This window comes from Aeromonas sp. FDAARGOS 1410, assembly GCF_019048745.1.
In the GTDB taxonomy this organism is placed as follows: domain Bacteria; phylum Pseudomonadota; class Gammaproteobacteria; order Enterobacterales; family Aeromonadaceae; genus Aeromonas; species Aeromonas jandaei.
Genome location: NZ_CP077401.1, coordinates 2,338,370 through 2,396,040, shown reverse-complemented (window position 1 = coordinate 2,396,040; position 57,671 = coordinate 2,338,370). Strand labels below are relative to the sequence as shown.

The following is a 57,671-nucleotide window of genomic DNA, read 5'->3' as shown; positions in this document are numbered from 1 at the left end:
TGCAGCATCATGAATTCGGCCACATCGGCAACCCCCTGTTGACCCGGCGCCGCGATGCGCTGGGAGAGGCTGCGAGCCCGCTCGGCCACCAGGCCAGCCGACTCGCCGAGGAAGCGCTTGAGAGTCGGGATGGCGGATACGCTGATGCTGCAGGGCATGAAGTTGGGATCCAGCACCAGACCGCCGTCCGGACGTTTATCCAGAATGCGGGCAATGGCCAGGGACGCATAGGCACTGCGATCCTCCCGCTCCAGCATCAGGCGCAGGCTGACCCGCCCCACTTCGAGGGAGACCACGTCCCCCCCTTCGCTGTGCAGGTCGCGCACATCGTGGCGATGGGCCTGCAGTCGGGTAGCGACCTGACCGCCCTGCCCCACCTCATTGACCCCGCTCACCGAGAGCGGCAGCGCCAGATAGACCTTCTGGTTGGCGACCGAAGCATCGGTGATCTCCAGCGGGGTCGGCAGCATATCGTCGTTCGGGATGTTGAACACGGTACCGTCCGGCAGGATGCCGGTGGCCCCCACCAGCGCGATGCGGCCAAAGCCGAGGTAATCCTCATTGATGGCGAGCGACTGCAAGCCATAGAAGTAGTCGCTGAGCGCGCTCAGGCGAGCGTGCAGCGCGTAATCCGAATGTCTCTGTTGTTGCTGGAAATGCTGGGGCTTGATAAAGAGCCCTTCACGCCAGATAACCCGATTTCGACTCGACATGGTTATTCTTCTTCTTTTTGTAGTTCCACTTCATCCAGGCGCAGGTGCACCAGGATTTGATAGGCCATTCCCTTGCTCTTGATCTTGATGACCTTGCGCCACTCGGCGCTGTCCGGGTCGGCGTAACGTGCAATCACACCGATGTAACGGGTCTTCTCGTCGAGCTTGACGGGGGGCAGGTATTTGAACTGACCGGGCAGCAGGGTGTACTCCTGATGATCGAGATAGTTCTTGCCAAGAGCCTTCTCCACATCCGCCGTCACCTGGTCGTAGTCGGTGGCGAGCAGCTTGGAATCTTCCGCCAGCAGCACCACCTGAAACTCGATAGGTGCTGCCTCCCCGCTCTCGTTGGGGTTGACGTCAGGCTCGGCGACCAGACTCAGCCCCAAAGTGGAGGGCTGATCATTGTTGCTCCCCACCTGGATATCCGGGTTCATGGCGACATCGGCCATCTTGCCCATGGCGGTACAACCGGCGAGGGTCAGCAGAGCCGCCCCCAGCATCAGCGCACGTATCATCAAATCAGTCCCTGTTGCTGACGCACGGCCTGGTCATACGCCTGGGCGTAAACCTGATGGAACAGCTTGTCGAACCCCTGCTGGCGGGCAGAGGTGAGCTCGCGGTAGTAGTGCTGGTACATGTTCCAGGCCCACCCTTCATCAGCCATGCCCGGCGCGCCGCTGCGGCGGTATTGCTCGAACCGGCCGAGCAGGGCTTCCGGCGAGAAGGCCTGCAGGATGCTGTCAAGCGCCGCACTGATGGCCTGCTGGTTTGCTACGTGGTGAATGCGCACGTTTTGCAGGCTCTCGGCCACTGCAGCCGGCGCGCTCAGGTGCACCGGGCTCTTCTGCTCGGCAAACAGCACCGCCAGGGTCTCGTCATAACCAAGGCCAAGGCGCAGCGGGTTATCTTCAATCGGGCGCAAGTGCTTATCGGCCAGCGCCGCCTGATCGTTTTGCAGCTGGAGCAGCCCCTCCACCATGGCCCGCATGGTCTTGCCCATCTCTTCAAGCATGTCGTGCGCCTGACGGGTATCTTCCAGCTGCAGGTTTTGACCCAGACCGCGCATCAGCGGCGTCAGGGCGACGTGATCGACTCCCTCCTGCGGCATGAAATCGGGATGGTTCTCGATGGTGGGCATATCCAGAAATTCTTGGTTCATGGTGTTCTCGACAGCAGAAAATGGGGCAAGGGAGAGGGTGTCCATCTCCGGTTGAGGGTGCAGCTCGGCCTGCATGCGGCTCTCGGCCAGAGGATTGATGGCGCGCTCCTGTTGCAGGGCCAGCAAGGGGTCGACAGCGAGATGGCGCGGATCCGCCACAGCGGCTGTTGGCTCCTCGCCCGCCAACCACTCGTCAAGCTGCTCGGCCGGATGGGTTCCCAGCACCTGATGCAGGCTCTGCTCCGGCGTAATGGCCCCCAGATAGGCGCGCAGGCGGAACGGGCCGACGATGAGCTCGTCCCCCTGCTCCAGATGCACCTTGCGGGCCCGTCCGATGGGCGAGGTGGCACCGTTGATATAGGTCTGGCCGCTCAGATCGCACAGGCAGAAACGACCGTCGTTGAGCTCGACCCGGGCGTGTGCGGGCAGCACGGCCCCCAGCCGATCCTTCAGTTGCCAGTCATCCTGCTCGGAAGCACCCAAGGTGCCGCCCATCTCGTCGAAGCGGTACTGCACCTGCTGGCGACCATCGAGCTGCTCGCTGTTGAGCACCACCAGGGAAAGTTGCTGATTAAACTCGTCCACATTCACTCCTGCACACATATGGTCACAAACGGCTCGCTCGGTGGCTGGCCGAGAAAGGTACTCCACCCCAGACGGGCGCTCTGCTCTTCACCGAGTCGCAGCCCCTTCGCCTGCTCCTGACCGAAGCCAAGACGCAGATCCCAGGCCAGCTGATCGCGCAAGATGAAGGAGACAAAGGTCACCAGCGACTGGAAGTGCTCCCCGTTCGGAAGAAATCCGAGAAACTGGCTGAAACTCAGGTTGTTGATCTTCAACAAGAACTTGCCGGCGCAATCATTCACCTTGTCGCCGATGACAAAATCCCCGCCCAGAGTCGCGCAAGCGCCCCCCAGACGGTTTTGCTGATCCGGATGGATCGGCACCTTGCGCCACTGCCAGGCACTCACCTCTACCTCGGCAAGATCGAAACAGTGGGCCACCAGACCGGCCACCACCTCGGGTGAGCGACTGGGGCTCGCCAGCATGCCCGCATAGGAAAGCATCTTGGCCCGGTTGACCGGCAGGCTCTGGCAGACTGCCTCGTTGCCAAGCCCCACCAGTGCAAACATCAGGCGGGAGAAGCCATCCTCACCGTTGTCCTGAAAACGGACGTGGTAGCGATACTTGCGCCAGATCCGGTGCAGCAGGGTCAGCAGACGATGATGAAAGAAGTCGAGAAAGAGGCCGAGCTTCTGCTCCCCCTGGGCGTACTCCCACGCCAGCGAGTCGAGGTAGTAGCCGGGCATCGGCGACTGGCTGCCGTGCAGGCCGAGAAAAGCGACCTCAAGCTCGTGGCGGCCCCGTTCATCGCGACCAAATTGCAGCACATCGCTGGTCGGGAAGCCGAGGGAGGCAGTCGCCTTGAAACGGATCTTCTCGTCACCCGGCAGGTGATCGAGACCACGCTCCTGATCCGCCCCCTCCAGCCGGTTGAGCAGCTCGACCAGCTGGAAGAAATTGAAGCGCGGGGCCTCCCCTGCGCAGGTCACATCAGGGAGTGCTGACCGATCTGGACTGGCCATTGATAGCGCTCCTTGTTATCGAGATTGACCACCTCAAGCAGGTGGAAGGCGTTGACGCTGGCATAGAGCGAGAAGAAGTGGGCCAGCACGGTACTGAAGAGATAAAGCTCCCCTTCGCTGCCAAAGGCGGACTGGCGAATGGAGAGCACCGACTTGAGCCCCCGCACCGGCATGCCGCGTACCAGCCGATCCACCGGCGTGGTTTCGATCTCCTCAATCCCCGCCAGCCGTTTGCGCGATGCTTGTTCCGCCTGCTTGTCATGCAGCGCCGGAAAGTCGTAGGTGCGCAGCACCTGCACCAGCGCATCGCGTCGCAGCAGAGAGACATAGTTGAGCGACAGGTTGGAAATCAGGGTCCAGTGCAGACTGCCATCGAGAGCAGGACGCAACGGCCGGGTCGGCCGGATCAGGTTGCGGAAGGTGGCAAACGAGGGGGAGCTGCCGGTCGGCACGCAGACGCTGCCGACCTTGAGGCGGGCAGCGCGGGAGCGGTTGGTACAGGTGAGCGTCACCGAGATGGATTCGTCCAGATCGTGGGCGATGGTCTCGTCCCCGCGCACAAACGACAGACTGTGCTCAAAGCCATCGCCGCTCACCGACTCCTTGACCCGCACCCGGTAGTAGAGCGCCAGCCGCTGTTTGGCCCGCTCAATCTGGTGCTGGAAACTTTCAAACGGCTGATAGATGCGCGGGGTGCCGCGCGAGCGCCCCAGATTGCCCTCGACCCACCCCTCGACCTTGTCGACCGAGAAGATTTCGAAGCTGTCGGCATGGCGATAGCTCGCCTTGAGGGGGTATTCCGCCTGACGGCCATTGAGATTGACCGGCTCGCTGTCGTGCTGGAACAGGTTGATGGCCGGCACGCAGTTGAGCATGAAAGAGTCGGGACGGATCTTGAGCTCCGCCGGCAACGGCCGGTCGAAGCAGAAATGGATCTTGAACTCGCTGACCGGCAACGGCTGCTTTGGCCACTCGCCGCCCGAGAGCTCGAAGAAGAGGAAACTTTCCGGAAAGCAGAAATACTCCTGCAGGATCCGGTAACCGGAATAGACATTGTTCGGATAGGGCAACAGCGCATCATCGCGCTCGAAACCGACCGGTTTCAGTGCCTTGGCCTCCTGACGGAACCGCTTGCCGTCGACCTCCAGCTCGATATGGGATAGCTGGTTGGAGAGCCAGAAATAGAGTTCATAGGCGGTGTAGCTATCGCCGCCAAGAAAGAGACGCAGCTTGTCGAGTTGCAGCTCGCTCAGGGGAAGCGGTGCATGCAGGGCGATATCCAGCGAGATGGTGGAGAGATCGTTGCCGCTTTGCGCCGAGATATGCTGGATGTCTGCCGGATAGACCCAGGCATCGTGACAGGTCTGGAAGTGGCAGGTCACCCCATCTTGCGGCAGGCTGTCGAGCTGGCATCCCTGACTCACCAGCGCCGGCTGGGCAATGGCCCCCGGAATGACCGAGAACTGCATGATGGTCATGCTGGGTACGGGACGCAGGTAGTTGGGCCAGAGCATATTGAGCAGACCGTGGGTCAGCTCGGGAAACTCATCCTCAATCTTGGCGCGCAGGTTGCCCGTGAGAAAGGCGAACCCTTCCAGCAGGCGCTCCACGTCCGGATCGCTATTTTGCTCCGACAGAAAGCGGGTGAGTTCGGGATAGGCAGTGGCAAATTCGCGCCCTTGCAGGCGCAAAAAAGCCAGTTCATCCCTGAAGTAATGTTCCAGCGACATTGATCAGACCATGCGGTAGTGACGGTGACTGTCCATATGGACGTTGAACGAGGTAACGTGATCGATATGTTCCAGCCTGACGTGGGCGGTCACCATAAACGACATCTCGAGCGGGCTCGACTGATAGTCGGGTGAACGTACATCCACATGCACGATCCGCGGTTCGTACCGACGGATGCATTGCCGGATCGCCTCCCGGATCCGTCCCTTGATATCGGCGCTCCCCTGGGTGGCATCGTTGAGATCGATGACCCCCAGATCGGGCGCGCTGCGGCAGTTGCCGGGACGGGTGTTGAGGATCTGATCGAGTTGCCGTTTTACGGAATCGACCAGCACCTCCACTTCCGAACGGGGGGAGGAGCCATGCCCCTCCCCCCGGATGCGATCAAACAGACTGGCCGTATTTCCTCTATCCCAGGAAGAGAGATACGGCATCGGTCATTATTCCTTGTCCAGTCGACCTACCAGAGAGAGCTCGAAGCTCGCCCCCATGTACTTGAAGTGCGGGCGCACGGCCATGGCGACCTGATACCAGCCCGGCTCGCCTTCCACATCCAGCACCTTGATCTGGGCTGCACGCAGGGGACGACGGCTGCGCACGTCTGCCGGCGGGTTCTCCTGATCGGCAACGTACTGCTTGATCCAGCCGTTCAGCTCGCGCTCCAGATCCTGGCGCTCCTTCCAGGAGCCGATCTGCTCGCGCTGCAGCACTTTGATGTAGTGCGCCAGACGGTTGATGATGAACATGTAGGGCAGCTGGGTACCCAGCTTGTAGTTGGTCTCCGCCTCTTTACCCTCTTTGGTGTTGGGGAACACCTTGGGCTTTTGTACCGAGTTGGCAGAGAAGAAGGCGGCGTTGTCGCTGTCCTTGCGCATGGTCAGGGTAATGAAACCCTCTTCGGAGAGCTCATACTCGCGACGGTCGGTGATGAGCACCTCGGTCGGGATCTTCGCCTGCAGCTGACCCATCGCCTCATAGACGTGCACCGGCAGATCGTGGATGGCACCACCGCTCTGCGGGCCGATGATGTTCGGACACCAGCGGTACTTGGCGAAGCTGTCGGTCAGGGAAGTACCCATCAGATAGGCAGTGTTGCCCCACAGGTAGTGGTCGTGATCCGAGCTGATATCTTCCTTGTAGTTGAAGCCCTTGATGGGGTTCTCGGTCGGATCGTAGGGCAGACGGGCCAGGAAACGCGGCGCAGTCAGCCCCAGATAGCGGGAATCTTCCGATTCGCGCAGGGAACGCCATTTGGTGTAAGCCGGTCCTTCGAACACCGATTTCAGATCCTTGATGGAGGGCAGATCGGTGAAGCTGTCAACGCCGAAGAAGGCGGGGGCGACAGAGGAGATGAAGGGGGCGTGGGCCATGGCACCGACGGCACTGACATACTGCATCAGCTTGATGTCGGGTGAGCTGTGGGTAAAGGCGTAGTCACCGATTACGGCACCGATCGGCTGACCGCCGAACTGACCGTAGCCGGTTGAATAGACATGCTTGTAGAGACCGGACTGGGTGATCTCGGGCGAGAACTCGAAATCTTCCAGCAGCTCTTCCTTGGTGGCGTGCAGCACCTGGATCTTGATGTTCTCGCGAAAATCGGTGCGATCCACCAAGAGCTTCAGGGAGCGCCAGGAAGACTCCATCTCCTGCAGCTCTTTGGCGTGCAGGATGACGTCCATCTGCTTGCTCAGCTTCTTGTCGAGCTCGACAATCATGCTGTCAACCAGCGCCTTGTTGACCGGCTCGGCGGTTGAACCGCTATCCAGAATATTGGCGATCAGGGCTGCAACCCCCTGCTTGGCGACGCTGTAACCCTCATCCACCGGCGTGATGCGAGCCTGCGCCATGATTTCGTCCAGCAGGGAGGACGAGGAGGCGACGGCTGCCCCCGCTTGAACCTGTTCTTCGACCAAAGACATGTTTTTTCCTTTCTCGTTCAGTCAATCCAACCCGGCGATCACTCGGCAGGCTTAATCAAATCCAGCTCCTTGAGCAGCTGCTCGCGGGCTTCATCACTGGACAGCAGATCCTGCAGGCGGTTGCGGAAGGCAGGGATATTCCCCAGCGGCCCTTTCAGGGCAACCAGTGCTTCGCGCAGTTCAAGCAGTTTGCGCAGCTCGGGAACCTGCTGGGCAACGCTATCCGGGGTGAAATCTTCCAAAGACTGGATCTTGATCGAAACCGGCATCTCGTCCTGGCTGTTCTCTTCCAGGCGATTGGGAACGGAAAACTTCAGTTCCAGCGCGGATTCTTTCATGACTGAAGAGAAATTATTCTTGTCGATGGAGACGGTCTGGCGCTCCTCGATAGGGGTTTCTTCGGTACGCCCTTTCATATTACCAACCACCATCATAGTCAGCGGAAGTTCTATTTCCGCCTGCTGACCACCGGTTGCCGGTACATATTTGATATTGATACGCTCTTTGGGCGCAACAGTGGCGCCGTCAATTCCTTTTCCCATGCTCTAAATACCAAGTTAAGGGCCAACAAGGCCACAAAGCTTATAGTCAACGCTTTATCCGGCAACTGTAAAAAATGACAGTTGACGGTGCCATCGCTATTTTCGGTGGCAATAGCATCGACCAAGGATGCGTTTTCGATATATCTCAAGCAATTGCTCTAATAATCAAAAACACAATATCCATCTTGTTATCTATACAACCCGATACGCCTCAACTCTTTGTTTGAGGTCATTTTGGCTTAAGAGCCATTTGCGCCGCATGGTATATGTCCATATATTGTCAAGTCAATGATTCATTTCTATCAACCAAGCAAAAAACAAATTAAAATCAAAACACAAATCAATGAAATCAATAACTTATAAGTAAGCGCCGGTATGTTTATTGCACGCATTTATTGCAATAAAAAATAACAACCTCCACTCAAAAAAGCCAACCGCAATAGCTGAATTTGCCGTCAGAAAACTCCCAAAAAAAATGACAAAAAAAGAGGTGGACGACAGTTTCTGTCGTCCACCTCTTCAAGAGAATCAGCGTATCTTGCTCACATCATCCCGCACAATCAATGAGCAAAAATCAGCTATCAGACAATCAATAAGAGCACACCAAGGCTGCTCACTGATAATTAAATTCATAAACACCATTATCAGGAAGAGTGGGATACGCCGACTCCCCCATCAACATATTGCTTATCAACTGTCCAGTTGTTTACCTTTGGCAAGACGATCAAACCAGTGCTGCGCCAATTTTTGACCAGCGCTTTTTTCCTTTTCGGTCATCTCTTTTTCCAGTTCATTTCTCGCCTGGGTTGCCTCCTTGTTACCGTCGGTGGCAGCCAGCAAATACCATGCATAAGCATGCAGTCTGTTGCGTGGGGCACCCAGTCCCTGATCCCGCATCATCCCCATGCGATATTGCGCCTCCCGATGTCCGGCATTAGCCGCAAGCCGGTACTGTTTCAGGGCGAGACCATAATCCTCCTTGCCCCCCTGACCGAGACGCAGCATCTCGCCATAGGCGTATTGAGCATCGAGCTCTCCCTGTTTGCTGGCCAGCGCGAACCCCTCACGAGCCAACTCCAGCTCCCCCCGCTCTTGCTGCAAAGTGGCCAGCTCGACCTGTGCCTTGCTGATCCCACCTTGTGCCGCCAGCGACAACCAGTGCTCCCGCGACGATGCATCGCTCTGCTGCAGGCTAAGCTGGTACTCCGCTTCATGAGCGCCGTTACCTGCCGCCAACTCCAGCCAGTAGCGTCCCAGAGCCGGATCGGCTGTGACCTGTTCCCCCGCCAGATAGGCCATGCCAAGCCAGAGCTGGGCTGGTGCAGAACCGGCATTGGCGGCGCGTTGATAGGCCTCGAATGCCGTTCTGGGGCTTGCCTCGGTGGCAAGGACATAGAGAGCATCCGGGTGCTGCTGGGCTGCCGCCTTCTCGAACCAGCGCATGGCAATATCGGGACGTTTGACCACCCCCTTTCCCTGTTGATAACGCAGCGCAAGCTGATACTGGGCATCGCGGTTACCTTGCTCGGCTGACTTTTCCAACCACTCGATGGCATCCTGATCGGCACCCGGCTGGCTGGCATACCATTCACCCAGGATCAACTGGGCACCAGCGTGATCCTGCCTGGCCGCCCGTTCAAACCAGTCGAGACAGTCACTTGCCAGCTTGCCCTGATGTTCGCTGCGACAGGCAAGACCCAACTGATAGCTGGCTTCACGATTGCCCAGTCTGGATGCCCGTTGCCACCACTGTTCCGCCAGTTGCGGGCTTTTCGGCTCGCCCAATCCCAGCTGATACCAGTGGCCAACCTGCAGAGCGGCAGCTCCGCGCACCTTGTTATCGGCAGCCAGAGGGCCACTCTGACCTGCCGCCTGCTGCATCCAGTGCATGGCTTGCGGATAGTCCGGCTGTGCCGCCAGCCGTTTGGCGAGTTCATACTGCGCCTTGCCATTGCCCTGTTTTGCCTCTTTAGCAAGCTCGGCATCACTCACAGACGAGTTTGTCGTGGCACAACCGGCGAGCAGAGCGACCGCCAGCACGCACCATAAATTTTTTTTATTCATTTTGCTTTTTTGCATAAGTAAAAATAACGAACGAAAGGTGCCGGGCAATGACGATATGAAATCATCACCACCCGAAACACCCGTAAATGAGAAGATGGATGCCGCGCAGCATCAGCACCTCTAGCGAGGTTCCGGCACGACGGCTTTGGGTAACAGAGGCGCCTGGGTCGAACACCCGGAGCCAGAGCCGGCAGCACCGCCCGAGTTCATCTTGATGGTAGGACCAACCAGGGTGACCCCGCCCCCATCGACCTTGATAAAGCAGCCTCCGACCTTGACGCTGATCTCTGACCCAGCCTCCAGCACCACCTTGGCACCGGCCTTGACGTGCATCTCCTGCCCCGCCTGAGCAAGCCAGCTTTGCCCCAGCTTCTGGTGCATGGAGGCATCGACCGTGAGCGAGTAGTCCGCCTTGATCTGGTCACGCTTTTCACCCTCCACCGTCAGGTGGTCATTGGCCTTGATGCGTGTGACCCGCTCGTTGTCGATGTCGCGATGCTCGTCGTGTTTGATGTGCCACGCAGCATCGTTTTCGATAAGCACGTTCAGGTCTTTCTGACCGTGGATGTAAATCTCTTCCTGTCCCGCCTGGTCTTCAAAGCGCAGCTCGTTAAAGCCCTCGCCCTTGTGAGTTTCGGTGCGCAGCACGGTGCGGGTCTTGTTGGCAGGCAGCTCATAAGGCGGCCGGTTGGTGGCGTGGAAGGTGCGACCGGTCACGATAGGCTGGTCGGGGTCTCCTTCCAGAAACGAGACGATGACCTCGTGGCCGATACGCGGGATGGCCATCATGCCATATTGACCACCGGCCCAGCCCTGGCTCACTCGCACCCAGCAGGAGCTCTGGTCCTTGGAGCTGCCATATCTGTCCCACGGGAATTGCAGCTTCACCCGGCCATGTTCGTCGCAGTAAATCTCCTCGCCCTCGGGGCCGACTACGATGGCGATTTGCGGGCCGTCAACCATCGGCTTGTGGGGTGCCTCAGGGCTGCCGATGCGGGCCCGCCAGGTGGTACTCGCCTTCACCACGCCAAATTCGTTGTGGTAGACGGTCGGGCCGCTGCCGCCCTCCTCCTCCAGCGCCTGCGGCTGTTCACCGGTGTGGCGGATATGGACAATTTGCCAGTCGGTGTTGAGGCTGCCGTTCGGATGTTCGGTGAGTGAGAAGTGCTGGCCAGGCAGCAGCGCCGCGCAGTTGGATTTGCCACTGCCGCTGACTGCGTCGCTGCGCAGCGCATCGAGCCGGTGCTGGGCAAACGCCTTGCCGCTCGGGTCCTGCTTGTAGCGGCCCGGGTAGTCGAAGTGCTGGTAGGTATCCCGTTGATGCTCAAGCTCTGCACCCTGCTTTTTATGGGAGAGGCCATAGGCCGGGGTCTTGAAGCTGTAGTCTTTGAGCTCCACATCCGAAGGGCGCACCGCCTCGCGGTAGTGGAATTGGCGCACATAAGGGCCTTGTTCCAGCGAACGGTTGCCGAGGTTGAAGAAGAGCTCGGGGCCTTGAGTCAATGCCGCGGCGTCGTCGGCAAACACAATGCGGTGCTTGCCTGCTTCGAATTCGTGGAAGTAGAACAAGCCCTCTTCGGCTGCGAGGCGATTCACGAAATCAAGGTCTGTTTCGCGGTACTGGGCGCAGTATTCCCGCTGGGCGTGCTCGTTCTTGAGCGCAAAGGCGTAGTCGGTGATGCCGTGCTCTTGCAGCAGGATACTGAGGATTTCGTCAGGCTTCTGCGCCTGGAAGATACGGGAGTTCTGGCGCAGGCCCAACCGCCACAGGGCCGGTTTGACTTGCAGGCTGTAGCGGGTACGGCGAAAGCCGCTGTCCCCTTGGGCAAACTCGCTCACTACCCCGCCCACCCGGCGTTGCAGCTCGCCGTTGTACCACACCATGAGCTCGCAGGGCTGGTCCAGCACGGCACCAAAGTCGACATCGGGCTGGCTGCTGGCCAGCTCAAGGCGCAGGTTGAACGGCCGGTTCAGCCCCTCGTCCAGCTGGAAACTCGCCACCACGAAGGTGCTCTCGGGCAGCGCCCCCACCTTGACGGTAAATTGCAATCCGGTTTGATTAGCCATGGCTCTCCCCTCTTGTCACGGCCACGCGATGTCTGCGCCCCTCTTCAAGACCCCAACCGCCAAACCACGCTACCGCCCTCTCCGGTGCCACAACGGGCAACCAAGATAGCGGCGAACACGGGTTACGGGCGGATTGGGTCTGCATCACAGGACACCCTTTAGTGCTTTGCCATCCCCCCGCATCAATCGAATGCGCAGCAGAGGGATGGCAAAACAGAAAAGCTCCGGCTACCTGAGCAGGCCGGAGAAATACGGGCTAAGAGGGCCGGTTTGGCAACCGGCCCATAAGACACATAACTACTTGCAAGGAATACCAAAGTTTCAAAACGAGGATTAGGCCTCGATGGGCGCACGCCAGTCGTCCGCACCGGAAGTACCGGCAACGGTGTGTTCCCAGTCAATCTTGCGGTAAGCCATGGAGACCTGGATAAGCTGGGTGAAGTCAGACTTCGCCGGGTCCTGGCAGTGCGGCATCTGGCAGTCGATGTCAACGATGGTGGCATCGGTCAGCACGGTGGAGAAGAAGTGCTCCTGCTTGCCTTCAACGGAGGTGCGGTACCACTTCAGGGTCACTTTCGGCAGCATTTCACCGGAAGCCAGCGCGTTGTACATCAGCGGTACGGCTTTGTTCAGGGCAACGGTGAACTTGAACGGCTTGTGGACACGCTGGCCAGCAGGCTGACCGGATTGCGGGTCAGTCGGGACAGTCACAACGTGCTGGAACTCTTGTACCAGCATCTCGTCTTCGTGACCTTGTACGAAGATGTTGCCGACGGAATCGGAGGTGAAGGCACCGGCGGTGATATTGCCCTGGGTTTTACCTTCGATGCTGATATAACATGGAGTTGGCATGTGTATGCTCCTAAATAGATTGGTTAAATGAGATAGCACTCGACCAGACTATTAGCAGCGACCATGCCATTTATTTTTTACATAAAAAACAATATGTTACAAACACCCACTCGTCATACGCCTCCCCACCAACGCAACTAGTTGCTCAGACAACAGATCACACCACACAAACTTGCATGGAAGAGATTTAAAACTGCACGCAAGGCAACATTTTGCCCACAGCAGAACTTATATCTACCAAGTCGCACCAGATACAGCGCATATCCGTCATCCTTTGATGTGATGTCCATCAACGTGAGCCGTATAGCTATTCAAGCTACGGCCTCAAGCGAACGACTCGCAGCGAGCCATTGTACTGCCCGCCCCTATCAGGGTTTAGATATATGAGATTTTGTCGGCGGGAAGAACAATAAACAGGGAAAAATGACGGGAGCGTCTCATGTCAGTCCATATGGTGTGAGCGGATAGAAATGACCAACACGGCACACCACTGAATAGGCATGAAAAAGAAGCAAAGCGGAACTGTAAAAACCAATCACAGGCGCAGTGAAAAGCAAAAAGCCCTGACGTTTCCGTCAGGGCTTTGCAATGTGGCGGTGAGGGAGGGATTCGAACCCTCGATACGTTGCCGTATACACACTTTCCAGGCGTGCTCCTTCAGCCACTCGGACACCTCACCAAATTTTGGTCTGTTGTTTAACGTGTTCAGCCAACACCGCGTTCGCTGCGCCGTTGCGCTGGAACGGGGCGTAATGTACGGGATACGAGGGCATGTGGTCAATGCAATTTTTTACTTTTTGCGTTCGTTTGCTCAACATCCGAACCAACTGACCAAAAACATGCCATTTCGTATCCCTTTTATTCAATTTACCGCCGCTTCGTGCAAATGTTCTCCTTTGAGCGCCTCTTCCAGCGAGCCGTAAAACTCCAGCTTGCCGGGTTGCGGGCGAACCTTGGCGCGCGCCAGCGTCTTGAGCGGCTGGAACTGCAGCTCGGCGACGCGCAGTTCGATACCGGCCGCGGCCATCTGCTTGCAAAACTGCAAGAAAGCGGAGAGACCACCGGCATCCAGAATCGAGACAGCCTCCATCTGCAACACCAGCATGCGGTGCCCTTTCACCTCGGCGGCCAGTTCGGCAAACACCCGCTCCGCAGCAGCAAAGAAGAGCGGCCCATTGATCTTGTAAACCAGCGCATCGGCCGGCACTTCGTGGGCATAGCGTTTGTGCTCGGCCAGATTGTGCAGCCTAGTCATCTTGGCTATCTCGCGCATAAAGAGCAGGGAGGCGAGGATAACCCCGAAGGTGATAGCGATAACCATGTCGAAGATGACGGTCAGCGACAGGCAGACCAGCAGCACCAGCACGTCGGCTTTGGGAGCACGACGGATCAGTTCTACGACCTTGTGCGCCTCACTCATGTTCCAGGCGACGATGAGCAGCAACGCTGCCATAGCCGACAGTGGCAGCCAGGAGAGCCAGGGTGCCAGCACCAGAATGGCAGCGAGTACCACCAGCGCATGGATCACGCCAGAGAGGGGTGAGGTCGCGCCGGCACGCACGTTGGCCGCCGAGCGGGCGATGGCTGCAGTCGCGGTGATGCCGCCAAAGAAGGGAGCAAAAATGTTGCCAAGCCCCTGCCCCAGCAGTTCGGCATTGGAGCTGTGCTTGCGGCCGGTCATGCCGTCCAGCACCACGGCGCAGAGCAGCGACTCGATGGCACCCAGCATCGCCATGGAGAAAGCGGCGGGCAGCAGACGTTCGATGGCTGCCAGATCCCAGGTCACCGGGGCACCATCCGGCCCGGGCAGTGCCCATGGCATCACCAGGGTCGGCGCAATCGGCGGGATCCCCATCCCTTGCGAGCCATCGGCCAGTGTGTAGCTGAATTTGCTGCCGATGGTGGCCACATCAACCCCAAACTGATGCAGGCCAAAGCCCAGACCGACCCCCACCAGCACGGCAGGCAGATGGCCCGGCACCGGCAACCGGAGCCGCGGCCACAGCAGCAGCACGGCCAACGTTGCAACCCCCACCAGGGTATCGCCCCACTGCCAGCTGGGCATGGCGCTGGCCAGTGCTTCGACCTTGCCCAGATAGGTTTCCGGCATATGAGGGACGCTCAGGCCGAAGAGATCCTTGATCTGCAACGTGGCGATCACAATGGCAATACCACCGGTAAAGCCCAGCGTTACTGAGGGGGGGATGTATTCAATAAGGCGACCTAGGCGGGCCAGACCCATCGCCACCAGAAAGAGGCCGGAGATAAGGGTCGCCATCAACAGGCCACCAACCCCGAACTGCTGGGCAACCGGATAGAGGATCACCACAAAGGCAGCGGTCGGACCCGAAATGGAGTAGCGGGAACCGCCGGTCACTGCAATCACGATACCGGCAATTATCGCGGTATAAAGACCGTGCTGCGGAGGAACACCACTGGCAATGGCGAGCGCCATGGCCAGTGGAATGGCGATGATGCCCACCGTCACACCGGCGATCAGGTCACGGCCAAAACGGGCCATGCTATAGGGCTCATCAATACAGGATTGGCGCAAGGCTATGGCGAGCTTCACGCTATTTAAAGAGGCTTGCTTGTGCATGTATACGTAATACCAAGAAGAGGGAGATAAAGGCCGGAGGGATCCGGCGCCCGATCATCATCAAGGGCCGGCAGAGCTGTCGACGCGGCGATGGTATCCTGCGTAACCTTACTCCAGCAGCGCCACTATTTCGATGGGCAGGATCAATGAATACCACAATCCGGCATCATTTGACTCATTTCCAGCCAAATCCCCGAACTTTATCGATTCGACCACCCTTTTTGGCGCCACGTTTGCCACCACAATGGCTTTTCGCCCCCTTGCACGTTGCCGACATGTTCGCCACACGATTGCCACATAGCCCAAGGCAGCATGTCGATAAATGGCATCAACGGTTATGGGCAAGGGACTGATTGTGCTGAAAATAAACCGCAAAGCGCAACTTTTGGGCAAACAGTCCGAAAATCCGATTTTCGGGGAGCTCGCGGGTTGACACCCGTCTTTCTGGTCATTAATATTCGCCCCGTCTCAACGAGACAGGCAATTCCTCCTTAGTTCAGTCGGTAGAACGGCGGACTGTTAATCCGTATGTCACTGGTTCAAGTCCAGTAGGAGGAGCCAATTCCCTCGTAGTTCAGTCGGTAGAACGGCGGACTGTTAATCCGTATGTCACAGGTTCAAGTCCTGTCGAGGGAGCCACATTCTAAAGCCCAGCCTTATGGCTGGGCTTTTTCGTATCTCTCTTGCAGGCTTTGGCATTGTCAGCAAAGCTGCTTTTTTCCGAACTATATGCACGGCTCTCGGAAATCCTTTCTGCCTCTTTTATAGAGAGGAGAGCGTGACAAGCTGCTCTGCCCTCAACACCGCCCTGTCATTATCGAACCAAGCAGATAAAAGCTGCCGTCATCAACACAGAACGCTATCTTCGGATGCAGTTCACGTCATAATCACCCTGTTTCCTTATCTTGGAGTTTTTATGCGCCAGTTCAATCTCATGCTCAATGGCAGCAAGATGATGATGTACCCCTTCTACGTCTGCATCCTGCTCTGCGTCGCCCTGCTGATGGTCAAGTTCTTCATGCAGCTCTATGCGCTCTGCGTCAATATCATCGAGATCCCCTACATGGACCTCATCACCGGCGTGCTGACGCTGGTGGACTTTGTGCTGGTGGCCCAGATGCTGATCCTAGTGGCGGTGTGCGGCTACGTGCAGTTCATCCAGACCCAGGAGCAGCGCGAAGCGCTTGGCAACAACTGGCTCAGCAAGATCAACTTTGCCTCCCTCAAGCTCATCGTCATCAACTCGCTGGTCACCATTGCCGGGGTGGAGGTGCTCAAAGCCTTCCTCGAAGATGGCATCACCAACGAAGTGGAGATGAAGTGGTCTGTAGTGGTGTTTCTCGCCTTCTCGATGGCGGCGCTGATTTATGCGATCACCGAGCGCATGGCCGAACACAAATAGCGGTGGACCTTCACTGGCGAGATTCAGCTTTTATTCATCAGCAATACAATTGATAACTCTTTTCATTACCCTTACTGCGTTATAGACTTGCTCCCCCCGGGCCGATTGCCCGGGTGTTGGAGCAGTTATGACAACCCTTTCCCTCGCCCCCCGACAATTCTGGCAGTGGCTGGCCTATCACCATCAGGTTGCCGAGGGCTCCCTCTACCTGATGTTCTTCTCCGGCCTGCTGTTGTGGGAGCCGCTGACCCCGCTCTGGTCGCTGGCGCGCTGGAATTTGTTCTTGCATTTGATGCTCTCGCTCACCCTGTTTCCGCTGCTGTTTGGCGCCTTCTGGCTCTCCCATCGCAGCTTGTTGAACCGCAGCAACAAACCTTTTTTGCGCACCACGGGGCGGATTATCGAAGCCCTGCTGCTGGTCTGTCTGGCCAGCGGCTTGCTGCTGGTGCTGCACGGCACTCCGGGCGATGCCATGGGCAACCTAACCAGCTGGGCCCACTGGCTGAGCGCGTTGTCGTTAACTCCTCTGGTGCTGCGCCACGCCTGGCGCTGGACCATCTTGAAATGGCGTTCCTGATCCCATGTTGAAGTCATCATTCTCTGCATATTTGTCACCCCTGCTGGCCCTCCTCCTGCTGCTGGCCAGCCCCTTTGCGTTGGCCCAACAGATGGGCGCCGGGATGATCGCCTATGAGGAGGGGCAAAACCCGCACCTCGTCACCGCCAACCTGAGTGCAGGTTCTGTCACCCTGCTTGAGCGCGATAGCGGCAAGCGCCTGAAAGAGGTGCAGCTGGGGGGCGATCTGCGCCAGCTGGCCCGCGCCGATGACGGCACCCTGCTGGTCACCGACTACAGCGGCGATCGCCTGCTGCTGCTGGATGATGATCTCGATCTGGCAAAGGCGATCCCCACCGGTCATAGACCCTACGGGGTCATCTTTGACCCCAAGCGGCAGTGGTTCTGGATCACGCTGTTCGAATCAGCTCGTCTGCAGGCCTACGACACCTCGGGCAACCTCCAGCTGGATGCAAAGACCGCCGAGACCCCCCGCGGGCTGGCATTGACCAACGATGATCGCCTGCTGCTGACCCACGCCATGACCGGCCAGCTCGCCATCTATGATCTCGCCAGGCTTGGCCACGGCGCCAAGGGCTCTTCGCTTCCCAAGCCCAACCTCATCACCCTGGCCGAGACCCACAGCGACACGCCGAGCGACTCCCAGGGCCTGCCGCGCCTGCTCGATGGCATCACCCTCTCCCCCGATGGCAGCGAGGCCTGGCTGCCTCATGTACTGTGGAGCTTTGATCACCCCTTCCAGTTTCAGAGCACCGTCTTCCCAGCCGTCTCCATCATCGATCTCGATGAGGAGAAAGAGCGGGTCGATGAAAGAAAACAGCTCTTTTTGCAAATCAACCTGCCAAGCGTCGGCAACCGCAGCCAGATTGTCTCCAACCCGTTCGCTGCGCGCTTCGCCGCCGATGGCAAGCGGGTCTATCTGACCCTGGCGGGCTCGGAAGATCTGCTGGTGTTCGATCTCTCCCGCAGCGGCAAGTCCAACAACAACCGTCACCGCCGCAAGAAGTTTCAGGGGGGAGCCAAGGCAACCCAGGTCTTGCGTCACCTGCCGGGCCAGAATCCGCGGGATCTGCTGATCGATGGTGACCACATCCTGGTGCATAACGCCATGGGGCAGGATCTCACCCGCCTCAATAGCGGCGGCAGCGGCCCATTTGCCCGGGTCACCGTCGATGTGCCCCACTTTTCCAAGTTGGTAGAGACAGATCCCCGCCCCGAGCAGCTTCAGCGCGGCGAGCGGCTGTTCAACTTGGGCAACACTGCGGCTAATAGCCGCTTCCCCATGGCAGGGGACAACTGGATGAGCTGCAACTCCTGCCATCTGGACGGGTTCAACTTCACCAACCGCTATCTGATGGCGGCCCATCGCCAGCAGAACGGTGACAACGCCATCAACGGCCACGCCAACCTCACCAACATGGTGGCGGGGGATTTTGTCGGCGAATACCTGCGCATGACCCAGCAGACCCAGGGCGGTATGGGCCATGACACCCGCGATGGGGCCGAGGCGGTTGACCCCGCCAAGCCCCAACCGGAAGTGAAAGCGATGATGGAAGATCTGCACGCCTTCGTCACCGCCGATGGCAACCTCCCCTATCTTGCCAACTGGCTGCGGCTCGATGCCCCGCGCACGGATCCCGCCAAGGCGCCGACCACTCACCCGAAGGCGTGGCTCAACTCCGCCTCCTGCCAGAACTGCCACCAACAGGCGTTCCAGGATTGGAGCGAGAGCAACCACCGGCTGATGGGCAACTCCCACCCCTACTACAAAGTGGTGCAAGCGCTGGCCCGCGAAACCGAAGGGGAAGCGTTCGGTCAGTGGTGTCAGGGCTGCCACATGCCCCAGCAGGTGATTACCGGCCAGATGGATCTACCCAAGGGCTCCCACATGTTCGAGCAGGGTGGTGCATCGCTGATTGCCGCTCACAAGGCGGGCGAACCTGTGGTTGAAGAAGGGACTGGCTGCGTACTCTGTCATCGCATCACCAAGGTAGAAGATGCGGGCGGCAACAGCGCCTTTACCGTGAATTTGAAAGACCGTGAGAGCTATGTGTTCGAGGATGCCGCGGGTGGCAGCCTCCAGCACTGGCTGGCCGAGCGGCAGATCAACGCCCGTCCGGCGGCCCACAAAGCCTCCTATCAGAAGGATTTCTACCGCGATGCGGCCCTGTGCAAATCGTGCCACAACGAGTTTGCCCCGGGCACCGGCGCCAATATCGTCAACACCTGGGAGGAGTGGGAAAAATCCAGCTTCGCCAAGGCCGAGGATCCCGCCAAACGGCGCACCTGCATCGACTGCCACATGAACCCGGAGCCGGGCAATGGCGGCGCACCGGTGGCGGGCCAGTCCACCGAAAACGGCACCATGAAAGCCCGGCTCTATCGCCACAACTTTACCGGCGCCCAGCACCAGCTGGTGGGGCTGCGCAATCCCGACCTTGAACAAGAGAGTCTGGCGCTCTTGCGCTCCAGCGCTACCCTCTCCGCCCGTATCGAACAGGCTGCCGATAGTCAGCAGCTGGTGGTGCGGGTCGCCAATACCGGCGCGGGCCATGCCCTGCCCACCGGAGTGGCCGATTTTCGTGAACTCTGGCTGGAGCTGACCGTCACCGACGCCAGTGGCAAGGTAGTGCTTGCCAGCGGCCAGCCGGTGGATGGCGCTGTCCCAGAAGATGCGCGGCTGTTCAGAAAAGTGTTCGGCGATGCCGAGGGCAAGCCGGTGGGGCTCAAGTTCTGGCGCTACGCCAAATTGCTGGAAGATACCCGCATTCCGGCCGATGGCTGGCGCGATGAAGTCTGGCAGCTACCCGCAGAAGCCCAAGAGCCCTTCAAGGCCGATATCAAACTCAATTTCCGCACCTACCCCAAGTGGGTCAATGATGCGGTGCGCGCCGCCGAGCCAAGCTTGCCGGAGCCACCCATAGTGCAACTCAATCGGCTGCAACTGACCCTGCGGCCTCTCTCCATCACGCCCGCTACGGAGCCTCAATCCTGATGTTTGCAAGTTTTCTCATTACCCTGCGCGAGGGGCTGGAAGCCTTCCTGCTGGTCGGCATCTGCCTCTCCTACCTCGCCAAGCTGGGGGCGAGCCGCTACAACAAGTTCATCTATCTGGGGGTGGGGCTCGGCCTTATCGCCTCCCTGATCGTCGCCTTCCTGTTCCAGGTGGTGGTGAGCCAGTTCGAGAGCGAGCGTTACAACCACCTCTTGATGGCGGGGATCCTCATCTTCGCCACCTTGGTGCTCACCTATATGGCGATCTGGATGCAAAAGCAGGCCAAATCCCAGGTGGGGGCAATGACGGCGCGCATCGATGCCGCCATCGATGGCGGCAACCTGTTTGGTCTGGTGCTGCTCGCCTTCCTCGCCGTGATGCGCGAGGGGTTTGAAACCGTGCTCTTCTTCTCCGCCCTGCTCTACTCGGGCCAAGGGGTGGATCTGCAATCGGGCCTGATGGGCGCGCTGGCGGGGCTGCTGGTCTCCATCGCGCTGGTGTGGGGGCTGCTGCGCTCCACCCGCAAGGTGGCGCTGGCTCCCTTCTTCCGCTGGACGGGCCTGCTTATCATCATCATCGCGGCAGGCTTGCTCTCATCCGCCGTCAACATGTTGCAAGCGGCAGATATCATCACCTTCTGGACCACGCCGGTATTCGACATCAGCCACATTCTCGACGATCAGGGGGTATTTGGTACCTTCCTGCGCGCCCTGTTTGGCTACAATGCCTCACCCGCTGGCTTGCAGCTGCTGACCTGGGCCCTCTATCTGGCGATCTTCGTTACCTTCTGGCAGCGCAGCTATCGCCCGCAGGTGAACGCCGTGTCCAGCAAGGACTGAGTCCTCACCCTCTGTGGCAACAAGGCCACGGGGTAACAACACCATTCGGGAGCCGCGCACTGGTGCGGTTCCCTTATCTATCAAGCAGTTTCGGAATAGGTCATGAGCGATAACAACAAGAAACACATTGCCGTGCTGGGTGCCGGCCCAACCGGTTTGATGGCTGCCTGGCGCCTGCGCCGCGCCGGTTTTGCAGTCACCCTGTTCGAGCAGGAGCCGGTCGTCGGCGGCATGTGCGCCACCCAGACCTTCAAGGGGCGCGATGGGGAGTATCGCTTTGACTACGGCGGCCACCGCTTTATAACTAAAAACCCCGAGCTGCTCGCCTTTATTGACGAGCTGATGGGGGACGATCTGCTCCACGCCGAGCGCAAGAGCGTCATCCGCTTTGGCGGGCGCACCTATGACTACCCTTTGAACCTGCCCAACCTGCTCAAGACGGCGCCACTGGCCCTGATGGCCGGTGCTGTGAAAGATTTGCTGCTGTTACCCTTTAGCAAGAAGCCGGATGATTTCGCCAAGGCGAGCTTTGCCGAGTGGATCCAGAGTCACTTCGGTCGCACCCTCTATCGCCAGTTCTTCGAGGGTTACACCGGCAAGCTGTGGGGCATCAATCCGGACAAGCTCTCCGCCGACTGGGCCGGTCAGCGCATCAGCCTGATCGATCTCAAAGACGTGGCGCGCCGCCTGTTGCCAAGACGCAACGGCAGTATCTCGGTGCGCACCTATGCCCGCAAATACCGCTACCCCAAATATGGCTTCGGCCAGATCTTCACCACCCTGGGAGAGCGGCTGGTGGCTGAGGGCGTTGAGCTGAAAACCGGCGCCACCATCACCCGCCTTGAGCAGGCCGATGGCCGCATCGAACGGGTGTATTGGAAACAAGATGATGTTGAGCAGAGCGAGCGCTTTGATCAGGTGATCTCCACCCTGCCGCTGCCGCTCACCTGCCAGCATCTGGGCTTGCCGTGCGATCTGCACTACCGGTCGCTTCGCTTCGTCAATATGCCGCTCAAACAGGAGAACCTGTCAGACAACACCTGGCAGTACCTCTCCGATCCCCATATTCTGGCGACCCGCCTGCAGGAACCGCGCCGCCGCAGCCCCTTTATGGCGCCCCAAGGCCAGACCTCGGTGATGCTGGAGATCCCCTGCAATCCGGGGGATGCCACCTGGCAGGCACAGCTCTCTGATCTGCGCGGTCGGGTCACCGCCGATCTGGCCAGCCTTGGCGTCGATACCGCCAAGCTTGGCGATGAAACTTTTGAAGCGCGTAGCGAATACGCCTATCCGCTAATGGACCTTGGCTATCAGGCCCGCCGCAACGAAGCCATCAAGGCGCTGATGCCCATCACCAACCTCATCATGACCGGCCGTCAGGGGACATTCCGCTACATCTTCACCGACACCGCCATGGAGATGGGGATGATGGCCGCTGACATGGTGATCGATGGGGTGGACAGACGTCACGCCATCTTCAACCATCGCAACGAAAATACCGTGATTGAAACCCAGAGCGTGGCCTGAGTGCCAACCTCTTGGCATTAAGTAAGGAGAACAGGATGACCATCCGCCCGGGTTTACTCGCCCTCACCCTGCTGCTGACCCTGAGCGGGCAGGCGCAGGCTTACTCCTACGCCGCCGCCGGCAAGGAGCCGCTGATCGACGCCCGCGAAGCGCTGCTGGGCGCCGCCACTGATGGCAAGGATGCCAGCGCCACCTTGAGCGAAATTGCCGAGGAGCTGACCTATCTGGAACAGCACCACAAGGTGGAGCTGCAAGCGCCACTGGCAGCCGCCATCAAGGCCAAAGACGCCGCAGCAACCGCCGCCCTGCTCAATCGCGCCTACAAGGCGGAGATCGAGCGCCGCCTCGAAGGGGCCAGCCAGAATCTTGGCAACTACCAGACCGCCAAGGTGCTGGTGGTCAAGAGCAAGCGCTTCCTCGACTTGCTCCTCCCCTCCCTCAGTGAAGGGGATCGCAAGGCGGCCGAGCAGGCGCTGGCCAAGGTGCTCGATGCCATCGGTAACCCGGGGGTATTCGGGGTGGGCGCCAAGCCCGCCGACGCCGCCGCCTTTGCCACAGCGGAAAAAGCGCTGATGGCCGTGCTGGCGCCGCTTTGATGGCAACCTGCCAATCATTGCGCCACCTCGCTGCGACAAACGGTGGGTTTCGCTGCGCGCTACCCACCCTACGCACGGCCTGCCGATAAATGCACCCGGACGCCGGTTTGCCCCCTTCTCCCCTGGCGGGAGAAAGGCTGGGGATGAGGGGGAAGGCAGCGTATCGGCGTTGGGCTTCCCCCTGCTCCACCACCATTTGGCTGCTCATTCTGCTGCAACTGGCCTGGCTTTGCTGGCTGCTGGCCTTTCCGGTGGCCCTCGATTCCGACGATGCCCTCAATTTCGCCCACGGGGTAACGCGCTTTAGCGTGCTGGAGTTCTCCCCCCACTTTCCGGGCTACCCCGCCTTTATCTGGCTGGCGCGGCTGATCAATCTGGCGGTGGACGATCCGGCCCGCGCAGTGCAGTGGGCAAGTCTGCTCGGGAGCAGTATGCTGGCACCGCTCGCCGCCTTGTTGGCTGTGAAGTTATGGCAACGGCCAAATCTGCTCGCCCCCGTCTGGCTGCTGGTGCTGGCTCTGCCGCTCACCCTGACCCTGGCGCTCTCCGGCCTCTCGGATGGGCCGGCTCTGGCCGCCTGGCTCGGAACGCTGCTGGCCTTGCAGCAGCGCAGATTCGCACTGGCAGGCCTGCTGCTCGGCCTGATGCTGGCGCTGCGCCCCTCCTACTTCATGCTGACCCTGCTGCCCCTTTGGCTGGGGATGGCGCAAAAGGGTCAGCGACTTAACTTTCTGCTCCCCATTGTTCTGGTGGGGCTTATCAGCCTGCTGTTTGTCTGGCAGGCCGATGGCTGGGCCTACTTCAGCGAGGGGCGCCGATTTACCGACGGCCACTTTACCCTGTGGGGCAACACGGCAGCAGCCCATGGCGATCGGCTGCTGAGCTGGGCGCGAACCTTCAACGATCAGCTCACTCCGCTCTGGCCCTTGGCTGTTGGGACGCTGCTGGTACTGCCGCTTTGGCAAAGATCAAAAAAACACCCTGCCGCCCTCTCTCCACTCTGGACGCTCTACTGGCTCGCCCTGCTGCTCTGGACCCTGTTTGGCCAGAATCCCGACAATCCCCGCCATCTGGCCCCCGTCACCCTGCTCGGTATCGTGCTGCTGGCAAGCTGGCTGCCGCGCCGTGGCGAGTGGCCGGTCGCGGTGGCCGGATTGCTGCTCCTAGCGGCGACCTTCACCCTACCCCGTCCGCCCGCTATGGTGCAGGCGGCAAAACTGGCAGAAACAGCGTGCCCGGCGCTGGTGACCCAGTGGGGGGTAAGATTGCTGCGGGAGACCACGGCACTGCCGGTAACGGACGGCTGGTACAAGGGGGATGCGGCGCTGGCGATCTCTCAAGGAGCCTGCCGTTTGAGCCGCCGGGCCATTGAGCCTGCTGAAATGCAGGCTGGCAGCAGACAGATCTGGTTTGCCCCCCGATTTCAGGCCGAACCGGGCCTCTGGCTCGCCATACCGGATCCCCCGCTGACACAAAACTGATAGACTGCCTTTTCGCCCTTTTTCCATCCATCCCACAACTGGATACCCTATGCCCCAAACCGCTCCGACCCGGGCCTCCGCCCTCTCCCCCCGTTTTCTCTTTATCCTGCTGGGTGCGCTGGCGGGCCTGACCCCGCTCGCGGTAGATATGTATCTGCCAGCTATTCCGGCTATCGCCCGGGATCTGGCCACCAGCATCGACGGTGCCCAGCTCACCATCAGCGCCTTTCTGGGCGGCTTTGCCATCGGCCAGCTCTTCTACGGCCCGCTCGCCGACAGCTATGGCCGCAAGCCGGTGATCCTGGCGGGGCTGGTGATGTTTGCCATCGCCTCGGTCGGTTGTGCCATGGCGGACTCCCTGCCCGAATTGCTGGCCTATCGGATGCTGCAGGCGGCGGGCGGCGCCGCAGGGTCGGTCGTGGTCAATGCCCTGCTGCGCGACCTGTTCGAGAAGGATGCCTTTTCCCGCGCCATGTCGTTCGTCATTCTGGTGATGACGCTGGCACCGCTGGTGGCACCCGTGGTGGGGGGGTACATCAGTGCCCATGCCAGCTGGCGGGTCATCTTCTGGCTGCTGGTGGGGATCAGCCTGCTGATCTGTCTGGTGATGCAGTGGAAAATCGAGGAGACCCTGAAACCCGAGCACCGTCAGCCGCTCAAGATCGGCCAGATCCTCAAGAACTACTGGGGTGTGCTCTCCCATCGCGGCGCCATGGGCTATGTGCTGTGCGGTTCCCTCTCAAGCTCCGGCATGTTCGCCTTCTTAAGCGGCTCACCCTACGTCTATATCGAGTATTTCAAGGTGCCGACCGAGCATTACGGCTGGCTGTTTGGCCTCAATATCCTGCTGATGATGGTGGTGACCTTCGTCAACAGCCGACTGGTGAAAGGGGTGGGCGCCGAGCGAATGCTGCAATACGGCCTGCTGGTGCTGCCCTGCGCGGGCGCCCTGCTGGTCTACAACGCCTGGAGCCAGACCGGCGGCCTGTGGGGCATCGTCATTCCGGTGGTGCTGTTTGTCGGCCATATCAGTCTGGTGGGTGCCAATGCCATGACCGGCCTGATGGGCCACTTCCCGCAATCTGCGGGCACCGCCTCGGCACTGGCGGGCACCCTGCGCTTTGGTATCGGCGCCCTGGTCGGCATTCTGGTCAACCTCAATCCGCCCCACTCGCCGCTGCCGATGGCCATCGCCATCGCCTGCTGCGGGGTCGGTTCAGCTCTCAGCTACTGGCTGCTCACCGGCCACAAGGCACACTGATCCCTCTGCTGGATATAAAAAAGAGCGCCCCCTCTCTTGCGACAGGGGGCGCTCTTTTTGGGGGGAGATGTCACAACAGGTGCGCCTCAATCCCCTCCGATATGCGTCACTTCTTGCCAAAACCGGACTGTTTCAGGGTATACCCCGCGCTGTTTTGCCAGGCATCCAGACCGCTTCGGTTGTTGCCGGCAACCAGGCTCGCGGCCAGACTCGGGCTGTTGAACAGCTGATCAGCAGTAAAGAGAAAACCCCCTTCGCTGCGGGGCACCAGAATGCCCTTGTTCAGCAGCTCCAGTCGCAGTTCAATCACCGCCTCGCGCAAAGAGGCTGCATCCTCGCCGTTGGCGGTGGAACCGGCCAGCACCATAAAGCCCGGATTTTGCCGCTTGCCCACCGGATAACCGTGGGCCTCGGCACCCTTGCCATTGAAGTGGTAGAGCTCGCGCTCCCCGGGACGATTGTCGGAGAGCGCCTTTTGCAGGGTCATCAGCTCGTTGTAGATCTCGATGGGGACGACGGCCGCCTGCTTGTTCCCCTTGCTATCGATGATAAAACTGACTTGCTTGTGTAACATCCTTGCTCATCCTGTGACCCATGGAAGCCCCTATTCTAACCACCTCGGGCAAGCGGGATCCAGCGAGGATCCTTATCTCTTTTGCTGCACCGATCACTAACTGGCGCTCTCGCCGCTCTGCTGAAAGCCATTGACCATCAACCGGTTACCAGAGTGTGCTTCCTCTCTGCTGGCCATTTTCCCACTGCCAGTTGCAGCTAATGGCACGACATTACTCAAGCCTGAAGCTGCTCCTCGACCATCCTGTTGAGCAACTGCATCACCTGCTTGCTAGCCTGCTCGGCACTCTCCATCTCGGCCAGAATGGTGTGCAGCAACCTGTCATCATGGAGCCAGTCACCCCGTGCGGCAGTCAATGCTCTGCTGACAGCCTCGTGCACCTGTTTGTGGGGCACCTCGATGTGTTTGAAACTCGGCAACTTGCCAAACGACTCGCCGCCTTCACCCTGATAGTACCAACGGCCCAAACGGCAATCGGTATGGCTGGCCACGCTCTCGTTATCCCTAACTTCCAGCCCGTGGTAACCACGCTGCATAAAGATGATGTGATCCAGCTTGACCAGCGAGGCAAACGCCAGCCCTCTGGCGAAGTGGAGATGACCGATGTTGGATTTTGCTCCCTCGGCCACTGCCTCGAAGCTTTGACGAAAACCGTCCACATTGTCACTGATGCGCTGGCTACGCTCCCCAAGCGAGAGCACGCTCCCCACTATCTGTTCGATGCTGGTCGTCAGCCCCTTGACCACATCGCGGATTTCGTTGGTTGACTGACGGGTGCGTTCGGCAAGAGCCCGTACTTCGTCGGCGACCACCGCAAACCCGCGCCCGACTTCACCTGCTCTGGCCGCCTCGATGGCAGCATTCAACGCCAGCAGGTTGGTCTGAGCGGTGATCTCCGTGATGAGATTGACTGTAGCGGTGATGCGGGCACTCTCCCCTGCCAGCGTGGTCGCTGCCCGTCCGGTATCCTGCATCTCACGGTTGATACCTAGCAGCTCCTGGCTGAGATCTTCGACCACCGTCATGCTGTGCAGCGATGCATCCAGCCCGCTCTGGGCATTGCCAAGTACGTCCTCAATCTTGTTGCTGAGGGTCAGCAGATCTTCCTGATTCCCAGCCAGACTGCTGCGCAGGTTCTGGTTGTTGGTCTGGTGGAGTTTGTTGAGCAGATTACCCTGCCGGGAGAGCTCGGTCGCCTCCTGAATGGCGTGCAGGGAGAGATTTATGTTATCGGCTGTCTTGGAAAACTCGCCGGGCAGACCCTGTTTGAACGCATGGCGGTAGTAGCGTCCCTGACCAGCATGTTCAAAGCAGGAGACCATATCCTTGATGTTTGCTTCGACGATGTCGAGAAAACTGTTGAGGTTCCAGGCGATCTTGCCCAGCTCGCCAAGCCCCTTGGTTCTGGTCACCCGGACATGGGTCTCACCGGCACTGGCCTGCACCAGCACTTCGTTGATCTGATCCATGATCGCCACCAGCCTGCGTTGTTCACGCAGTGCAAGCACAATAAAGAGCAACGCCAACCCGGGGATCCCCAGATTGAACCAGGTCGGCCCGACCGAACTAAGAGAAAAGATGGCCAACATCAGTACAGAGAGGCCGAACACGGTACAGATCAGCAAAAATTTCTGACTGATGAAGAGGTGTTTTTTACTGGCACTGCTGGTCTTGGTTAGCACAGTCAACATAGAGTGACTCCTTAATCCTGCTGCACCAGATTGAGAACAAAACGTTCGTAATCAGTCCCCTGAGATGCCAGGTGTTGCTCCAGCCAGGCCCAGGATTGCTTGGGAGCATCTCCGGACATTCCCCGCTCCAGCTCACACATTTTCTGATATACGGGGGCAATGGTCGCAATGGCATGGCGGGATGGACAACGGCGAACCGAGAAGTAGCCGATCGCCTTGCCGTCACGAAAATCGGGACGCACATTTGCCAACACCCAGTAGAAATCACCGTTGGCGGTCATGTTTTTGACAAAGCCAAAGAACTCGCGATTCTCCTTGAGGGTGTGCCACAACCCCCAAAAAACACCGCGGGGCATATCGGGATGGCGCACGATGTTGTGAGGCGTTCCCAGCAGATCCTCCTCCGAATAATCACAGAGTCGCATGAATACTTTGTTGGAGTAGGTGATCCTGCCTGCCAGATCGGTCTTGGAGACGATCAGCTCATCCTGATGAAAGGTGATCTCGCGTTGGGTGGGGGTGATGTTTTGGGCCATGATACAGATTCCCATCCTTGGTTATTGATAAGCACTATATCTCTCAAAAAGGTAGCAATGCACCATAAAAGGTGGGGTTAATCTTTGGTCGAAATCCCGTTGCCAATGCAGCCATAAGCTATCTCCATATGGATAGCGGCAAACAGGGCAACAACATGAGAGATAGTTGGCTGAACGCGTGCAATATCAACGCATTGTGAGCAAATCAGGAAAGATAAAAGCAGGGAGGAACAAGCATTTTGCACAGGCTGGCACGCCAGCCCGTGATCCGGCCTAAAGACGATTGCAGGTGAGGGAGTTTATAAACGCCAGCGTACGGCGATTAAACTGCTCCGGCTGCTCCACATTGCAGACATGGCCACACTGCCGGATCACCGCCAGCGAAGAGCTGGCATCGCGGGCCACCTGTTCGCGCACCGGCGCCAGAAACATATGATCCTCCTCCCCCATCACATAGAGGGTCGGAATGGGCAGGGAGCGTTCGCGAAAATAACGCATCAGCGGGTTAACCTCGGTGGCGAGGCGGAACCAGCGTTTGAACTCTTTCTGGCAGAGCTTGCGGGCCTCGCGCACAAAGAGGTTGCGCGACTCCTGATGGTGCTGGCGCGGCATGATGATGAAGGCAAACAGCCGGTAGAGCCACATATAGGGCAGGAAGTGCTGGCCGAGTCGGCCCAGTTGCACCAGCACCCGCGAGCGGATATCGAGCCGCAAAATGGCGCCGCCCAGCACCATGCTCTTGACCCGCTCCGGGCAGAGCTCGGCCAGATGGCGAATAAGGATGGTGCCAAGGGAGATGCCGACAAAGTGGGCGCAGCGGATATTAAGGTGATCGAGCAGCCGAACGATATCCTCGGTCACGGCCCGAAAGCTGTAGTGGCCCTGGATCACCTGCTGCAGCTTGTTGGACTGGCCATGGCCACGCAAGTCCAGCAGCAACACGTTGAAGTGCTCGCGATAGGCGCGCAACTGCTTGAACCAGATGGAGGAGCTGCCACCGGCGCCGTGGACAAACACCACCCAATCCCGCTCGGGACCCAGTTCGAAAGTCTTGTGATACAACATCAATAGGCTCCCTCGGTGATGGGGGGTATACTCGGCTGCGCATAGTAACAGATGCCTTCCCCTGATTGATATGCAACCGCACTGATCGGATCACCCACAGCGAGACCAGACCATGGAGTTAACCCCTTTACGCCACTTTCTGCTCTCGTTGCCGGGCAGTCAGGAAGATACCCCGTTTGGCCCGGAGATCCTGGTCTACCGCATCGCCGGCAAGATGTTCGCGCTGGTGGATTGGCAAGCTGACCCGCTCACCATCAACCTCAAGTGCGAACCCGAGCTGGCGCTGTTGCTGCGCGAACTCCACCCCGAGGTGAAACCGGGCTGGCATATGAACAAGCAACACTGGAACACAGTGACCCTGAACAGCACCTTGCCCGATGATCTCTGGCAAGGCTGGGTGCACCACTCCTATGAGCGGGTTGTCGCCGGCTTGCCTAAATCCAGACGGCCCATGGCCCCCGCACGCAATGCAGCTGATCAGGGTGCTTCGGCATGACGCCGCTCCTCTTTATCGCCCCCCTTGGCGAGCAGCATATTCCAGCCCTGGTCACCCTGTTCGAGCAGGCAATCCGCCACACCGGCCCCCAGCACTACAGCCCGGAGCAGGTGGAGCAGTGGGCCCTCGGTTCACAACATCCCGGCTTTGTCAGCCAGCTGCGCGAGCATCATGGCTGGGTTGCCATGCTGGGTGAATCGCCTGCCGGTTTTGTCACCCTGAGCGCCGATGGCCACCTCAGCCTGCTCTACGTCGGTGCGGCCCATCAGCGGCAGGGGCTGGGCAATCTGCTGCTTACCACGGCGCTGGCAGGTGCCCGCGCCCTTGGCATCAGCGCCATCACAACCGAGGCCAGCGCCTTCAGTTATGAGCTATTTTTACGGCATGGCTTTACCTTGACCGGCGTGGAAAGCGTGGAGCGCGGCGGAGTCAGTTTTACCCGCCACCGCCTGCACTGCTGCTTGCCAAGCTAGATCAAGCCACTAAAATACGCTTAATTTTCGTATTGTTACTGTATTGAGGCAGCAACCATGGTGGTAGAGAGTGAAGGCTATATCTCGCTGATCGAGTATCTGGTGGAGAGTTTGGGACTGTTTGAGGCCCAGCAGCAGAATGCGGGTGGCGAGCAGACCATCGAGGATCTCGTCAGTAGCCGGGTGGCCAGCAACCTGATGGCCATCTGCGAGCAGAACCCTCAGCTGGCACCCAAGGTGCGTTTTACCATCATGCAGGAGGCGGACGCCGTGGTCGCCGATCTGGAAGAGGTGCTCTCCGCCGTCTGGCTGCGCGAGCCGACCCCGGAGCAGAAAGCCTTCCTCATCGAGTTCATCGATCTTATCAAGAACCTCTTCGACAGCGCGATCGCCTGACCGATCGCCCCTCCCGAGCTAAAACAAGCAGATATGAAAAGGGCCGCCTTGGTGGGCAGCCCTGCTTGCTATCATTTTCAACCCGCCAGTGCGTTCATTCATCAGGCGGTTATCAAGGCAAGAAATGTGTCTGGACTTCGCATCCGATCCCTGGACGCTACCTAGTTAGTCCCGACTGGTCGCAATAAGTTCCCTCCTCCGACCATTTATTTTCACTTTTTTTACGGAATCGACTACAAACCTGTTTAGCGATTCAGGCTAGGCGGCAAACAGACTCCAATGCCACCTAATCCGCAGTAGCCATCCGGGTTCTTCTCCAGATATTGCTGGTGATAGTCCTCGGCGTAGTAGAAAGGCGCCAGCGGCAGGATGCGGGTGGTGATGGCCCGGCTGTCGCCGCTCGCCGCCATGGCCTGCTGATAGGCAGCCAGACTCTGCTGGGCGATGACCTGCTGGCTCTCGTCGCCATAGAAGATGACCGAGCGGTACTGGGTACCAATGTCCCCACCCTGCCGCATGCCCTGCGCCGGATCGTGCTGCTCCCAGAACAATTTGAGCAGATCGCCATAGCTGATGACCGCCGGATCAAACACCACCTGCACCGTCTCGGCATGACCGGTCAGCCCGCTGCACACCTCCTTGTAGGTGGGATTGGGGGTGACGCCGCCCTGATAACCGGCGGCGGTAGAGTAAACCCCGGGCTGCTGCCAGAACAGGCGCTCCACACCCCAGAAGCAGCCCATGCCAAACCAGGCGATCGCCATGTTCTCGGGCCAGGGCCCCTGAGTCGGATGGCCGTTTACTGCATGCTGCTGGCCAATCACCATGGCCTCGCTGCGCCCCGGCAACGCCTCTGCCGGCGAAATAATCTGTTCCATCAAGCCACTCCTTGTAAAAACCGGTGCCAATGCACGATGACGAAAAGGAGCATCGAAGATAACAGTTTGTGGCACCGGATCAACCGGCGCCTCCCGCCCCCATCCTCCTCTTCACTCCCCTGCGCCTCTCCTGCCACTTTGGCCAGTTACGTCCGGGCAAGGCATCCGGTTGGCCAACAAACCCAACCAAATCAATATTTAGTCTTGATTTGTGAATTTATTTTCATATATTGAGCCAATCGCTGTTTTTTTATGGAAGAAATATCAAGTGCGTGAACGTGAGCCCAGTCTGGTCAATGCCTTCCGGCAATCTACTCCCTATGTCAATGTCCATCGGGGCGCCACCTTTGTGCTGATGATGGGGGGGGAAGCCGTCTGCCACCCCAACTTTGCCAATATCGTCAGCGATATCGCCCTGCTGCAGACACTGGGCATACGGCTGGTGCTGGTGTTTGGTTCACGTCCACAAAACGATGAAGCGCTGGCCCGCGCCGGCATCGAGGCCCAGTACCACAAGCGGATCCGGGTCACCGATGACGAGAGCTTCGCCATCATCAAACAGGTGTGTGGCGGCCTGCAGTACGACATCACAGCCCAGCTCTCCATGGGGCTCGCCAACACTCCGATGCAGGGTGCGCGGATCAGCGTGGTGAGCGGCAACTTCGTCACCGCCCAGCCGCTGGGGGTGGATGATGGCATCGACTTTTGCCACAGCGGCCGGGTGCGCCGTATCGATGTGGAGGGGATCACCCGCCAGCTCGATCAAAAGAGTCTGGTGCTCATCTCCCCCATCGGCTGCTCGGTCACCGGCGAGAGCTTTAACCTCAGCTCCGAAGAGGTGGCCCGCCGGGTGGCGGTCGATCTCAAGGCGGACAAACTGATCTGTTTCAGCAGCACCCAGGGGGTGATGGACAGACACGGCGAAGCCATCTCCGAGCTCTTCCCCGAGCAGGCCGAAGAGCTGCTGGTGGAGCTGGAGCAGGCGGGCGAAGAGATGTCAGGCACCGCCCGCTACCTGCGCGCGGCCATTGCCTCCTGCCGTGGCGGCGTGCCCCGCTCCCATCTGGTGAGTTATCAGGATGATGGCGCCATGCTGCAGGAGCTGTTCAGCCGCGACGGCCTCGGCACCCAGATCGTGCGGGAGAGCGCCGAGCGGGCCCGCGCCGCCACCATCGAGGACATCGGCGGCATTCTCGACCTCATTCGCCCGCTGGAGGAGGAAGGCATTCTGGTGCGCCGCTCCCGCGAGCAGCTGGAGATGGAGATCGACAAGTTCACCATCATCGAGCGCGATGGCCTGATCATCGGCTGCGCGGCCCTCTACTGCTTTATGGAAGAGGCGATGGCGGAGATGGCCTGCGTCGCCATCCACCCCGACTATCGCAACTCCAACCGGGGTGATCAGCTGGTGGCCAAGGTGGCCGAGCGGGCCAAACGGCTCGGCATCCGCCGCCTGTTCGTGCTCACCACCCGCTCCATCCACTGGTTCCGGGAGCGGGGGTTCGAGCCGCTGGAGGTGGAGGATCTGCCGGTTGAGCGCCAGCGCCTCTACAACTGGCAGCGTCGCTCCAAGGTTTTGTCAAAAACCATTGTGTAACTCATTGATTCTGCGTTGAGTTAGCTGACATTTTGAACTTTTTTACAAACTCGATTGACAGTCCAATCCAACGCAAGGTATTTCTAAATGCACTCCACCGCCATGGTGGAGCCAGAAGAGGAGCGCTGCCCAGGCAGCCCGAGAGAGGACGCCAGAGTCCGGTGAACTTGGGTCAGGGGGAGCAGCGCCGAGACATCTGAGGAGACTGGAAACCTCAGTGTCGGCTGCGGGGGCTGAATCCCCCGGGTTGTCATCGGTAGTGGTCATCCCCCACCGCGCCCTGTCAGGGGCGGGTACGGGATGGGCTCTGCGGGTGGAGTGCTTCTGGCCGGGATCGCTTCGCACATTCCTGCCATTTTCAGCCTCCTCCTCTCTTTTTTGCCCGATGGATCCGGATTTTTAAATTAAGACAGGAGTAAGCAATGAGCCCGATCAATGTCGCCAAGTTTGGCGGAACCAGTGTCGCCAACGCCGCGGCCATGAACAACTGCGCCGATATCGTGCTGGCCAATCCCGCCACCCGCATCGTGGTGCTGAGCGCCAGCGCCGGCGTCACCAATCTGCTGGTGGCACTGGCTCAGGGTGAGCTGGACGACGCGGGCCGCGAAGCCCAGCTGGCCAGGCTGGCCGACATTCAGCAGGCCATTCTGGCCGACCTTGGCCACCCCGCCGAGGTGACGGCCCTGATCCACGATCAGCTCGGCGAGATCCGCACCATGGCGCAGCAGGCCAGCCAGCAGACCGATGCCGAACTGGCTGATCGCCTCATCGCCTGCGGCGAACTGATGTCGACCCGCCTCTTTACCGAGTTGCTGCGCCAGCGCGGCGTCAATGCCCACTGGCAGGATGTACGCCAGCTGATGCGCACCGACAGCCGCTTTGGCAAGGCCACCGTCGACCTGAACGCGACTCGCGATCTCTGCCAGCAGACGCTGGGCCCGGTGCTCGGGGACACCCTCGTCATCACCCAGGGCTTTATCGGTTCCGATGGCGATGGCCGCACGACGACGCTTGGCCGTGGCGGCTCCGACTACAGCGCGGCCCTGCTCGCCGAGGCGCTCGATGCCACCAGTATCGAGATCTGGACCGATGTACCCGGCATCTACACCACGGATCCGCGCCTCGTCACCCGGGCCCGCCCCATTCCCGAAATCAGCTTTGTCGAGGCGGCAGAGATGGCCACCTTCGGCGCCAAGGTGCTCCACCCGGCCACATTGCAACCGGCGGTGCGCCAGAACATTCCGGTCTTTGTCGGCTCAAGCAGGGAGCCGCAGGCAGGGGGAACCTGGATCCGCTCCACCACGGACACCAGCCCGCTGTTTCGCGCCGTGGCCCTGCGTCGCCAGCAGGTGTTGGTCACCCTGCACAGCCTCAACATGTTCCATGCCTATGGCTTTCTGGCCGAGGTGTTCGGCATTCTGGCCCGTCATCGCATCTCGGTAGACCTCATCACCACCTCGGAGGTGAGCGTGTCGCTCACCCTGGATCACACCGGCAGCCAGAGCAATGGCGAACCTGTGCTCAGCGACAAGGTGCTGGCTGAACTCAGCCAGCTCTGCAAAGTCGAGGTGGAGAACGAGCTGGCTCTGGTGGCCTTGATCGGCAACCGGATGAGCGAGGTCAACGGGGTGGGTAGCCGGGTATTCGATGCCCTGCGCGATCACAACATCCGGATGATCTGCTATGGCGCCAGCGCTCACAACCTCTGCTTCCTGGTCAAAGAGGGCGAAGCGGGCCAGATCGTCAACCGCCTCCATCAGGAGCTGCTGGACTAACCCTCACGGCTGGCAAATCCGACCATGCAAAAGGGCACCCGCAAGGTGCCCTTTTCATTTCTGTTTAGCTGAGGCGTTGGCTCAGGCACAGGTGGTCACCGGCAACTGGCACGCCATCACTTCGCGGCGCTGGCGCTGCAATCTGGCCAGCAGCTCGCTCTGGCCCAGCCCCAGCTCTTCGCTGGAGAGATTGTCGACCAGCTGCTCGTAGTGGTCGGTCACCGCCTGCTCCAGCCAGTCGAGACGACGCAGGGTGAGCGGGCTGCAGCTGCGGCCACTGAGATCGTCGGCCACATCGAGCCGGTGGCTGCGATACATATCCCGCCACCAGTTGGCAGCGAGCGCCTCGTCGCTTGCCAGCGCGGCACTCCACTCCCCTTGCAGGCTCTGCAACCGGGCCAGCACGGGTGCGCTGGCGCCTTCCCGTATCAGGTGGTGGATCTCCCGTTTCACCCATTTCAGACAGAGCTCGCGCCAGTAGCGGAACTGCGGCAAGGGATCGGCCTCATCGAGCCAGAGCCCTGAGAGGGTGCGGGTCTCCAGCCGCTCCGGCACATGAAATTGCGGGTCGACCAGCCCGTTGGAGTTGTACTCGAAACGGGGATCAAAGGGCCACATGTAACCAAAGTCGAACACGCTGATATGTTCGCCGTCATCGAGCAGGTTGCCCGGGCTCGGATCCCAGTCGAACCAGCCCCAGCGGGCAAGCTCCCCCTGCACCTCCAGCATCTGCGCCAGATTGCGCTCGTTGAGCTGATGCACCGGCACGCCCCGCAGCCAGGGCGAGACCAGAATGCCGGCGCGGGCCGAACCAAAGCTGGTACAGACCACGTGGGAGAGAACTGTGGGATGCAACTCGCGCAGCGCTTCGATTTCGCGCCGCCGCTCCAGTTCGGTGAGGAAAGCGGTCTTACCATCGAGGTTGGCGACCAGCGAATCGTTGCGGCGCCGCTTGAGGCACCAGTGATGGCCATCGATCTTGAGATGAAACACCTCGGCGGTAAGACCGTGACGATAGACCTTGATCACCGACGGATGGGAATCCTTGAGTTTGACCAGCTGCGCCACGGGAAGCGGACAGTCACGTTCGCGCCCGACCCGGATCTCCTCCTTGCTCTCGAGCATACGCAGCAATCTGGCTTGCCGTGCCATCACCTTGGGATTCATACATATACCTCCTGTCGCTACTGAGAGACTAAACAGCACCTCTCTCGCAGACCAGCAGCAAACGTTCATGATGACGCTTTCATCACATATTCCGGACAACCTCTCGATCGGGATCACAATATGCAGGGCCGAAGTGCAACCAAAAATTCATCAGGCGGTCATTAAATTGACATCCATGAACCGGCCACGCACCATCGGGTCAAATAGTATGCAGATGATCTGCATCTCTCTCACTTGCTCAAAGGATGAGCTGATATGAATCGCCTCTTCTCAGGCCGTCGCCGCGCCCTGAGTCTCTCCCGCCTGCTGCTGATCCTGCTCGGTGGCCTGCTCATCGTGACCCTGCTGCTGCCCCTCATCAATCCCGGCAGCTGGCTTGGCCGTGCCCAACCGCTGGTGCTGGGGCCAGCCGACAACCCGCTGGCCACCCTCACCCGCCACGCCCTGCTCTACAAGAGCGACAGCCGCGGCCTCTATCTGGTGGTGCGCAGTCAGTGGCAACTGCGAGGGCCACTCCAGCCGGGGGACAAGGTGCGAGTGGAGCTGCTCAATGACAAGGGGGAGCGGATCGACGAGCTGAGCCAGCCGGTGGAGAAGCGTCAGGTGTGCCGCCAACACCGCTGCACTCTGGATCTCAACAGCACGCTGCGCGCCCCCGACGATGCGCTGGCCAGCCGTTACCAGCTGCGGATCGGCCTGCTGCTGGCCGATCGCCCCGAGAGCGGCGACTTCAGCCAGATCCTGCAGACCCTGCCGGAGCAGGGCTTCAACCTCACCTACCTGATGGTGAGCCTGACGCTGGTACTGGCGCTGAGCGCCGCCGTGCTGAAGGCGGTGCTGCCAAGGCTGCGCCGCAGTCTGCGCTGGCGCATCATCGGCAGCCTGCTGCTCGGCAACCTCACCTTCGTGCTGCTGCACGGCTTCGTGGTGTTCAAACTGGGGGAATTTCTGCTCTGGTCAGGCTTTCGCCCGGAGCACTACTATCTCGCCTGGGGCAGCATGGTGCTGGGGTGGAGCCTCTGCGCACTGGCCGGGTTCAACCTCTACATGGGGCTGGTCTTTACCGCCCTCTCCGGCATAGGGCTGCTGGCCAACTTCATGAAGATCGCTATTTATGGCGTGCCGCTCGGCGGCGATGATCTCGGCAACCTGATGGCGCTGCTGCGGATCCTGCAGGATCAGCACCCCGTCGTGCCGCTGCTTGGCGGCGCTATCGTGCTCTTCCTCTGCTGGCGCTTTGCCCTCTCCCGCTGGATCCTGCGCACCGCCGCCGCCACCGTGGCCTTCTTTGCCCTTTGCGTGTTTGCCACCCAGACCAGCAACAAGCTGCTGGGGGCCAACGTGCGCTACGTGGATCGGGCGGTCAACTACCACAGGGACATCATCCGCTCCGGCCCTGGCCTCTATCTGTTCAATCTGGTGGACGAGATGCTGGAACAGGGCAGCGTGTTTCGCTACCCCTTGCAGATCAACGAATTCACCCCCCAGCTGAGCCAACCGCAGCAGGGGGCGGCGCCGCGCTGGGATCTGGTGATCGTGCTGCAATATGAGTCGCTGATGCTCGACTGGCAGGGGCGGCTCTGCGCCCCCGCACCCACCCTGAACCTGCCCGCCACCATCCAGCAGTGGCACAAGACCATCCACTCCCCTACCACCGGCGGCATGACCGTGCTGGCGGAGTTCGAGATGAACACCGGCCTGCCGGTGGGGCTGCTCAAGCAGGGGGTGGTGCCCTACTACTACCTTTCTGATCAGGTGCCGGGCCTTGCCCGCAGCGCCAACCAGAGTGGCTACCAGACCCTATTCGTCCACCCCTATGTGGAGAAGTTCTGGGGCCGCGCCAAGGCGATCCCGGCGCTTGGCTATCAGGAGCGCTGGTTCGACACCCGCTTTACCACTCTCGAGCACAAGGGGCTCTATATCTCGGACGATGCCCTCGTCGATCACCTGCTCAAACGCAGCGAACAGGATGACAAACCGCTCTTTGCCTACGCAGTCACCATGCAGGGCCACGGCCCCTTCGATGGCCCCCACTATCAGGCACAGGAGCGCAGCGGCGCCTGCCCGAACGAGAGCGAGAGTGACAGACAGCTGCTCAATACCTACTACACCGGGGTGGTGGATGCCATGGCCTCGCTGGAGCGGCTGCTCACGAGTCTCGATCAGTCGGGCAAGCGCTATCTGGTCATCGCCTTTGGCGATCACCAGCCGTTTTTGATGTCGGCCGGCAAGGGCATTCACGGCGACAAACCGGCGCGCGATGCCACCTATCAGATCCCCATGATGGCCTTCACCCGCGCCGATGACCCCCTCAATCTGGCGACCCAGTTTGCGCCGGTGCGCCAGCTCTATCAGATGGGGCAAGCCACTCGCCAGCTGCTGGCCGGCAATCTCACCCCCATCAGCGACGGCCCCCTGCTCCATCCGGTGCTGGGCGAGGAGAAGGGATTCGACGTCTCGCCGCTGGTGCCGCAGATCCGTGCCAGCTTCCGGGCCGATGCCCTGCCCTGACAATCCCATCCCCCAACAACAGACAAGGCCGCATCAGCGGCCTTGTCTGCTTCCTGCCCCCGTCAGGCGCTCTGCCACCATGGATCAAGCAGCGTTAGCTGCTGGCGGTCGAGATCCAGCTCCGCCTCGACGCCCAGCGGCAACGTCAGCATGGGGTGGGTATGGGCGCTGTCAAACTCCGCCAGAATGGGGAAGTGCGGCTCCCCCACCATCTCCAGCAGGATATCGAGCGGGCGCTTGCCACTGCCCTGATCGTTGAACAGCTCGTGCTTGCCGAGGATAAGGGCGCCGATCCGATCAAACACCCCGCACAGCTTGAGATGGGCAAAAGAGCGCTCCACCGTCTCGGCAGATTTCAGGCTGTCCTCCAGCAGCAGGATATCGCCGCGCTCGATGGCCGGCATATAGGGGGAGCCCCAGATCCCCGCCATGGTATTGAGGTTGCCGCCCATCAGCCGCCCCGCTACCCGACCTGTCCCCACCGGGATCAGCCGGTTGGGTTGGCACTGCTTGGCCCGGGTCTGATTTTCCCAATCCAGCCGCTCATCGCTCCACTGCGCCGGGGTGGGTAACGTGCAGGGGACGGCAGTCTCGTCGGCCAGCACAATCTGTAAAAAACTGGCGAGCGTCTCGTCCACCAGCGGCGGCAACTCGCCGAACGAGGCCACCAGCGCCGGGACATAAAAGGTGACCAAACCTATCTGGGCATGGATGCCGAGCAGCAGCGCCGTCACATCGGAGTAGCCGACGATGATCTTGGGATCCCGTTTCAGCGCAGCAAAATCGAGATAAGGGAGCAGGGAGTTGGAGTTGCTGCCGCCAATCACCGACATGATGCAGCGCACCTCGGGGTCACGGATAAGGGCGTTGAGCTCCTCGGCCCGCGCGGCGATGGGGGCGGAGCGCCAGTGATCCTGCTGGCCGGTGAGGCTGCCCGCCTTGAGCCGGAAGCCCTGCCCTTCGAGAAAGGCTTTTGCACGGGCAAAACGGGTGGGGGCCCAGGCGGTTGCCGCGCTGGAGGGGGAGAAAAAAGCGATGGTGTCGCCGCGCTGGAGTGGCGGGGCAAGCAGTCTTGTCATCAGGCACATCTCCCGGGGCTCATCAAAGCGTGAAAACAGAGCCCTGACTATCTCTTATCGCCCCTGTTGGCACAACGGCTGGCTCGCCATCGTTTAGAAATACAAAACGCTTTATTCATTATTAACAGATATTCTAAACAAAACAGCGCTCCTAGAATGACCTCATTGCGATAGCCAGCCCCGGCTGGCAGCCAGAATGGTCGCCCGGGCAGGCTTGAAACTTGCCGCCGACCGACACTCTTGCAACGCCGATTTCAATGAGGACCCCGTCATGAACAGAACCGTATCTCCCACAGCTCTGGTTGTTGAAGGTGGCGCCATGCGCGGCATATTTGCCAGCGGCGTGCTGGATGCGTTTATCGAACGTGACTACCGCCCCTTTGACTTTGCCATCGGCGTCTCTGCTGGCGCGACCAACCTGTTGGCCTATCTCGCCAGCCAGCATGGCCGCAGCCACGACATCCTGACCGAGCTGGCCTGCACCCCGGAGTTTCTCGACCCGCTGCGCTTTGCCAAGGGGGGCAATCTGGTGGATATCCACTGGCTCTGGCACACCAGCTGCCGCAAATACCCCCTCGATATCCATCGCTATCGGGAGAGCGGCATCCCCTTCTATGCGGTGGTGACCAATGCCCTGACCGGCAAGGCGGAGTACATCCGGGTCAAACCGGAGAACATGGATGAGGTGCTGCCCGCCAGCTGCGCCATTCCCCTCGCCTCTCGCGAATATCCCGAGGTGCACGGGGTGCCGATGACCGATGGTGGCGTCGCCGACTCCATCCCGGTGATCGAGGCCTACCGCCGCGGCGCCCGCCAGATGACAGTGATCCTCTCCGAGCCGCTGGGCTACCGGCTCAAGCCGATGCCCTTCCCCTGGATGATCCGCACCCTGCTCAAGACTCACCCCGCGCTGGCACAGGCGCTGGAGCAGCGGGATCGCAGCTACAACGAGGCGCTCGATTTCATCGCCAATCCGCCCGCTGATTGCCAGATCGAGGTGATCGCCCCGGCCGACTACTTCCCGGTGTCCCGTTTTACCCGCGATATCAACAAGCTGGAGATGGGATACGTGATGGGCAAGTGCGCCGGCTATCAGGCCGCCCTGCTCAATTGACAAGAGTTTCACAGGCATGACCCGACCTGCCGCGACGCACGCGCCGCCAACACAATAACCATCGGGTCAGTTGAACAAGATGAGTCATAAACCGGACCGCGGGAGAGCAGCCCAGCTCTCCCGGCCAGTCAATACCGGGACAGACAGCCCCTTGCAATGCCAAGGCATGTCACCCCAAGACAAGGTGTTTATTTATGTCGTTTCTTCTCACCCAGCCCGCGCTGGCGCAGCTGTTCGAGCGGCTGCTACCCGATTACCGGATCATGGCCCCTGCGGCCGAATATCGGGGCGGTCGTTTCTCCGACACCGACAACGTCACCTACCACAGCATCCGCCATCCGGCCGAGCTGGTGTGGCAGGAGAAGTCCCACTTCTCCCCGAAAGAGGTGGTGCTCCCCATCACCCAGACCCTGTTCCACTTCGACAATCTGGAGCTGCGCGAATCCAGGGTGGAGGCCAAACCCACCCTGCTGTTCTTGCGCAGCTGTGATATCCACGCCCTGCGCAGGCTGGATCAGGTCTATCTCAAGAACGGCCAGAACAGCGACGTCTACTACGCCCGGCTGCGCAGCAAGCTCAAGCTGGTACTGCTGGAGTGCCGCGAGAGCTTCGAGAACTGCTTCTGCGTCTCCATGGGCAGCAATGAGACCCGGGACTACGCCGCCGCCATTCGTCTGAGCGATGAGGGTGCCCGTATCGAGGTGAAGGATCCCGAGCTGCTCGGCTACTTTGCCGAGCTGGGCGAGCTCGACGACTTCACCCCGGAATTTGTCCAGAGCAACCCGGTCAAGGTGCGTACCCCGGACCGTGTCTGTGACGACCCACAGCGGATCCGCCAGATCCTCACCGCCCATCCGGTCTGGGCCGAGTACGACAGCCGCTGCATCGGCTGCGGCCGCTGCACCACCTCCTGCCCGACCTGCAGCTGCTACAGCGTGCACGACCTCACCTATGCGGAAAACCCCAAGCAGGGTGAACGCCGTCGCCAGTGGGCCAGCTGCATGGTGGATGGCTTCAGCGACATGGCCGGTGGCCACGGTTTTCGCGCCAAGCATGGCGAACGCCTGCGTTATCGCGCCCTGCACAAGGTCAACGACTACAAGGCTCGTCAGGGGGAGGAGCACATGTGCGTCGGCTGCGGCCGCTGCGACGATCGCTGCCCTCACTACATCTCCTTTAGCAACATCATCAACAAGATGACCGATGTGGTCGAACAGACCATCGCGGCCGACCACGCGCAGGGGGCGAACTGATATGTGCCAGTGCCAGCAAACCGCAACAGCAGAACAGCAGCAGGAGGTGGTCGAAAACCGCCTGCGGCCCAGGGCCTACACCATTCTGGCCATCGAGCGTCACACCGAGCTGGAGTGGAACTTTCGGGTCTCCCGCGACTTTGATGTCCACTACGGTCAGTTTGTCGAAATCTCCCTGCCCACCGTCGGCGAGGCGCCCATCTCGGTCTCCGACTATGGCGATGGCTATGTGGATCTGCTGATCCGCAAGGTCGGCAAGGTCACCGATGCCCTGTTTGCCCTCGATGTGGGCGACAAGGTGTGGATGCGCGGCGTCCACGGCAACGGCTATCCGCTGGAGGCCTATCGCAACCAGCACCTCATCGTGGTGGCGGGCGGCACCGGCGTCGCCCCGGTCAAGGGGCTGCTGCGCCGCTTTAGCAAACACCCGGAACAGGTGAAATCCCTCGACATGATCCTCGGCTTCAAGAACGAGCAGGCGGTGCTCTATCGCCACGAGATGCCGCTCTGGGCCGAGCGCCAGAATCTCATCGTCACGCTGGATGAGGGTGAGGAGAGCGAGCAGTTTCGCATCGGCCGGGTCACCGACTACATCGACCAGCTGGACCTCTCGGATAGCGAGGATATCCAGGCCATCGTGGTCGGCCCTCCCGTCATGATCCGCTTCGTGGTGCTCGCCCTGCTTGAGCGCGGCATCCCCAAGGATCGCATCTGGGTCGATTACGAACGCCGCATGGCCTGCGCCGTGGGCAAGTGTGGCCACTGCCGGATGGGCGACACCTATATCTGCGTGGATGGACCGGTCTTTCGTTTTGACCAGGCCCAGCATCTGATCGACTAAGGGAGAACACCATGAGTCTCGATATCGACATCATCAAGGCCCGCGCCAAGAACGAATACCGCCTCTCCAAGGTACGCGGCGAAGCGATGATCAGCGTGCGCATTCCCGGCGGGATCATGCCCGCCCACCTGTTGGCGGTGGCCCAGCAGATTGCCGAACAGTATGGCAACGGCCTGATCCACCTCACCACCCGCCAGAAGCTGGCGATGCCCGGCATCAAGTATCAGGACATGGACAAGGTCAATGCCGCCCTCGAGCCCTTTATCAGGGAGATTGAGGTGGAGACCTGCGGCATCGAGGTAGAGGACACCCGCGCCGGTTACCAGAGCATCGGCGGACGCAACATCGTCGCCTGTCAGGGCAACACCATCTGCCAGAAGGGCAATATCGACTGCACCGGGCTGGCCCAGCGGATGGAGAAGCACCTCTACCCCAACCCCTATCACCTCAAAATGGTGATCGCCGGCTGCCCCAACGACTGCGCCAAGGCCAACATGGCCGACTTCGGCATCCTCGGCATCGCCAAGATCCACTTCAATGCCGAGCGCTGCATCGGCTGCGGTGCCTGCGTCAAGGCGTGCAGCCACCACGCTGTCGATTGCCTCGCCATCAAGCATGGCAAGGCGGTGAAGGAGGAGAGCAAGTGCATCGGCTGTGGCGAATGCGTGCTGGCCTGCCCGACCCTCGCCTGGCAGCGGGATCCCAAGCAGCTCTACATGGTCAAGCTGGGGGGGCGCACCAGCAAGAAGACCCCCCGTACCGGCAAGCTGTTTCTCAACTGGGTGACCGAAGAGGTGCTGCACGCGGTGATCAAGAACCTGTTCGAGTTCGAGGCCGAGATGCTGGATGGCAAGCCCATCTACCTGCACATGGGTCACCTTATCGATCGGGCCGGTTATCACAAGTTCAAGGAGCGGGTGCTGCGCGGCGTCACCCTCAATCCGGAAGCCATGGTCGCTGACCGCATCTTCTGGGCCGAAGATCAGTACGTCGCCAACATGCATGTCAAAGCGGTGCAATAGGAAAAACCTCGTTTGGGGAAGCTGATCATAGTGGCCGACAACCGGTGGGGATCTGTCGTTGGCCCGGGCGTGGATCACGCTTCCCCCTTTTTCCTTTCACTGTGTTTCTACTCCTTCTCCTCTTTTCGTCCTGCGCAGCCCGTTGCTGCCGGACCCGTATCCGGAGCCCGTTATGGACTTTCTCCCTCTCTTCTGTCAGCTGCAACACAAGCCGGTACTTATCGTCGGTGGCGGTGAGGTGGCGGTGCGCAAGGCGCGCCTGCTAATCGATGCCAAGGCGAAGATCACCATCAATGCCCCGCATCTCGAGCCCCAGCTGATGAGCTGGGCCGAGCAGGGGTTGCTCACGGTCTGCGCCGCCGACTTTCACCCCGAGCTGCTCGATGGCAAATGGCTGGTGATCGCAGCCACCAACCAGCCCGGGGTCAACCAGCAGGTTTTCAACGAAGCGAATCAGCGCCAGATCTTCTGCAACGTGGTGGACTCTCCGGCCCACTGCAGCGCCATCATGCCCGCCATCATCGACCGCTCGCCGCTGATGGTGGCCATCTCCAGCGCAGGTTCGGCGCCGGTGCTGAGCCGCCAGCTACGGGAAAAGTTCGAAGCCATGTTGCCGCAGCACATCGGCCAGCTCGCGGCGCTGGCGGGCAAACTGCGCGAGCGAGTCAAGGCCATACCGGACAAGCTGGCTCGCCGCCGCTTCTGGGAGCGGCTCTTTAGCCATGAGCGACTGGCATGCCAGCTGGCGCGCGGCCAGCAGCAGGCTGCCGAGCAGAGCGTCGCCGAGCTGCTCGATGAGCCGCTGCAGAGCAAGGGGAGCGTCATCCTGGTGGGCGCCGGCCCCGGCGATGCGGGGCTGCTTACCCTGAGCGGTCTGCAACAGCTGCAACAGGCGGATGTGGTGGTCTATGACCGGCTGGTCTCGCAGGAGGTGCTGGCACTTGTGCGCCGGGATGCCGAGCGGATCTTTGTCGGCAAGGAGGCGGGTCGCCACTGTGTGCCCCAGCAGGCGATCAACCAGCTGTTGCTGGAGCAGGCTCGCCTGGGCAAACAGGTGGTCAGGCTCAAGGGGGGCGATCCCTTTATCTTTGGCCGAGGCGGCGAGGAGCTGGAGACTCTGGCCGAGGCGGGCATCCCCTTCTCGGTGGTGCCGGGCATCACGGCCGCATCGGGCTGCGCCGCCTACAGCGGCATTCCCCTCACCCACCGAGATCACGCCCAGCGGGTGCAGTTCATCACCGGCCACGACAAGGAGGGCAATATCGCGCAGGAGTGGTCGGCGCTGGCGGCCCCCCGCCAGACCCTGGTCTTCTACATGGGGCTGGCCCATGCCGGCCGCATTCAGGACGAGCTGCAGACTCACGGCCTGCCCGGTCACACCCCGGTGGCGCTGGTGGAACAGGGCACCAGCCTGCAACAGCGGGTGGTGCGCGGCGAGCTGCAACAGCTGGCGCTGCTGGCCACTCAGGTGGAGAGCCCGAGCCTGATCATCATCGGCTCGGTGGTGACCCTGGCTGACAAACTGGACTGGTACGGCGAAGCTAATACCCTGGCCGGGGTGTAACCGCTCATAGCGCCCCCTTCCGTAGACCAGTAAAAAAGCGACGCAGGCCATGGCCTGCGTCGCTTTTATCGGAATGGGGAAACGGATTTATTCGAAAGAGATAGGACCGGTCGAACCTGCATCACTGTCCTGCCACTCGCTTTCACCGCGCACCCGCGGGTCGCCCTGCAGGGTATAGAGGATCATCCCCTGCCGGATCTGCAGCGCCCCATCGGCACGCTTGGCCTTGACCTTGACGTCGTTGACCCACACCTGCTCCTTGCCATCGACCCGGATGACGGCCACTGTCTGGCCAGTCCCGCTGTTTTTGGCGACCCACTTGCCCTGATAAGGGGAATCTCCCTTGGCCATCGGCAATGTGGCGGCCTTGCCTGCCGACCAGGATTGCACGGTGCAGATGCCGTTGGCACGGTTATCGTGCTTGATGGCGTAATCAATGCTCGGCTCGCTGGTGGCGGAGTCGGCGCTAATACCGATCATGATCTTGCCGCTCTGGGCAGAGTAGGCATTGGGTGCATTGGTCTTCAGCGAGGCCTTTTTGCCGTTGATATAGACGTTGCCATCCTGCGACTTGACCTTGATATTCATCGGGCAGTCAGCGGTAAAGTTCGGAACCGTTGCCGCCGCGCTACCAGCATAAGCAGCGATGGCCAGAGTGATAACAGTCAGCAGAGCAGATTTTTTGTGCATCTTGATACGCCTTCAAGAAAATATGGTGTTCGTCCATGAGGAGTCGTTGTCCTGATGGCAACAACTCTAGTCCAGCCGATACAGCTGGCCCAGTTAAAAAAAATAAAACCCGCACCAGCCAGTTATGAAAAATTATAAATAAACAAAATCAATATGTTAATTTCAAAACTAGCTTCATCATCCCCCGATCTGGCATCTCCGTTATCAAGCGCCGCGCACAAAAAAGCCGATAACCCGGTTATCGGCTTGTCATGTCAACACGCGGGTTCAGCGCACGGGGGAGAGCTTGCTATCTCAAACCACCACGGCGGTGCCGCTGATGCTGACCATCAGCATGCTGCCGTTCTGCCCCACCACCTCGTAGTCGATATCGATGCCGACCACCGCATTGGCCCCCAGCGCAGAGGCGCGCTCCTTGAGCTCATCAAAGGCAATCTCGCGGGCACGGGCCAGCTCTTTTTCGTAGGCGCCGGAGCGGCCGCCGATAATGTCGCGGATCCCGGCAAAGAGATCCTTGAAAATATTGGCGCCAAGGATGGCTTCGCCCACCACGATGCCGCGGTATTCACGAATGCTCTTGCCTTCCAGAGTGGGGGTTGTCGAGAGGATCATCTTGAACTCCTATGGGTGACAGAGGGCTCAGACTAACCCAACTCCCCGCAAATCCCAACCGGGTGGTGGCCTTTGCGACGCGGGACTTAAAAATAGCGACAGCCAGATAAAACAACACCGCGACGGGCGCGGTGTTGTGATGCGAGTGCAATGAAAATCAGGGATTGTAAGCGACGACCGAGCCGCTCAGCCCCGTCATCTGGGAGATCTGTTCCTGGATACCCTGCAGCTTGGCCTTGGAGACATCAGGCCCGATAAAGACCCGGTTGATCTGTCCCTGCACCGGCGTGCGCGGCGAGGTGTGGGCCGAGTAACCGGCAGCCCGCAGCTTGCTCACCAGTGCGTTGACGCTGTCGACGTTCTTGAACGCGCCGAGCTGGAGGATCCAGCTCCCCTGCGCCGGTGCCGCGGCGGGCGCTGGCGTGGTCGGCTGGCTCATCTTGCTCTCGATAAGGTCATCGAGGGACTTGATCTGGCCTGCCTGCTGTTTGGCTGGCGCAGGAGTCGGCGCCTTGGCTACCTCGACCGGCTTGGTCGGAACCGGTTTTGGTGCCGGCTTGGGTTGTTCAACCGGCGCCTTGGCGACCACTTCCGGCTTGGGTTGCGGCTTGGCAGGCGCGGCTTGCTGCACCGGCTGCTGGGCAACCTGCGCACCGGCCTGCTGGGCGGCACTCCCCTGATTGCCGAGGGTCATGGGGTCAGCGACCTCTTCCACCTGCCACTGCTGGGCGGCCGAGGCTTGCTGCTGACTGGCCAGATGCTCGGCCGGCAGCGTGCTTGCCGCCGATACCTGCAACGCGGGCTTGGCTGGCTCAAGATCGGGACGCAGCGGAATTTTGGCAAACGCCTCCTCCTTTTGCGCCAGCTTGTGACCATCCAGCAGGTCCGGCAGGAAAATAACGACCAGGGCCACCAGAATAACGGTGCCCACCAGACGGTTTTGAAACTTCGAGGCCAAGTTGACTCCTACTTCCTTTACTTGATCCAATTCATGGCACGCCCCCGACAAAGAGGGGCTGGCTAGCTGGCGAACCCCGCCAGCACATCGGCGACAGTGTAAAACGAACCAAACACAATGACCATATCGTCAGGACTCGATACGGCCAAGGCAGCCTGATAGGCAGCCTCGACGCTGTCAAAGGTCGTCGCCGCCCCCTGTCCGGAGCCAAGCGCCTGTGCCAACTGGGCCGCACTTGCCGCACGCGGGCCGGTCAGGCTTGCCAGATACCACTCGCCGATCAGACCGTCGAGCTCGGCAAGCGACCCCGCCATATCCTTGTCCTTGAGCATGCCGACCACGGCGCGACGCACACCCGCACAGGGCATCTTGTGCAGCTGGGCGGCCAGATAGGCGGCCGAATGGGGATTGTGAGCCACATCGACGATGACCAGCGGCGCACTTTGCAGCTGCTGCATCCGGCCAGCCAACCGGGCATTGGCAAGCCCGTCGCGGATGGCAGACTCTGGCAACGGCAAGCCGAGGGATTCCAGCGCCGCCAGCACGGTGACCGCATTCATCAGCGGCAGCGCCGGTTTGGGCAGGTCGCACCACTGGTGAAGACCGTGGTAATCCCAGCTGCTCTCGTGCTCATCGCCACGAAAATCGATACCAACCTGACGCAGGTTGGCGCCGATACGCGCCGCCTCGCTGGCGATAGTCGCCGGGGGATTGGGCTCGCCGCTGATGGCGGGTTTGCCGGCGCGATACACCCCGGCTTTCTCCACCGCCACCGCCTCGCGGGTATCACCCAGCCAGTCGCAGTGATCGAGGGCAATGGAGGTGATCATGGCCACATCGGACTCCACCACATTGGTGGCATCGAGCCGACCGCCCAGGCCCACTTCCAGCAGCAGCACATCGGGCGCGGCGCGGCAGAAGAGCCACAAACCGGCCAGGGTCGCAAACTCGAAGAAGGTGAGCGCTATCTCGCCGCGCGCCGCTTCCACTTCGGCAAAGGCGGCGCAGTGATCGCTATCTGCCAGCTCCTGACCGTTGACCCGCACCCGCTCGGTAAAGCGCAGCAGATGGGGCGAAGAGTAGACGCCAACCTGGTAGCCGGCGGCCATCAGAATACTGGCCGCCATGGCGCAGCTGGAGCCCTTGCCATTGGTACCCGCCACCGTGATCACCTTGAACGGCAATCGGGTGAGCCCCATGCGACGGGCAACCGTGCCGACCCGCTCCAGCCCCATGTCGATAGAGACCGGATGGATCTGCTCCAAATAAGAAAGCCAGTCGACAAGCGACCGGCTTTGGGATTGATGCATGTTTGAACTCATCTTCACTCTGCGATGACGTGAGTATTCATCAGTTTGGCGAGCAGGCTGGCCAGACGGTTACGCATTTCGCGGCGGTCGATGATGAGATCGATGGCGCCCTTCTCCAGCAGGAACTCGGAGCGCTGGAACCCTTCCGGCAGCTTCTCGCGAACGGTCTGCTCGATAACGCGCGGGCCGGCAAAACCGATCAGCGCCTTGGGCTCGCCCACGTTGATATCGCCCAGCATGGCCAGACTGGCTGAGACGCCACCCATGGTGGGGTCGGTCAGCACGGAGATATAGGGCAGGCCGGCTTTGGAGAGACGATCCAGCGCGGCACTGGTCTTGGCCATCTGCATCAGGGAGAACAGCGCCTCCTGCATGCGGGCACCGCCGGAAGCGGAGAAGCAGACCAGACCACGACCTTCCTTGATGCTCTCCTCAACGGCGCGCACGAAGCGGGCACCGACCACGGAGGACATGGAGCCACCGATAAAGGAGAACTCGAACGAACAGGCGACAACCGGTACCCCTTTGAGGGTCCCTTTCATCACCACCAGCGCATCTTTCTCCCCTGTCTCTTTCTGAGCGGCAGACAAACGATCCTTGTAGCGCTTGGAATCCTTGAATTTCAAGACATCATGAGGCTCCAGCTCGGCACCGACTTCGGTGCGGCCCTGCTCGTCGAGAAAACTCTCGAGACGGGCGCGAGCGCTGATGCGCATATGATGATCACACTTGGGGCACACTTCGAGATTGCGCTCCAACTCTGCCCGGTAGAGCACCTGTTCACAAGCACTGCACTTGGTCCACACCCCTTCCGGAATGTTGTGACGACGAGGGGCAGTGATCTTGCTCTTGGGAAGAATCTTCTCAAGCCAGCTCATGGAATTCCTTAATGCTTTTGTGCCTGACAAAACGCATCGAGCCTTGTCTGTTCAATGACTTAATAGCTCGATGGCAACAAATGACGGGTCATTAAACCACAATTTTTCGGGCGCAGTTACTAAAAACTGGTCGTACCCGGTGCCGAGTCCGGCAGCCACAACGGGCCAAGCGGTACCCGGGGCAGAGCCAGTTCAGCCGGGTAATCCACATCAACCAGATAGAGGCCACCCGCTTTGGCCGTTGGCCCGGCCAGATTGCGATCCCGGGCAGCCAGCACCTCGGCTACCCACTCCACCGGTTTGAGCCCCTGCCCCACCAGCAACAGCGAACCGGTGATGTTGCGCACCATATGGTGCAAAAAGGCATTGGCACGGATATCGAGCACGATATAGGGGCCCTGACGGCTGACACAAAGGTGCGTCACATTGCGCCACGGCGTCTTGGACTGGCAACCGACGGCCCGGAACGAGCTGAAATCCTGCTCACCCAGCAGGCATTGCCCGGCCTGATGCATCAGCTCTGCATCAATCGCTTCGTGATAATGGCTGACGCCGCTGCCGAGAATGGCTGGCCGGTAGTTGTGGTTGTAGATGACATAGCGGTAGCGACGGGCGGTAGCGCTGAAACGGGCGTGGAACTCCTCGTCCACCTCCTTGACCCAGCGCACGGCGATGTCGGGCGGCAGGTTGGAGTTGAGACCCAGAGTCCAGGCCCCTTCGGCACGCTTGGCATCGGTATCGAAGTGGATCACCTGACCGGTGGCATGGACACCGGCATCGGTGCGTCCTGCGCACTGGATGGAGACCGGATGATTGGCGATCCGGCTGAGGGCTTTCTCCAGCTCCTCCTGCACACTGATCACTTCTCGCTGACGCTGCCAGCCGAAATACCGGCTGCCGTCATATTCAATACCTAGGGCAATTCGCATGGATAAGGGTGTCTTTTGGTAAAGCAGTGAAAGAAACGGGGCGGATTATACGCATCTCGCGGCAAAAATCCCAAAATCCGCGCAAGCTCCGGCCACGGCAACAAGTAAAAAGGGCAGCCGCTGGCTGCCCTTGTCGTTCAAGTTCATCGGGATGATGGGATTATCCGAGTCGCTTGAGCAGTTTTTCCGCTTCGGCGCGCTGATGGTCACTCCCCTGCTCTGCCGCCTCTTGCAGCAGCTCGCGGGCGCTGTCCTTGTCATCGATTTCAAGGTAGGCACGTGCCAGATCCAGCTTGGCACCGACGCCGCCATCATCGGCATCCACATCAAATCCGGTAGACTCCGGCAGCACTTCGGGGAAACCGTCCAGCCCCACATCCAGCGAGAAGCCCTGATAGGGTTCCGGCTCCGATGTGGTGGCATCCGCTTCGGCCAGCAGCTTGTCGATCTCGACGTAACCGCTCTCCTGTGCCTGCTCGCGGGGTTGCAGATCTGCAGGGTGCGACTCAACCTCGGTAAAGGCATCTTCGAAATCGGAGAGCGCCATTTCGTTGGGATCCCACTCCAGATCTGCTTCAGCCTCTTTCCTGGCCTTGACGGGTTCTGGCTCCAGACCCAACTCGGCCAGCATCTCGTCGGCACTGGCATCCCCATCCAGACTCAGGTCGATGGCATGCTCATCCTCAATCTCGACAGCCGGCTCCTCAAAGGCACCTTCGAAATCGCTGAGGTCGAAACTGGCAAGATCATCGTCGGCGGGCTCGGCGTGAGCCGGCGCACTCAATTCTGGCTCGATGTCGGCAGAAAGATCAGCGTCCAGCTCGGCGAAGAGCGCAGCCTGCAGCTCCTCTTCGCTCATGATCTCGTTGGCGCCTTTGGGCTTGGGATTGAACTCGTTGGCCAGATCCATAGCTGGCTCACTGGCAAGCGCTATCGGCTCGTCATGGGCAAGATCAAGATCCGGCACCAGATCGGGGTCACGGCTGGTAGCAGCAGGCATCCGCTCGGGTTCGAAGCCCTGCAGATCCATCTCGCCTTCGTCGCTGAACACAAGTTCAACATCCGGCTTCGGCGCCGGCTCAACCGGCATGAAGCCATCCGGGGTGTTGAGGTCAGGCAGCGGACGCTCCGGCTCGTTGTCGGTGATATCGACGCTGAGCAGATCATCAAACTCGCTGTGATCCTGATCCATCATCATTGCGGTGGATTCAGAGAGACTCTTCTCCTGCTCTTCCAGCTCACGACGGGCCCGGGCGCGCAGCCAGAGGGTCACCAGCGCCAGCACCAGCAACACCGGCAGCAAAATGATCATCGCCAGATTGAGCGGTGAGGAGAGCAAGTCCATCAGCCAGTTCTGCTTGTGCTCGGGCTCTGCCACCACGGGCGGCACCGGCTTGGCCTTGAGCTCGGCAATCTCTTTCTCCAGCGCAGTCTGATCCTGCAATTGAGCCTTGAGGGTCTCCACCTCTTCGGTCAGGGATTGCAGACGCAGCTTGAGCCTGTGGTTCATCTCGGTCACCTGGGCGAGCTGGGCATTGGCATCTTCCAGCGCCAGGGTCATCTCGGTAGCAGGTTTGCCAACCGGTTTGTCCAGATCGGAAGGCAGCGGAGCAGGCGCGGTACCGCTTGCCGCACTCGGTGCCGGGGCAACGGCCTCTTTCGCCGGTGCCTCGTTGACCTTGGCTACTTCCTTGGCGTCAGCCACCTTGGTCTCGGCAGCCGGTTTCGGCTCGGTCACAGGTGCAGGAATAGGCGCCGCTTTAGCGGCTGGCAGCGGAGCTGGCGCCGCCTTTGCAGGCTCTGCCTTGGCCACTTCAGGCTTGGCTGGCGCGGCTTTTGCTGCGACCGGTTTAGCCGTATGAGCCTGTTTGTTGGCCAGATATTTGGGGCTCAGCCCTTTCCAGCTGGCGTTGTCGCTGCGGAACTTGGCGCGAGCCTCGGCATCGGTGATAACACTCGCCTCGGCGGCGGTGGGCAGCAGAATGCGCGAGCCCACCAGAATATGGTTGATATTGCCATCGGCAAAACTGCGGGGGTTTTTCTCGTAGATCGCGACCATGGTCTGATAGACGCTGACGCGGCTGGAGGGACGATACTTGCTTGCCAGACTCCAGAGGGTATCGGTAGGACGAATCGGGCCATAGCTGGCGGGATTGGCTGTTGCCACCTGACGGACGATGGGCTGGGCGGTTGCCCGAACCGGCTGCGCGACGGGCTGGGCCAGCGGCTGGCTGTTGACAGCGGGTGGTGCGGGCTCGTCAGGGCCTTTCAGTTCGACAAAAAACGGCTCCCGTGAGGAATCTGCAGCCTGAACGGTGCCCAGCAGACCCAATGCGAGTAGCGTTGCCAATGTTATGCGGGAATGTCCCATATTCGTTCCTTCGTATGACGGCCCTATCACATTGAAAAATCTGGATAGTTACCCCAAAACAGTCGGTTCAATATAAATCAGGCTCGCCTTGCAAGCCAGCAGTCCGACACATTTAGCACCCAACTTGCCTCTGAGTGTAGAAAAAAACTTAATCAGTTGATATCGCAAAAGAATCTTGCAACACCGCAGTGCGGTGCCGGTCACACACCACGCTATTTGCTCAGAGGGAGCGCCGCCGTCCTGCGGTGCTCCCTCTTGGCCATACGGCCTTACAGGTAGTCGCGAACCAGCAGTTCGGCAATCTGGACGCTGTTGGTGGCAGCGCCCTTACGAACGTTATCGGCCACGATCCACATATTTACACCATTGGGGTGAGAAATATCCTGACGAATGCGGCCAACCAGCACTTCATCCTTGCCGGTTGCATCACGCACCGGTGTCGGATAGTCCCCTTCCTCTTCAAACAGTGTCACGCCCGGTGCCGCGCGCAGCAGATCCTTTACCTGCTCGGCATCGAGCGGCTGGTGCAGCTCGACATGCACTGCTTCGGAGTGGCCGTAGAAGACCGGCACCCGCACGCAAGTCGGGTTCACGGCAATGCTGGCATCGCCCAGGATCTTCTGAGTCTCCCACACCATCTTCATCTCTTCCCGGGTGTAGCCGTTGTCGGTGAAGCTGTCGATCTGCGGGATCAGGTTGAACGCGATCTGCTGGGGGTAGAGAGTCGGCTCGACCGGGCGACCATTGAGCAGCTGGGCGGTCTGGCCTGCCAGTTCACTCACCCCCTCCTTGCCGGAGCCTGAGACGGACTGATAGGTGGCGACGTTGATACGGGCGATGCCCACCTCGTCGTGCAGCGGCTTCAGGGCCACCAGCATCTGGATAGTGGAGCAGTTGGGATTGGCGATGATGTTGCGATTGCGAAAATCGGCCAGCGCATCCGGGTTGACTTCCGGGATCACCAGCGGAATATCTTCGTCGTAACGGAAGCAGGAGGTGTTGTCGATGACTATACAGCCATGCTCGGCAGCAATCGGCGCCCACTTGGCAGAGACCTCGGCCCCGGCAGAGAACAGGGCAATCTGCACCTCGCTCCAGTCAAACTCCTCGACATCGAGGATCTCGAGATTCTTGCCATCAAAGCGCACGGTTTCACCGGCGCTGCGGCTGGAAGCCAGCGGATAGAGCGTAGCGACCGGAAACTCGCGCTCTTCCAGGATCTCGATCATGGCCTGGCCCACGGCGCCACTTGCGCCCAATACCGCGACATTAAACTGCTGGCTCATTCTGTTCTCCTCTAATAAAACGGCTATGGCGCCTGCAGGCGCCATGGTCGGCGGGGCTCCGATATGCGGGGCATCCTCGCCTGATATGGCCAATCCGAGGCAGAGCAAACCTGCCTCGGATTGGTAAAAACGGGGCCAATAAGTAGTGCGGACGTAACAGTCCACCCACCTTATGAGTGTGAAATATCAAATCCGGCAGCGCCGAGCATGTCACAGGCAAACTCACCCTGGATCTGCAGGGAGGATAGCTCGCGGCGCTCCGGATAATGTTTGCGCTGCTCATCGAAGCTACCCGGGATACCCAGCCGGGCGCGAAAACGGGCATCGTCGCGGCGCACATCGTAGATAAGGTGAACCAGCTGCTTGATCAATGCCTGATCCGGCGCCCGTCCGGGCACCACCGCCTGCACATCGGCAGCCGGCAGCAGTGTACGCAGATCCTGACGGGGCTCGCGCCCCAACTGGCGGCAGAGCGCCTCATAGAGCATCCAGGTACCACGCGCCTTCCCCTCCAGGCTGTAGCCGGCAATGTGAGGGGTGGCAATTTCGGTATGGGGCACCAGCTCTGCCAATGGCTCCGGCTCGTTCTCCCAGACATCCATCACCAGTCGCAATGGCTTGTCGCTCAACTGACGCGCCAACAGGGCCCGGTTATCCCACACCTCGCCACGGGATGCGTTGATAAGGATCTGCCCGGCGGGGCGCGCAGCAATATGCTCGGCATCCAGCAGATGGTAGGTCGCATCCGGCCCGTCACGGGTAATGGGCACATGGAAGCTGACGATATCGGCGCCAAGAGCAGTCTGATAGTCGACGAAATCCGCATCAGGGGCATTGCGCGCCTTGGGAGGATCACAACGCAGCACCCGCATGCCGAGCGCTTGGGCCTTGCCGGCCACGCACTCGCCGGTGTTGCCTGCCCCAATCACCGCCAGCGTCATGGTTGCGAGCTCAAGCTCGTAGCGCTCGGCAAGCACCAGCAGGGCGGAAAGCACATAGTCCCCCACCGAATATTTGTTGCAGCCGGGGGCGCTATAAAAGGGGATATTGCGGCTAGCCAGCAAAGTCTTGTCGACATGATCGGTGCCGATGGTCGCGGTACCGACAAAAGCCAGTTTGGGGCTGGTTGCCAGCAGGTCGGCATTCACCCTGGTCACTGAACGCACTAGCAGCACATCGGCGTCCTGCAGATCGTTGGCCTGCATCTGACGCCCGGGCAGGGCAACCACTTCACCAAACTCGGCAAACAGCTCCACGGCGTGGGGCATATTCTCATCTACGACTATTTTCATCGGGCTCTCTTTGCAGGCAACCGCCATGGACGCGCCATTCTAGCCCAAAGCCCGCCAATATTTCAGCCTGACATGCACTTGGTTACCGCAGACCAAGGGTAATTGATGAACGAACAGCCAAATGTGTAAGCAGAGGTAAACAGAAGGGCAGGTCTGCTTTGTCGTCAAACCATGCAGTGGCACAATGGCGCTCTTTTTCCAGACCCTTGCCGATAGAGATCATGCCGCCCCATAGCCCTTCCCTCTCCCGCAGTCAGGTGCTCGCGTTCACCACCCTCTTGATCCTGCCCCTGCTGCTGCTTGCCATCCTCCCCTGGCAACCCTTTCTGACCGGCTCGCTGCAATCGGGCTGGCTCTGGTGGCCTTATGCCCTCACCCGCATGGTCGATATTCCCGGAATTGGGATCAGCGCCGCGCTGCTGTTGCTGCTGACCAGGCAGAAACTGCAGCTCGATCGCTCATCCCTGCTTGCTCTGGCCGGCGCGCTGCTGGTGCTGCTCGCCGGAGACTGGCTCATCAAAAGCATCATCAAGCATCTGACCGAGGAGCCCAGACCTTATCTGCTCTGGCTGGAGAGCCAATCGCTGATCCCCGCCATAAAAATCTTCTACGCAGCTAGTACCGACGTGCGCAGCGAACAGGTACACGCAGCCAGCCAGCTGCTGGCGCTGCCCCAGTGGCTTGGCAATCACTGGCAAAAGGAGGTGAACTACGCCTTCCCCTCCGGCCACAGCATCGCCGCCATGAGCCTTGCCCAGTTCTTTGGCCTCATCTGGCTGGCTCGCGCACCGGCAGGGGTCTGGCTACTGCCGCTCTGGGCTCTCGGAATAGGGCTGTCACGCATGGTGATCGGCATGCACTGGCCAACCGATGTGCTGGCCAGCGCCATTCTCGGCAGCATCACGGCGCTGCTGGCCGCTCGCTGGTGGCTGCACAGATATTGAGCCATCGCTTGTCCCGCAAGGCTCCCTCTTGCGGGATGGGGACAAGCCTGCGCTTTTTTGCCATAATGCCGCCTCATTTTATGCTGACCGAGATCCCATGACCGACGCAGTTCATACCCTCAAGGGCCGTTTTCGTGGTTTTTACCCCGTCGTCATCGATGTTGAAACAGCCGGCTTCAACGCCAAAACCGATGCCCTGCTCGAAATCGCGGCTTATACCCTGAAAATGGATGAGCAAGGATGGCTCCTGCCCGATCAGATTTTCCATTTTCATGTGGAGCCTTTCGAAGGTGCCAATCTGGAGCGTGCCGCTCTGGAGTTCACCGGTATCGATCCCTTCAACCCGCTGCGCGGAGCTGTCTCTGAAAAAGAGGCGCTGACCGAGATCTTCAAGGGGATCCGCAAGGGGATGAAGGAGAGCGACTGCAGCCGCGCCATTATCGTGGCCCACAA

48 protein-coding genes, 3 tRNA genes, 2 pseudogenes and 1 riboswitch (2 of these 54 running past the window's edge) are annotated in these 57,671 nt (G+C 60.2%); of the genes and pseudogenes, 23 read left to right on the top strand and 30 right to left on the bottom strand.

Translation table 11 applies throughout. The annotated features are described in order from the left end of the window. The 13 genes and pseudogenes from tssK to dauA all read right to left on the bottom strand — a co-directional run. Positions 1 to 713 carry the 5' portion of a type VI secretion system baseplate subunit TssK gene (gene tssK, locus I6L40_RS11235; RefSeq protein WP_041210857.1) on the bottom strand. It extends 622 nt beyond the left edge of the window, so 713 of the gene's 1,335 nt are visible here — the first part of the coding sequence; the start codon lies at positions 711 to 713; its stop codon lies off the left edge, out of view. A 2-nt stretch (positions 714 to 715) separates the two neighbouring features. Then, positions 716 to 1,231 carry a type VI secretion system lipoprotein TssJ gene (tssJ, locus tag I6L40_RS11230; protein WP_216994265.1) on the bottom strand — a complete coding sequence of 172 codons (516 nt, stop codon included), beginning with the start codon at positions 1,229 to 1,231 and terminating at the stop codon, positions 716 to 718. Then, complete coding sequence (gene tagH, locus I6L40_RS11225; RefSeq protein WP_216994264.1) at positions 1,231 to 2,460, bottom strand: type VI secretion system-associated FHA domain protein TagH; 1,230 nt, start codon at positions 2,458 to 2,460, stop codon at positions 1,231 to 1,233. Before tagH ends, tssJ begins: the two co-directional genes overlap by 1 nt. A gap of 2 nt (positions 2,461 to 2,462) precedes the next feature. After that, positions 2,463 to 3,461, bottom strand: a complete 999-nt coding sequence (tssG, locus tag I6L40_RS11220; RefSeq protein ID WP_033114704.1) for a type VI secretion system baseplate subunit TssG — start codon at positions 3,459 to 3,461, stop codon at positions 2,463 to 2,465. Beyond that, a complete protein-coding gene (gene tssF, locus I6L40_RS11215; protein ID WP_201910776.1) occupies positions 3,425 to 5,191 on the bottom strand; it encodes a type VI secretion system baseplate subunit TssF in 1,767 nt (588 codons plus the stop codon). Before tssF ends, tssG begins: the two co-directional genes overlap by 37 nt. Positions 5,192 to 5,194: 3 nt before the next feature. Next, entirely contained in the window at positions 5,195 to 5,626 is a 432-nt protein-coding gene (gene tssE, locus I6L40_RS11210; RefSeq protein ID WP_041210862.1) for a type VI secretion system baseplate subunit TssE, read from the bottom strand. Between the two features lie 6 nt (positions 5,627 to 5,632). Continuing rightward, a complete protein-coding gene (gene tssC / locus I6L40_RS11205; RefSeq protein ID WP_033114641.1) occupies positions 5,633 to 7,114 on the bottom strand; it encodes a type VI secretion system contractile sheath large subunit in 1,482 nt (493 codons plus the stop codon). A 38-nt stretch (positions 7,115 to 7,152) separates the two neighbouring features. Continuing rightward, positions 7,153 to 7,656 (bottom strand): type VI secretion system contractile sheath small subunit, encoded by a 504-nt coding sequence (gene tssB / locus I6L40_RS11200; RefSeq protein ID WP_033114640.1) that lies wholly within the window; start codon positions 7,654 to 7,656, stop codon positions 7,153 to 7,155. Positions 7,657 to 8,346: 690 nt separating this feature from the next. After that, positions 8,347 to 9,720, bottom strand: a complete 1,374-nt coding sequence (locus I6L40_RS11195; protein WP_071914368.1) for a tetratricopeptide repeat protein — start codon at positions 9,718 to 9,720, stop codon at positions 8,347 to 8,349. A 174-nt stretch (positions 9,721 to 9,894) separates the two neighbouring features. Next, positions 9,895 to 11,787, bottom strand: a pseudogene (locus tag I6L40_RS11190) (type VI secretion system tip protein VgrG); the annotation flags it as partial. A 333-nt stretch (positions 11,788 to 12,120) separates the two neighbouring features. After that, a complete protein-coding gene (gene hcp1, locus I6L40_RS11185; RefSeq protein ID WP_010634242.1) occupies positions 12,121 to 12,639 on the bottom strand; it encodes a type VI secretion system effector Hcp1 in 519 nt (172 codons plus the stop codon). A 591-nt stretch (positions 12,640 to 13,230) separates the two neighbouring features. Continuing rightward, positions 13,231 to 13,318 (bottom strand) — tRNA-Ser (locus I6L40_RS11180). A gap of 183 nt (positions 13,319 to 13,501) precedes the next feature. Continuing rightward, entirely contained in the window at positions 13,502 to 15,238 is a 1,737-nt protein-coding gene (gene dauA, locus I6L40_RS11175; protein ID WP_216994263.1) for a C4-dicarboxylic acid transporter DauA, read from the bottom strand. A gap of 485 nt (positions 15,239 to 15,723) precedes the next feature. Between dauA and I6L40_RS11170 the strand changes: the two genes are divergently transcribed. The 10 genes from I6L40_RS11170 (at position 15,724) to I6L40_RS11125 (ending at position 25,916) form a co-directional block, all read left to right on the top strand. Beyond that, positions 15,724 to 15,799: transfer RNA gene (locus tag I6L40_RS11170), tRNA-Asn, on the top strand. 2 nt (positions 15,800 to 15,801) lie between these two features. Next, positions 15,802 to 15,877: transfer RNA gene (locus I6L40_RS11165), tRNA-Asn, on the top strand. A gap of 277 nt (positions 15,878 to 16,154) precedes the next feature. Next, positions 16,155 to 16,640 carry a YqhA family protein gene (locus I6L40_RS11160; RefSeq protein WP_033115154.1) on the top strand — a complete coding sequence of 162 codons (486 nt, stop codon included), beginning with the start codon at positions 16,155 to 16,157 and terminating at the stop codon, positions 16,638 to 16,640. Positions 16,641 to 16,767: 127 nt separating this feature from the next. Then, positions 16,768 to 17,217, top strand: a complete 450-nt coding sequence (locus I6L40_RS11155; RefSeq protein WP_216994262.1) for a hypothetical protein — start codon at positions 16,768 to 16,770, stop codon at positions 17,215 to 17,217. Between the two features lie 4 nt (positions 17,218 to 17,221). Beyond that, the gene (locus I6L40_RS11150; protein WP_216994261.1) at positions 17,222 to 20,212 is read left to right on the top strand and encodes a YncE family protein; all 2,991 of its coding nucleotides are present in this window, start codon (positions 17,222 to 17,224) and stop codon (positions 20,210 to 20,212) included. Continuing rightward, complete coding sequence (locus tag I6L40_RS11145) at positions 20,212 to 21,051, top strand: FTR1 family protein (RefSeq protein ID WP_216994260.1); 840 nt, start codon at positions 20,212 to 20,214, stop codon at positions 21,049 to 21,051. The genes I6L40_RS11150 and I6L40_RS11145 overlap by 1 nt, the downstream gene beginning before the upstream one ends. A 102-nt stretch (positions 21,052 to 21,153) precedes the next feature. Further along, entirely contained in the window at positions 21,154 to 22,578 is a 1,425-nt protein-coding gene (locus I6L40_RS11140) for an NAD(P)/FAD-dependent oxidoreductase (protein WP_216994259.1), read from the top strand. 35 nt (positions 22,579 to 22,613) lie between these two features. Continuing rightward, entirely contained in the window at positions 22,614 to 23,174 is a 561-nt protein-coding gene (locus I6L40_RS11135) for a hypothetical protein (protein WP_216994258.1), read from the top strand. Positions 23,175 to 23,374: 200 nt separating this feature from the next. Continuing rightward, positions 23,375 to 24,655 (top strand): hypothetical protein, encoded by a 1,281-nt coding sequence (locus tag I6L40_RS11130; protein WP_216995425.1) that lies wholly within the window; start codon positions 23,375 to 23,377, stop codon positions 24,653 to 24,655. A gap of 49 nt (positions 24,656 to 24,704) precedes the next feature. Further along, complete coding sequence (locus I6L40_RS11125; protein ID WP_071911389.1) at positions 24,705 to 25,916, top strand: Bcr/CflA family multidrug efflux MFS transporter; 1,212 nt, start codon at positions 24,705 to 24,707, stop codon at positions 25,914 to 25,916. A gap of 106 nt (positions 25,917 to 26,022) precedes the next feature. Here the strand turns inward: I6L40_RS11125 and I6L40_RS11120 are convergent, their stop codons facing one another. The 5 genes and pseudogenes from I6L40_RS11120 to I6L40_RS11105 form a co-directional block, all read right to left on the bottom strand. Beyond that, on the bottom strand, positions 26,023 to 26,490 hold the full coding sequence (locus tag I6L40_RS11120) for a DUF4357 domain-containing protein (RefSeq protein ID WP_071911395.1): 468 nt from the start codon (positions 26,488 to 26,490) through the stop codon (positions 26,023 to 26,025). Between the two features lie 215 nt (positions 26,491 to 26,705). Next, a complete protein-coding gene (locus I6L40_RS21035; RefSeq protein ID WP_239693805.1) occupies positions 26,706 to 27,026 on the bottom strand; it encodes a CZB domain-containing protein in 321 nt (106 codons plus the stop codon). Between the two features lie 138 nt (positions 27,027 to 27,164). Next, positions 27,165 to 27,425 (bottom strand): annotated as a pseudogene (locus I6L40_RS21030) (methyl-accepting chemotaxis protein); the annotation flags it as partial. A 767-nt stretch (positions 27,426 to 28,192) separates the two neighbouring features. After that, positions 28,193 to 28,717, bottom strand: coding sequence for a PAS domain-containing protein (locus tag I6L40_RS11110; protein WP_071911397.1), 525 nt, complete (start codon positions 28,715 to 28,717; stop codon positions 28,193 to 28,195). 273 nt (positions 28,718 to 28,990) lie between these two features. Continuing rightward, on the bottom strand, positions 28,991 to 29,782 hold the full coding sequence (locus I6L40_RS11105) for an alpha/beta fold hydrolase (RefSeq protein WP_216994257.1): 792 nt from the start codon (positions 29,780 to 29,782) through the stop codon (positions 28,991 to 28,993). Positions 29,783 to 29,894: 112 nt separating this feature from the next. Here I6L40_RS11105 and I6L40_RS11100 point away from each other — a divergent pair, with 112 nt between their 5' ends. From I6L40_RS11100 to I6L40_RS11090, 3 genes are read left to right on the top strand one after another with little or no spacing between them, the layout of a single operon-like run. Further along, a complete protein-coding gene (locus I6L40_RS11100; protein WP_071911401.1) occupies positions 29,895 to 30,278 on the top strand; it encodes an MmcQ/YjbR family DNA-binding protein in 384 nt (127 codons plus the stop codon). Next, positions 30,275 to 30,751, top strand: coding sequence for a GNAT family N-acetyltransferase (locus I6L40_RS11095; protein WP_071911403.1), 477 nt, complete (start codon positions 30,275 to 30,277; stop codon positions 30,749 to 30,751). Before I6L40_RS11100 ends, I6L40_RS11095 begins: the two co-directional genes overlap by 4 nt. A 57-nt stretch (positions 30,752 to 30,808) precedes the next feature. Then, positions 30,809 to 31,147 carry a DUF3802 family protein gene (locus I6L40_RS11090; RefSeq protein WP_033115949.1) on the top strand — a complete coding sequence of 113 codons (339 nt, stop codon included), beginning with the start codon at positions 30,809 to 30,811 and terminating at the stop codon, positions 31,145 to 31,147. A 245-nt stretch (positions 31,148 to 31,392) separates the two neighbouring features. Here I6L40_RS11090 and msrA read toward each other — a convergent pair whose 3' ends face one another. Further along, the gene (gene msrA, locus I6L40_RS11085; RefSeq protein ID WP_041209411.1) at positions 31,393 to 32,025 is read right to left on the bottom strand and encodes a peptide-methionine (S)-S-oxide reductase MsrA; all 633 of its coding nucleotides are present in this window, start codon (positions 32,023 to 32,025) and stop codon (positions 31,393 to 31,395) included. A 268-nt stretch (positions 32,026 to 32,293) separates the two neighbouring features. Between msrA and argA the strand changes: the two genes are divergently transcribed. Continuing rightward, entirely contained in the window at positions 32,294 to 33,622 is a 1,329-nt protein-coding gene (argA, locus tag I6L40_RS11080) for an amino-acid N-acetyltransferase (protein ID WP_071911405.1), read from the top strand. Positions 33,623 to 33,729: 107 nt separating this feature from the next. Beyond that, positions 33,730 to 33,954: riboswitch (Lysine riboswitch) on the top strand. A gap of 90 nt (positions 33,955 to 34,044) precedes the next feature. Then, positions 34,045 to 35,397: a lysine-sensitive aspartokinase 3 gene (lysC, locus tag I6L40_RS11075; RefSeq protein ID WP_071911407.1), complete on the top strand. Its 1,353-nt coding sequence runs from the start codon at positions 34,045 to 34,047 to the stop codon at positions 35,395 to 35,397. Between the two features lie 81 nt (positions 35,398 to 35,478). Here lysC and I6L40_RS11070 read toward each other — a convergent pair whose 3' ends face one another. Beyond that, complete coding sequence (locus tag I6L40_RS11070) at positions 35,479 to 36,564, bottom strand: hypothetical protein (RefSeq protein WP_124242744.1); 1,086 nt, start codon at positions 36,562 to 36,564, stop codon at positions 35,479 to 35,481. 255 nt (positions 36,565 to 36,819) lie between these two features. On the opposite strand from I6L40_RS11070, the gene I6L40_RS11065 reads away from it, so the two are divergent. Beyond that, positions 36,820 to 39,075 carry an LTA synthase family protein gene (locus tag I6L40_RS11065; protein ID WP_216994256.1) on the top strand — a complete coding sequence of 752 codons (2,256 nt, stop codon included), beginning with the start codon at positions 36,820 to 36,822 and terminating at the stop codon, positions 39,073 to 39,075. Positions 39,076 to 39,137: 62 nt separating this feature from the next. On the opposite strand, the gene I6L40_RS11060 is transcribed toward I6L40_RS11065, so the two are convergent. Further along, positions 39,138 to 40,154 carry a S66 peptidase family protein gene (locus I6L40_RS11060; RefSeq protein WP_216994255.1) on the bottom strand — a complete coding sequence of 339 codons (1,017 nt, stop codon included), beginning with the start codon at positions 40,152 to 40,154 and terminating at the stop codon, positions 39,138 to 39,140. Positions 40,155 to 40,425: 271 nt separating this feature from the next. Here I6L40_RS11060 and I6L40_RS11055 point away from each other — a divergent pair, with 271 nt between their 5' ends. The 5 genes from I6L40_RS11055 (at position 40,426) to cysG (ending at position 45,948) form a co-directional block, all read left to right on the top strand. Further along, on the top strand, positions 40,426 to 41,268 hold the full coding sequence (locus I6L40_RS11055; protein WP_216994254.1) for a patatin family protein: 843 nt from the start codon (positions 40,426 to 40,428) through the stop codon (positions 41,266 to 41,268). Between the two features lie 194 nt (positions 41,269 to 41,462). Further along, entirely contained in the window at positions 41,463 to 42,521 is a 1,059-nt protein-coding gene (gene asrA, locus I6L40_RS11050) for an anaerobic sulfite reductase subunit AsrA (protein ID WP_216994253.1), read from the top strand. 1 nt (position 42,522) lies between these two features. Then, a complete protein-coding gene (gene asrB, locus I6L40_RS11045; protein ID WP_071911415.1) occupies positions 42,523 to 43,362 on the top strand; it encodes an anaerobic sulfite reductase subunit AsrB in 840 nt (279 codons plus the stop codon). Positions 43,363 to 43,373: 11 nt separating this feature from the next. After that, on the top strand, positions 43,374 to 44,384 hold the full coding sequence (gene asrC, locus I6L40_RS11040; protein WP_043849790.1) for a sulfite reductase subunit C: 1,011 nt from the start codon (positions 43,374 to 43,376) through the stop codon (positions 44,382 to 44,384). A 172-nt stretch (positions 44,385 to 44,556) separates the two neighbouring features. Then, positions 44,557 to 45,948, top strand: a complete 1,392-nt coding sequence (cysG, locus tag I6L40_RS11035) for a siroheme synthase CysG (RefSeq protein ID WP_071911417.1) — start codon at positions 44,557 to 44,559, stop codon at positions 45,946 to 45,948. 87 nt (positions 45,949 to 46,035) lie between these two features. Here cysG and I6L40_RS11030 read toward each other — a convergent pair whose 3' ends face one another. The 9 genes from I6L40_RS11030 to I6L40_RS10990 all read right to left on the bottom strand — a co-directional run bounded on the left by I6L40_RS11030 (position 46,036) and on the right by I6L40_RS10990 (position 56,274). Next, positions 46,036 to 46,638 carry a hypothetical protein gene (locus I6L40_RS11030; RefSeq protein ID WP_071911419.1) on the bottom strand — a complete coding sequence of 201 codons (603 nt, stop codon included), beginning with the start codon at positions 46,636 to 46,638 and terminating at the stop codon, positions 46,036 to 46,038. A gap of 294 nt (positions 46,639 to 46,932) precedes the next feature. After that, positions 46,933 to 47,250 carry a heavy metal-binding domain-containing protein gene (locus I6L40_RS11025; protein WP_041209401.1) on the bottom strand — a complete coding sequence of 106 codons (318 nt, stop codon included), beginning with the start codon at positions 47,248 to 47,250 and terminating at the stop codon, positions 46,933 to 46,935. Between the two features lie 157 nt (positions 47,251 to 47,407). Continuing rightward, on the bottom strand, positions 47,408 to 48,208 hold the full coding sequence (dedD, locus tag I6L40_RS11020) for a cell division protein DedD (protein WP_216994252.1): 801 nt from the start codon (positions 48,206 to 48,208) through the stop codon (positions 47,408 to 47,410). A gap of 62 nt (positions 48,209 to 48,270) precedes the next feature. Next, positions 48,271 to 49,530 carry a bifunctional tetrahydrofolate synthase/dihydrofolate synthase gene (folC, locus tag I6L40_RS11015; protein WP_216994251.1) on the bottom strand — a complete coding sequence of 420 codons (1,260 nt, stop codon included), beginning with the start codon at positions 49,528 to 49,530 and terminating at the stop codon, positions 48,271 to 48,273. A 2-nt stretch (positions 49,531 to 49,532) separates the two neighbouring features. Then, a complete protein-coding gene (accD, locus tag I6L40_RS11010) occupies positions 49,533 to 50,396 on the bottom strand; it encodes an acetyl-CoA carboxylase, carboxyltransferase subunit beta (RefSeq protein WP_041209398.1) in 864 nt (287 codons plus the stop codon). A 119-nt stretch (positions 50,397 to 50,515) separates the two neighbouring features. Continuing rightward, complete coding sequence (gene truA / locus I6L40_RS11005) at positions 50,516 to 51,325, bottom strand: tRNA pseudouridine(38-40) synthase TruA (RefSeq protein WP_033115966.1); 810 nt, start codon at positions 51,323 to 51,325, stop codon at positions 50,516 to 50,518. A gap of 160 nt (positions 51,326 to 51,485) precedes the next feature. Further along, positions 51,486 to 53,696 carry a FimV/HubP family polar landmark protein gene (locus I6L40_RS11000; protein WP_216994250.1) on the bottom strand — a complete coding sequence of 737 codons (2,211 nt, stop codon included), beginning with the start codon at positions 53,694 to 53,696 and terminating at the stop codon, positions 51,486 to 51,488. A gap of 269 nt (positions 53,697 to 53,965) precedes the next feature. Then, positions 53,966 to 54,982 carry an aspartate-semialdehyde dehydrogenase gene (locus tag I6L40_RS10995; RefSeq protein ID WP_071911425.1) on the bottom strand — a complete coding sequence of 339 codons (1,017 nt, stop codon included), beginning with the start codon at positions 54,980 to 54,982 and terminating at the stop codon, positions 53,966 to 53,968. Positions 54,983 to 55,152: 170 nt separating this feature from the next. After that, positions 55,153 to 56,274, bottom strand: a complete 1,122-nt coding sequence (locus I6L40_RS10990; RefSeq protein WP_071911426.1) for a 4-phosphoerythronate dehydrogenase — start codon at positions 56,272 to 56,274, stop codon at positions 55,153 to 55,155. A gap of 221 nt (positions 56,275 to 56,495) precedes the next feature. Here I6L40_RS10990 and I6L40_RS10985 point away from each other — a divergent pair, with 221 nt between their 5' ends. Both I6L40_RS10985 and rnt read left to right on the top strand, forming a co-directional pair. Next, on the top strand, positions 56,496 to 57,218 hold the full coding sequence (locus tag I6L40_RS10985) for a phosphatase PAP2 family protein (protein WP_071911428.1): 723 nt from the start codon (positions 56,496 to 56,498) through the stop codon (positions 57,216 to 57,218). 97 nt (positions 57,219 to 57,315) lie between these two features. Then, positions 57,316 to 57,671: the 5' portion of a ribonuclease T gene (gene rnt, locus I6L40_RS10980; protein ID WP_041209394.1), read on the top strand. It continues 313 nt past the right edge of the window; the window shows 356 of its 669 coding nt (coding positions 1–356); its start codon is at positions 57,316 to 57,318; its stop codon lies off the right edge, out of view.

Coding starts and splice junctions, on each gene's coding strand:
- tssJ (WP_216994265.1), bottom strand. CDS start 1,231: ATGATACGTGCGCTGATGCTGGGGGCGGCTCTGCTGACCCTCGCCGGT.
- tssG (WP_033114704.1), bottom strand. CDS start 3,461: ATGGCCAGTCCAGATCGGTCAGCACTCCCTGATGTGACCTGCGCAGGG.
- tssF (WP_201910776.1), bottom strand. CDS start 5,191: ATGTCGCTGGAACATTACTTCAGGGATGAACTGGCTTTTTTGCGCCTG.
- tssE (WP_041210862.1), bottom strand. CDS start 5,626: ATGCCGTATCTCTCTTCCTGGGATAGAGGAAATACGGCCAGTCTGTTT.
- tssC (WP_033114641.1), bottom strand. CDS start 7,114: ATGTCTTTGGTCGAAGAACAGGTTCAAGCGGGGGCAGCCGTCGCCTCC.
- tssB (WP_033114640.1), bottom strand. CDS start 7,656: ATGGGAAAAGGAATTGACGGCGCCACTGTTGCGCCCAAAGAGCGTATC.
- I6L40_RS11195 (WP_071914368.1), bottom strand. CDS start 9,720: ATGAATAAAAAAAATTTATGGTGCGTGCTGGCGGTCGCTCTGCTCGCC.
- hcp1 (WP_010634242.1), bottom strand. CDS start 12,639: ATGCCAACTCCATGTTATATCAGCATCGAAGGTAAAACCCAGGGCAAT.
- dauA (WP_216994263.1), bottom strand. CDS start 15,238: ATGCACAAGCAAGCCTCTTTAAATAGCGTGAAGCTCGCCATAGCCTTG.
- I6L40_RS11160 (WP_033115154.1), top strand. CDS start 16,155: ATGCGCCAGTTCAATCTCATGCTCAATGGCAGCAAGATGATGATGTAC.
- I6L40_RS11155 (WP_216994262.1), top strand. CDS start 16,768: ATGACAACCCTTTCCCTCGCCCCCCGACAATTCTGGCAGTGGCTGGCC.
- I6L40_RS11150 (WP_216994261.1), top strand. CDS start 17,222: ATGTTGAAGTCATCATTCTCTGCATATTTGTCACCCCTGCTGGCCCTC.
- I6L40_RS11145 (WP_216994260.1), top strand. CDS start 20,212: ATGTTTGCAAGTTTTCTCATTACCCTGCGCGAGGGGCTGGAAGCCTTC.
- I6L40_RS11140 (WP_216994259.1), top strand. CDS start 21,154: ATGAGCGATAACAACAAGAAACACATTGCCGTGCTGGGTGCCGGCCCA.
- I6L40_RS11135 (WP_216994258.1), top strand. CDS start 22,614: ATGACCATCCGCCCGGGTTTACTCGCCCTCACCCTGCTGCTGACCCTG.
- I6L40_RS11125 (WP_071911389.1), top strand. CDS start 24,705: ATGCCCCAAACCGCTCCGACCCGGGCCTCCGCCCTCTCCCCCCGTTTT.
- I6L40_RS11120 (WP_071911395.1), bottom strand. CDS start 26,490: ATGTTACACAAGCAAGTCAGTTTTATCATCGATAGCAAGGGGAACAAG.
- I6L40_RS21035 (WP_239693805.1), bottom strand. CDS start 27,026: ATGCAGCGTGGTTACCACGGGCTGGAAGTTAGGGATAACGAGAGCGTG.
- I6L40_RS11110 (WP_071911397.1), bottom strand. CDS start 28,717: ATGGCCCAAAACATCACCCCCACCCAACGCGAGATCACCTTTCATCAG.
- I6L40_RS11105 (WP_216994257.1), bottom strand. CDS start 29,782: ATGTTGTATCACAAGACTTTCGAACTGGGTCCCGAGCGGGATTGGGTG.
- I6L40_RS11100 (WP_071911401.1), top strand. CDS start 29,895: ATGGAGTTAACCCCTTTACGCCACTTTCTGCTCTCGTTGCCGGGCAGT.
- I6L40_RS11095 (WP_071911403.1), top strand. CDS start 30,275: ATGACGCCGCTCCTCTTTATCGCCCCCCTTGGCGAGCAGCATATTCCA.
- I6L40_RS11090 (WP_033115949.1), top strand. CDS start 30,809: ATGGTGGTAGAGAGTGAAGGCTATATCTCGCTGATCGAGTATCTGGTG.
- msrA (WP_041209411.1), bottom strand. CDS start 32,025: ATGGAACAGATTATTTCGCCGGCAGAGGCGTTGCCGGGGCGCAGCGAG.
- lysC (WP_071911407.1), top strand. CDS start 34,045: ATGAGCCCGATCAATGTCGCCAAGTTTGGCGGAACCAGTGTCGCCAAC.
- I6L40_RS11070 (WP_124242744.1), bottom strand. CDS start 36,564: ATGAATCCCAAGGTGATGGCACGGCAAGCCAGATTGCTGCGTATGCTC.
- I6L40_RS11065 (WP_216994256.1), top strand. CDS start 36,820: ATGAATCGCCTCTTCTCAGGCCGTCGCCGCGCCCTGAGTCTCTCCCGC.
- I6L40_RS11060 (WP_216994255.1), bottom strand. CDS start 40,154: ATGACAAGACTGCTTGCCCCGCCACTCCAGCGCGGCGACACCATCGCT.
- I6L40_RS11055 (WP_216994254.1), top strand. CDS start 40,426: ATGAACAGAACCGTATCTCCCACAGCTCTGGTTGTTGAAGGTGGCGCC.
- asrA (WP_216994253.1), top strand. CDS start 41,463: ATGTCGTTTCTTCTCACCCAGCCCGCGCTGGCGCAGCTGTTCGAGCGG.
- asrB (WP_071911415.1), top strand. CDS start 42,523: ATGTGCCAGTGCCAGCAAACCGCAACAGCAGAACAGCAGCAGGAGGTG.
- asrC (WP_043849790.1), top strand. CDS start 43,374: ATGAGTCTCGATATCGACATCATCAAGGCCCGCGCCAAGAACGAATAC.
- cysG (WP_071911417.1), top strand. CDS start 44,557: ATGGACTTTCTCCCTCTCTTCTGTCAGCTGCAACACAAGCCGGTACTT.
- I6L40_RS11030 (WP_071911419.1), bottom strand. CDS start 46,638: ATGCACAAAAAATCTGCTCTGCTGACTGTTATCACTCTGGCCATCGCT.
- I6L40_RS11025 (WP_041209401.1), bottom strand. CDS start 47,250: ATGATCCTCTCGACAACCCCCACTCTGGAAGGCAAGAGCATTCGTGAA.
- folC (WP_216994251.1), bottom strand. CDS start 49,530: ATGAGTTCAAACATGCATCAATCCCAAAGCCGGTCGCTTGTCGACTGG.
- accD (WP_041209398.1), bottom strand. CDS start 50,396: ATGAGCTGGCTTGAGAAGATTCTTCCCAAGAGCAAGATCACTGCCCCT.
- truA (WP_033115966.1), bottom strand. CDS start 51,325: ATGCGAATTGCCCTAGGTATTGAATATGACGGCAGCCGGTATTTCGGC.
- I6L40_RS11000 (WP_216994250.1), bottom strand. CDS start 53,696: ATGGGACATTCCCGCATAACATTGGCAACGCTACTCGCATTGGGTCTG.
- I6L40_RS10995 (WP_071911425.1), bottom strand. CDS start 54,982: ATGAGCCAGCAGTTTAATGTCGCGGTATTGGGCGCAAGTGGCGCCGTG.
- I6L40_RS10990 (WP_071911426.1), bottom strand. CDS start 56,274: ATGAAAATAGTCGTAGATGAGAATATGCCCCACGCCGTGGAGCTGTTT.
- I6L40_RS10985 (WP_071911428.1), top strand. CDS start 56,496: ATGCCGCCCCATAGCCCTTCCCTCTCCCGCAGTCAGGTGCTCGCGTTC.